Origin of the sequence: Glycomyces paridis (genome assembly GCF_004912155.1) — a bacterium.
GTDB classification, from domain to species: Bacteria; Actinomycetota; Actinomycetes; order Mycobacteriales; family Micromonosporaceae; genus Glycomyces; species Glycomyces paridis.
Genome location: NZ_STGX01000027.1, coordinates 1 through 41,570 on the forward strand (window position 1 = coordinate 1; position 41,570 = coordinate 41,570).

At 70.7% G+C, this 41,570-nt stretch carries 40 protein-coding genes; 21 read left to right on the forward strand and 19 right to left on the reverse strand.

What is annotated here, in order from left to right:
* From E9998_RS24565 to E9998_RS24585, 5 genes are all read left to right on the forward strand, one after another.
* Positions 1–1,519, forward strand: a 1,519-nt coding sequence (locus E9998_RS24565) for an ABC transporter ATP-binding protein (RefSeq protein WP_136532390.1), incomplete at its 5' end; no start/stop codon positions are given.
* A complete protein-coding gene (locus tag E9998_RS24570; protein ID WP_136532391.1) occupies positions 1,516–2,799 on the forward strand; it encodes an ABC transporter permease in 1,284 nt (427 codons plus the stop codon). The genes E9998_RS24565 and E9998_RS24570, both read left to right, overlap by 4 nt.
* A gap of 5 nt (positions 2,800–2,804) precedes the next feature.
* Positions 2,805–4,073, forward strand: coding sequence for an ABC transporter permease (locus E9998_RS24575; RefSeq protein ID WP_136532392.1), 1,269 nt, complete (start codon positions 2,805–2,807; stop codon positions 4,071–4,073).
* A 3-nt stretch (positions 4,074–4,076) separates the two neighbouring features.
* Positions 4,077–4,469, forward strand: coding sequence for a cytidine deaminase (locus E9998_RS24580; RefSeq protein WP_136532393.1), 393 nt, complete (start codon positions 4,077–4,079; stop codon positions 4,467–4,469).
* 65 nt (positions 4,470–4,534) lie between these two features.
* The gene (locus tag E9998_RS24585) at positions 4,535–5,812 is read left to right on the forward strand and encodes a thymidine phosphorylase (protein WP_192907146.1); all 1,278 of its coding nucleotides are present in this window, start codon (positions 4,535–4,537) and stop codon (positions 5,810–5,812) included.
* Positions 5,813–5,831: 19 nt separating this feature from the next.
* Here the strand turns inward: E9998_RS24585 and E9998_RS24590 are convergent, their stop codons facing one another.
* On the reverse strand, positions 5,832–6,758 hold the full coding sequence (locus E9998_RS24590) for a DUF6891 domain-containing protein (RefSeq protein ID WP_136532394.1): 927 nt from the start codon (positions 6,756–6,758) through the stop codon (positions 5,832–5,834).
* A 126-nt stretch (positions 6,759–6,884) separates the two neighbouring features.
* Between E9998_RS24590 and E9998_RS24595 the strand changes: the two genes are divergently transcribed.
* From E9998_RS24595 to E9998_RS24605, 3 genes are all read left to right on the forward strand, one after another.
* Positions 6,885–7,469 (forward strand): TIGR03086 family metal-binding protein, encoded by a 585-nt coding sequence (locus E9998_RS24595; protein WP_136532395.1) that lies wholly within the window; start codon positions 6,885–6,887, stop codon positions 7,467–7,469.
* Between the two features lie 139 nt (positions 7,470–7,608).
* Complete coding sequence (locus E9998_RS24600; protein ID WP_136532396.1) at positions 7,609–9,258, forward strand: AAA family ATPase; 1,650 nt, start codon at positions 7,609–7,611, stop codon at positions 9,256–9,258.
* A 72-nt stretch (positions 9,259–9,330) separates the two neighbouring features.
* Positions 9,331–10,026 carry an NADPH-dependent F420 reductase gene (locus E9998_RS24605; protein ID WP_136532397.1) on the forward strand — a complete coding sequence of 232 codons (696 nt, stop codon included), beginning with the start codon at positions 9,331–9,333 and terminating at the stop codon, positions 10,024–10,026.
* 46 nt (positions 10,027–10,072) lie between these two features.
* On the opposite strand, the gene E9998_RS24610 is transcribed toward E9998_RS24605, so the two are convergent.
* Complete coding sequence (locus E9998_RS24610) at positions 10,073–11,083, reverse strand: hypothetical protein (protein ID WP_136532398.1); 1,011 nt, start codon at positions 11,081–11,083, stop codon at positions 10,073–10,075.
* Positions 11,084–11,291: 208 nt separating this feature from the next.
* Between E9998_RS24610 and E9998_RS24615 the strand changes: the two genes are divergently transcribed.
* The 4 genes from E9998_RS24615 to E9998_RS24630 are packed head-to-tail and all read left to right on the forward strand — an operon-like array spanning position 11,292 to position 15,569.
* A complete protein-coding gene (locus E9998_RS24615) occupies positions 11,292–11,876 on the forward strand; it encodes a TIR domain-containing protein (RefSeq protein WP_158299979.1) in 585 nt (194 codons plus the stop codon).
* On the forward strand, positions 11,869–14,046 hold the full coding sequence (locus E9998_RS24620) for a hypothetical protein (protein ID WP_136532400.1): 2,178 nt from the start codon (positions 11,869–11,871) through the stop codon (positions 14,044–14,046). Before E9998_RS24615 ends, E9998_RS24620 begins: the two co-directional genes overlap by 8 nt.
* Before the next feature lie 30 nt (positions 14,047–14,076).
* Positions 14,077–14,967: a hypothetical protein gene (locus E9998_RS24625; RefSeq protein WP_136532401.1), complete on the forward strand. Its 891-nt coding sequence runs from the start codon at positions 14,077–14,079 to the stop codon at positions 14,965–14,967.
* A gap of 2 nt (positions 14,968–14,969) precedes the next feature.
* A complete protein-coding gene (locus E9998_RS24630) occupies positions 14,970–15,569 on the forward strand; it encodes a hypothetical protein (protein WP_136532402.1) in 600 nt (199 codons plus the stop codon).
* A gap of 315 nt (positions 15,570–15,884) precedes the next feature.
* Here E9998_RS24630 and E9998_RS24635 read toward each other — a convergent pair whose 3' ends face one another.
* From E9998_RS24635 to E9998_RS24685, 11 genes are all read right to left on the reverse strand, one after another.
* Positions 15,885–16,712 carry an ATP-binding protein gene (locus E9998_RS24635; RefSeq protein ID WP_136532403.1) on the reverse strand — a complete coding sequence of 276 codons (828 nt, stop codon included), beginning with the start codon at positions 16,710–16,712 and terminating at the stop codon, positions 15,885–15,887.
* A gap of 148 nt (positions 16,713–16,860) precedes the next feature.
* Positions 16,861–17,226 carry a hypothetical protein gene (locus E9998_RS24640; RefSeq protein WP_136532404.1) on the reverse strand — a complete coding sequence of 122 codons (366 nt, stop codon included), beginning with the start codon at positions 17,224–17,226 and terminating at the stop codon, positions 16,861–16,863.
* A 59-nt stretch (positions 17,227–17,285) separates the two neighbouring features.
* Positions 17,286–17,948, reverse strand: a complete 663-nt coding sequence (locus tag E9998_RS24645) for a hypothetical protein (protein ID WP_136532405.1) — start codon at positions 17,946–17,948, stop codon at positions 17,286–17,288.
* Positions 17,949–18,104: 156 nt separating this feature from the next.
* Positions 18,105–18,470 carry a hypothetical protein gene (locus tag E9998_RS24650; protein ID WP_136532406.1) on the reverse strand — a complete coding sequence of 122 codons (366 nt, stop codon included), beginning with the start codon at positions 18,468–18,470 and terminating at the stop codon, positions 18,105–18,107.
* Between the two features lie 21 nt (positions 18,471–18,491).
* Positions 18,492–19,067 carry a DUF998 domain-containing protein gene (locus E9998_RS24655; protein WP_136532407.1) on the reverse strand — a complete coding sequence of 192 codons (576 nt, stop codon included), beginning with the start codon at positions 19,065–19,067 and terminating at the stop codon, positions 18,492–18,494.
* Positions 19,068–19,168: 101 nt separating this feature from the next.
* Positions 19,169–20,407 (reverse strand): RNA polymerase sigma factor, encoded by a 1,239-nt coding sequence (locus E9998_RS24660; RefSeq protein ID WP_136532408.1) that lies wholly within the window; start codon positions 20,405–20,407, stop codon positions 19,169–19,171.
* The gene (locus tag E9998_RS24665) at positions 20,398–20,712 is read right to left on the reverse strand and encodes a YciI family protein (RefSeq protein WP_240037746.1); all 315 of its coding nucleotides are present in this window, start codon (positions 20,710–20,712) and stop codon (positions 20,398–20,400) included. The genes E9998_RS24660 and E9998_RS24665 overlap by 10 nt, the downstream gene beginning before the upstream one ends.
* A 2-nt stretch (positions 20,713–20,714) precedes the next feature.
* Positions 20,715–21,050 carry a YciI family protein gene (locus tag E9998_RS24670; RefSeq protein ID WP_136532409.1) on the reverse strand — a complete coding sequence of 112 codons (336 nt, stop codon included), beginning with the start codon at positions 21,048–21,050 and terminating at the stop codon, positions 20,715–20,717.
* A gap of 136 nt (positions 21,051–21,186) precedes the next feature.
* Positions 21,187–22,401 carry a S8 family peptidase gene (locus E9998_RS24675; RefSeq protein ID WP_240037747.1) on the reverse strand — a complete coding sequence of 405 codons (1,215 nt, stop codon included), beginning with the start codon at positions 22,399–22,401 and terminating at the stop codon, positions 21,187–21,189.
* A gap of 691 nt (positions 22,402–23,092) precedes the next feature.
* On the reverse strand, positions 23,093–24,685 hold the full coding sequence (locus E9998_RS24680; RefSeq protein ID WP_136532410.1) for a S8 family serine peptidase: 1,593 nt from the start codon (positions 24,683–24,685) through the stop codon (positions 23,093–23,095).
* 302 nt (positions 24,686–24,987) lie between these two features.
* A complete protein-coding gene (locus E9998_RS24685; RefSeq protein WP_204745644.1) occupies positions 24,988–26,823 on the reverse strand; it encodes an ABC-F family ATP-binding cassette domain-containing protein in 1,836 nt (611 codons plus the stop codon).
* 347 nt (positions 26,824–27,170) lie between these two features.
* Between E9998_RS24685 and E9998_RS24690 the strand changes: the two genes are divergently transcribed.
* From E9998_RS24690 to E9998_RS24720, 7 genes are all read left to right on the forward strand, one after another.
* Positions 27,171–28,991: an ABC transporter ATP-binding protein gene (locus E9998_RS24690; RefSeq protein WP_136532412.1), complete on the forward strand. Its 1,821-nt coding sequence runs from the start codon at positions 27,171–27,173 to the stop codon at positions 28,989–28,991.
* A 21-nt stretch (positions 28,992–29,012) separates the two neighbouring features.
* Positions 29,013–30,806 carry an ABC transporter ATP-binding protein gene (locus E9998_RS24695; RefSeq protein ID WP_136532413.1) on the forward strand — a complete coding sequence of 598 codons (1,794 nt, stop codon included), beginning with the start codon at positions 29,013–29,015 and terminating at the stop codon, positions 30,804–30,806.
* 302 nt (positions 30,807–31,108) lie between these two features.
* The gene (locus tag E9998_RS24700) at positions 31,109–31,756 is read left to right on the forward strand and encodes a hypothetical protein (protein ID WP_136532414.1); all 648 of its coding nucleotides are present in this window, start codon (positions 31,109–31,111) and stop codon (positions 31,754–31,756) included.
* Positions 31,749–32,318 (forward strand): hypothetical protein, encoded by a 570-nt coding sequence (locus E9998_RS24705; protein ID WP_136532415.1) that lies wholly within the window; start codon positions 31,749–31,751, stop codon positions 32,316–32,318. The genes E9998_RS24700 and E9998_RS24705 overlap by 8 nt, the downstream gene beginning before the upstream one ends.
* Positions 32,319–32,414: 96 nt before the next feature.
* Positions 32,415–33,038: a hypothetical protein gene (locus E9998_RS24710; protein WP_136532416.1), complete on the forward strand. Its 624-nt coding sequence runs from the start codon at positions 32,415–32,417 to the stop codon at positions 33,036–33,038.
* 15 nt (positions 33,039–33,053) lie between these two features.
* Positions 33,054–34,142, forward strand: coding sequence for a hypothetical protein (locus E9998_RS24715; RefSeq protein ID WP_136532417.1), 1,089 nt, complete (start codon positions 33,054–33,056; stop codon positions 34,140–34,142).
* A gap of 25 nt (positions 34,143–34,167) precedes the next feature.
* A complete protein-coding gene (locus tag E9998_RS24720; RefSeq protein WP_136532418.1) occupies positions 34,168–35,280 on the forward strand; it encodes a hypothetical protein in 1,113 nt (370 codons plus the stop codon).
* Between the two features lie 4 nt (positions 35,281–35,284).
* Here the strand turns inward: E9998_RS24720 and E9998_RS24725 are convergent, their stop codons facing one another.
* The 3 genes from E9998_RS24725 to E9998_RS24735 all read right to left on the reverse strand — a co-directional run bounded on the left by E9998_RS24725 (position 35,285) and on the right by E9998_RS24735 (position 37,629).
* Complete coding sequence (locus tag E9998_RS24725) at positions 35,285–35,839, reverse strand: TetR/AcrR family transcriptional regulator (protein ID WP_136532419.1); 555 nt, start codon at positions 35,837–35,839, stop codon at positions 35,285–35,287.
* On the reverse strand, positions 35,832–36,686 hold the full coding sequence (locus E9998_RS24730; protein ID WP_136532420.1) for an alpha/beta fold hydrolase: 855 nt from the start codon (positions 36,684–36,686) through the stop codon (positions 35,832–35,834). The genes E9998_RS24725 and E9998_RS24730 overlap by 8 nt, the downstream gene beginning before the upstream one ends.
* A gap of 61 nt (positions 36,687–36,747) precedes the next feature.
* A complete protein-coding gene (locus tag E9998_RS24735) occupies positions 36,748–37,629 on the reverse strand; it encodes a phosphotransferase (protein WP_476729803.1) in 882 nt (293 codons plus the stop codon).
* 91 nt (positions 37,630–37,720) lie between these two features.
* Here E9998_RS24735 and E9998_RS24740 point away from each other — a divergent pair, with 91 nt between their 5' ends.
* The gene (locus E9998_RS24740; protein ID WP_158299980.1) at positions 37,721–38,374 is read left to right on the forward strand and encodes an HAD family hydrolase; all 654 of its coding nucleotides are present in this window, start codon (positions 37,721–37,723) and stop codon (positions 38,372–38,374) included.
* A 106-nt stretch (positions 38,375–38,480) separates the two neighbouring features.
* On the opposite strand, the gene E9998_RS24745 is transcribed toward E9998_RS24740, so the two are convergent.
* From E9998_RS24745 to E9998_RS24755, 3 genes are read right to left on the reverse strand one after another with little or no spacing between them, the layout of a single operon-like run.
* Complete coding sequence (locus E9998_RS24745; protein ID WP_136532423.1) at positions 38,481–39,002, reverse strand: VOC family protein; 522 nt, start codon at positions 39,000–39,002, stop codon at positions 38,481–38,483.
* Between the two features lie 52 nt (positions 39,003–39,054).
* The gene (locus E9998_RS24750; RefSeq protein ID WP_136532424.1) at positions 39,055–39,720 is read right to left on the reverse strand and encodes a 2,3-bisphosphoglycerate-dependent phosphoglycerate mutase; all 666 of its coding nucleotides are present in this window, start codon (positions 39,718–39,720) and stop codon (positions 39,055–39,057) included.
* A gap of 4 nt (positions 39,721–39,724) precedes the next feature.
* Positions 39,725–40,855 (reverse strand): pentapeptide repeat-containing protein, encoded by a 1,131-nt coding sequence (locus E9998_RS24755; RefSeq protein ID WP_136532425.1) that lies wholly within the window; start codon positions 40,853–40,855, stop codon positions 39,725–39,727.
* A gap of 83 nt (positions 40,856–40,938) precedes the next feature.
* On the opposite strand from E9998_RS24755, the gene E9998_RS24760 reads away from it, so the two are divergent.
* Entirely contained in the window at positions 40,939–41,232 is a 294-nt protein-coding gene (locus E9998_RS24760) for a DUF1905 domain-containing protein (RefSeq protein ID WP_136532426.1), read from the forward strand.
* Positions 41,233–41,570 lie beyond the last annotated feature (338 nt).

The window sequence follows — 41,570 nt, forward strand, 5'->3', positions numbered from 1 at the left end:
CGAACCCGGCCAGATCCACGCCGTGCTCGGCGAGAACGGCGCGGGCAAGTCGACGCTCATGAACATGCTCTACGGGATCCTGCGGCCGACCAGCGGCGAGATCCTCATCGACGGGGAGCCGGTCTCCTTCACCGGTCCGGGCGACGCGATCGCCGCCGGGATCGGCATGGTGCACCAGCACTTCAAACTCGTCGGGCCCTTCAGCGTCGCAGACAACGTGCAGCTGGGCCGCGAGCACACCCGCGCCTTGGGGGTGCTCTCGGCCCAGGCCGCGCGCTCGGCCGTCAGCAGGGTCTCCGAGGAGTACGGGCTCCGGCTCGACCCCGACGCGATCTGCGAGGACCTGCCCGTGGGCGTCCAGCAGCGCGTCGAGATCGTCAAGGCCCTCTCGGGCCCCAAGACCGAACTGCTCATCCTCGACGAGCCCACGGCGGTGCTCACGCCCGCCGAGATCACCGAGCTGCTCCAGATCATGCGCAACCTCGCCGCATCGGGCACCTCGATCCTCTTCATCTCCCACAAGCTCAAAGAGGTCCAGGCCGTCGCCGACACCGTCACGGTGATCCGCCGCGGCAAGGTCGTCGCCGAGCTCGAACCCACCGCCTCGGAGTCCGAGATGGCCTCGGCCATGGTCGGCCGCGAGGTCTCGCTCCAGGTCGACAAGGCCCCGGCCCAGGCCGGGGAGCCGCGACTCGAACTCGAAGGCCTCACCGTCGTCTCCGACGCGGGCGTCAAGGTCCTCGACGGACTCGACCTCACCGTCCACTCCGGGGAGATCGTCGGCCTCGCGGGCGTCGAAGGCAACGGCCAGACCGAACTCGCCCGCGTCGTCCTCGGCCTCATCAGCCCCGAAGCGGGCCGCGTCGCCATCGACGGCGAGGACGTCCAGGGCCGCAGCCCGGCCCGGCGCATCGCCGACGGCCTCGGCTACATTCCCGAGGACCGCGGCCGCGACGGCCTCATCGCCGAATTCTCCGTGGCCGAGAACATCGTCCTCAACCAGTACAGGGACCGCCCCTACGGCAGCGGCGGCGTCGTCAACGCCGGCGCGGTCCGCCGCCGCGCCGTCGACTCCATCGCCGAGTTCGACATCCGCACCCAGTCGCCCGAGGAGTCCGCCTCCTCCCTGTCCGGCGGCAACCAGCAGAAGGTCATCATCGCCCGCGAGCTCTCCCGGCCCCGCCGGTTCCTCGTCGCGGCGCAGCCGACCCGCGGCGTCGACGTCGGCGCCACCCAGTTCATCCACTCCCGCCTCGTCGCCGAGCGCGACACCGGGACCGGCGTCCTCCTCATCTCCTCCGAACTCGACGAGATCTACGCGCTCGCCGACCGCATCGCCGTGATCTACAACGGCCGCATCGTCGGCGAGGTCGACCCCGGCACGCCCCGCGAGGTCATCGGCCGCCTCATGGTCGGCGCCGACCTCGACGCCGCCCCCCAAGACAGCCCCGAGCCCGCCGCCGATGACGTTGACGGCGCGGACGGCGCCGACGAGCCCGCCAATGGAGGTGACCGTTGAGCACGGAGACCCAGGCCCCTGCCCCCGAGCAGCCCGAACCGGCCGAGACCGCCGAGGCGAAGCCCGGCTTCGTCACGACCTTCGGCCGCTACCTGACCGAGGCGAACTCGGTCATGGTCACCATCTACTCCCTGGTGCTGGCCTTCCTCATCGGAGCGATCCTCCTCATCGTCTCCGACGAGCACGTGCGCTCGACGTACACGTACTTCTTCGCCCGGCCCCAGGACGCCCTCACGGCCTCCTGGACCCTCGTGCGCGACTCCTACCTGGCGCTCTTCGAAGGCGCCATCCTCAACTTCAACACCCTCGCGGCCTTCCAGGCCGGGGACGCCGAGTTCGGCAACGTCCTGCGGCCGCTCTCGGAGACCCTCACCTACGCGACGCCGCTCATCTTCACCGGCCTCGCCGTCGGCCTGGCGTTCCGCGCGGGCCTGTTCAACATCGGCGCCCAGGGCCAGCTCATCTTCGGCATGATGGGCGCGCTCATCATCGGCTTCAGCCTCGACCTGCCGATCTGGCTGCACCTGCCGCTGGCGATCATCGCCGGCGCGGCGGCGGGCGGCCTGCTCGGCGCCGTCCCCGGCGTCCTCAAGGCCACGACGGGCGCGCACGAGGTCATCTCCTCGATCATGCTCAACAACATCGCCGCGCTGTTCCTGGTGTGGGCGCTGGGCACGACGTTCCTCCACTCCGAGACGAAGACCGACCTCGTCTCCAAGCCCGTGGACGACTCGGCGATCCTGCCGACGCTCCTGTCCTCGCTCAACCCGTCGCTGCGCGTCAACCTCGCGCTCCTGATCGGGTTCGCCGTCGCCGTCCTGGTGTGGTGGCTGCTGTCGAAGTCCACCTTCGGGTTCCGCATCCGCGCGGTCGGCTTCAACGAGCACGCGGCCTCCACCGCGGGCATGCGCATCGGCTCGACCTACACGACGACGATGGCAGCCGCGGGCGCCCTCGCCGGACTCGGCGGCGCGGCCCTCGCGCTCGGCGTCTCCTCCGGCGGCATCAACGACGGCACCGCCGCCGACTACGGCTTCTCCGGCATCACCGTGGCCCTCCTGGGCCGCGCCAACCCCGGCGGCATCGTCGCCGCGGCGCTCCTGTTCGGCGCCTTGAAGGCCGGTTCGCTCTCGGCCCAGCCGGACGTCCCGGTCGACATCTCGACACTGCTCCAGGCGACGATCGTGCTCTTCATCGCCGCGCCCGCCCTGGTCAAGGCGATCCTCCACCTGCGCACTCCGCGCGGCGGCCTGGTCGCCCTCGAAGCGAAAGGCTGGTGAGCCCCATGGCAGTGGACACCGTCGCCGCCCCGGCGCTCGTCGACGACCGGGCCCTCTCCCGCCACCCCAAGGCCGGGATCGTCTACATCGTCCTCGGCGGCCTGCTGGTCCTGCTCGCGCTCACCAAGCTCGGCGGCCTGACGACCACCGTCGAGATCGACAAGACGCTCTCCGACGCGAGCTGGGCCGCACCCACCTCCACAGTGGTCCTCATCCTCGGCCTCGCCGCCGCCGCGCTCGGCGCCTGGATGATCGTCGGCCTGCCGCAGCGCCGGTACAAGATCGCCGGTGCGGCCGCTGTCGCCGCCACCGTCCTCGCGCTGCTGTTCTGGGCCTACTCCGAGGAGGGCACGGTCTTCCGGGCCGAGTCGATCCTCGCCGGGGCCCTGTTCCTGTCGATGCCGTACATCTTCGGCGCGCTCTCGGGCGTCGTCTGCGAGCGCTCCGGCGTCATCAACATCGGCATCGAGGGCCAGTTCCTCATGGGCGCCTTCACCGGCGTCCTCGTCGCCAACATCACCGGCAGCGTCTACGCCGGGATGCTCGGCGCCATGATCGCCGGCTCGCTCTCCACGATGCTGCTCGCGCTCCTGGCGACCAAGTACCAGGTCAACCAGGTCGTCGTCGGCGTCATCCTCAACCTGCTCGCCCTGGGCTTCACCAGCTTCATGTACGACCAGCTGAAGAAGGCCGACGGCTTCAACACCGCCTTCTCCGTCCCGACCATCACATGGGGCCCCCTCGCGGACATCCCGGTGCTCGGGCCGGTCCTGTTCCAGCAGAAGATCTTCGTGTACGTCGGCCTCGTCATGGTCGCCGTCGTCTGGTTCCTGCTCTACCGCACCCGCTGGGGCCTGCGCACCCGCGCGGTCGGCGAGCACCCGGCCGCCGCGGACTCGATGGGCGTCAACGTCAACCGCCTCCGCTACTGGAACGTGGTGGCCGCGGGCCTCCTCGCCGGTTTCGGCGGCGCCTGGTTCACCCTCGGGAACTCCCTGGCGTTCAACAAGAACATGACCGCCGGGCTCGGCTTCGTGGCGCTCGCCGTCATGATCGTGGGCCGCTGGAACCCGCTCGGCGTCCTCGCCGGGGCCCTCATCTTCGGCTTCACGACGCAGATCGCCCGCGACCTCTCCGCCGCAGGGTCCTCCGTGCCCGGCGAGTTCCTCCAGATGCTCCCGTACGCGGTCACGCTCGTGGTCGTGGCGGGCCTCATCGGCAAGGCCAAGGCGCCGGCCGCGGACGGCGTGCCGTACAACCCGGGGGACAAGTAGCGCATGGACATCGACTGGGAGCGGCTGCGTGCCGTCGCGCGCGAGGCGATGCGGCACGCGTACGTGCCGTACTCGAAGTACCCCGTGGGCGTGGCCGGGCTGGTCGAGGACGGGCGGACCGTCTCGGGCTGCAATGTCGAGAACGCCTCCTACGGGCTCACGCTGTGCGCCGAGTGCGGCATGGTCTCCCAGCTCGCCGCCACCGGCGGCGGACGCCTCGTCGCCATCGCCTGCGTCGACGGCGCGGGCGAACCCCTCACCCCCTGCGGCCGCTGCCGCCAGCTCCTGTTCGAGCACGGCGGCCCCGACTGCCTCGTGGACGACCGGCCCGAACCGACCACCGTGGGCGCCCTGCTCCCCGGCGCGTTCGGGCCGTCGCACCTGGCCCAGGACTGAACCGCTCCGACTCGGCGCGATCCGCCGGGCCGGGGCGCCGCACACCGTCTAGTGAGGGAACACCAATGATCACCGCTGTCGACGTCATCCGCACCAAAAGGGACGGCGGCGAGCTCTCGACCGCCCAGATCGACTGGGTCATCGACGCCTACACCAACGGCGCCGTCGCCGACGAGCAGATGTCCGCCCTGGCGATGGCGATCTTCCTCAACGGCGCGCTGCCGCGCGAGATCGCCGACTGGACGGCCGCGATGATCCGCTCGGGCATCACGCTCGACCTCGCCGCGGTCGGCAAGCCCTGCGTGGACAAGCACTCCACCGGCGGCGTGGGGGACAAGATCACGCTGCCGCTGGCGCCGCTCGTGGCGGTCTTCGACGTCGCGGTCCCGCAGCTGTCGGGCCGCGGGCTCGGGCACACCGGCGGCACGCTCGACAAGCTGGAGGCGATCCCGGGCTTCCAGGTCGACATGACCGAGGGCGCGGTCATCGAGCAGCTCAAGGAGATCGGCGCGGTCATCTGCGCGGCCACCGGGGACCTCGCGCCCGCCGACAAGAAGCTGTACGCGCTGCGCGACATCACCTCCACAGTGGAGTCGATTCCGCTCATCGCCTCCTCGATCATGTGCAAGAAGATCGCCGAGGGCGCCGACGCGATCGTGCTCGACGTCAAGGTCGGCTCGGGCGCGTTCATGAAGGAGTTCGCCCAGGCGCGCGAGCTCGCCGAGACGATGGTCCGCCTCGGCGCCGACCACGGCGTGGACACCCGGGCGCTCCTCACCGACATGTCGATCCCCTTGGGCCGCACCGCCGGGAACGCCCTCGAAGTGCGCGAGTCCGTCGAGGTCCTCGCGGGCGGCGGCCCTTCGGACGTGGTCGAGCTGACCGTGGCCCTCGCCAAGGAGATGCTCGCTGCGGCGGGCCTGCCCGAGGCCGACCCGGCCGCGGCCCTCAAGGACGGCCGCGCGATGGACGCCTGGCGCCGGATGATCGCCGCCCAGGGCGGCCAGGTCGACGCGCCGCTGCCGATCGCGCGCGAGTTCGACGAGATCGCCGCCGAGACCGACGGCTTCGTCTCCGAAATGGACGCCTACGCGGGGGGCGTGGCCGCCTGGCGCCTCGGCGCCGGCCGCGAGCGCCAGGGCCAGCCGGTCCAGGCGGGCGCGGGCGTCGAGATCCTCAAGACCGTGGGCGAACCGGTCCGCGCGGGCGAACCCGTCTTCCGCCTCCACACCGACACGCCCGAGCGCTTCGCCGCCGCCAAGGAGAGCCTCGCCGGAAGCTGGAAGATCGGCGCCGAGTCCGCGGCGAGGGGCCCGATCATCCTCGACCGCGTGACGGCGTAGGTCGCCTCGATCCTCCCGGCTATTGGAGGCGCCTGCGCCAGTCCAGGTCGGTGACGACGATGCGGGACTTGTTGCTGCCGTCCCACTCGGTGCGCAGCCCGTGCTCCCCGAGGGTCTTCACGACTTCGGCGCCGATCGCGGCGACGGACTCGTCCGTGTTCGACCGCGAGCCGTACGAGAGGTAGAGGCTCCCGTCGGGGGCGCGCTCGGTGTCCTGCATGTGGAAGAACACGTACCCGCGGTGGCGCTCCTCGGCGTGGCCCCAGATCTCCGAGGTGCCGCAGTTCTGGCAGCACGCGAAGTTCTCGCGGGCGATGACGCCGTCGTCGTCGAGCCGGGCGAACGCGTCGGTCAGCAGGTCGCAGTCCGTCTCGCCCCAGCCGGCCTGCTCGGCGACCCGCTCGCGCCACAGCGGCGAGAGGATCGCGCGAGCCTGCACCGTGGACAGCTGCGGGTCGTGCTCGGACATCTCGTGCATGTTCTCGACCATGGCGTCGAAGTCGAGGTAGCCCTCGGCGATGTATCGCGCGGCCCTGTCCGCAGCCCACGCGGCCGTCTCCGGCTCGGTCTCGGGCGGGTCGGTCTGCTCCCACCATTCCGCCGCCTCCCAGGGCAGGTCGCCCTGCCAGCCGGGCTCGTTCCGCGCCCAGGCGAGGAACAGCGCGGGGGCGCGGTCGGCGGGGACCTCGGCCTCCATCCAGGTCTCGTCGCCGATGCGGTAGGAGACGGTCAGCGGCTCGACGTCGTCGGAGCGCGCGGCCTGGATCGTGTCGTGCGGCATGTAGGGGATGCGCTCGACGACGATGAACTCGGCATCGTCGTAGCCGAGCGCCTCGACGCGCTCGGTGAGCCCGGCCGCGGTGAGGTGCGCGAAGCGGCGGTTCCGGTTGTCGTAGCCGCGGATCGGCAGCGGCCGCTGCGCGTCGTTCGTGAGGGTGTGCTCCATCCCCGAACCCTACGACAGCGGGTCCAATCGAACCCCGAGTCTAATGGAATGGAACGTTCCCTTCTGTTATACTGGAGTCATCAGGCCACCGGGACTCCGGCGGCCGGCGAACCCGAAGGGGACGACATGACCACCGAATGGCAGCTCCTGAACGAAGCCCACGACGCGCTGCGCAAGGCCGTCGCGGGCGTCGGCGCCGACCAGTGGGGCCTCGCCACCCCCTGCGAGCACTGGACCGTCACCCAGGTCCTCCAGCACGCCGCCGGCGACCAGCTCGGCTTCGCCGCCGCCATCACCGGCGGCGACGGCCCCGACGAGAACCCCTTCGCCCCCTCCGGGAACCTCACCGCCGACCCGTCCGAGCACGCCGAGGCCGCGATCCGGGCCGCCGCCGAAGCCTGGGGCACCGTCGCCCCGGACGCCGCCGAGGTTGCCGTCCCGGTGCCCCCGAACCTCCTCGACGCCGCCACCGGCGTCGGCGCCTGCGCCCTCGACGCGGCCGTCCACGCCTGGGACATCGCCCGCGCCACCGGCCAGGACCAGCCCCTCACCGCCTGGGCCGCAGGCGAGCTGCTCCCCGTCGCCGAGCGGATCGTGGAGCCGCTGCGCGCCTACGGCGCCTACGCTCCGGCCCTCGAACCGCGCCCTGTCGACGACGAGGTCGCCGCCCTCCTGCGCTACCTCGGCCGCGACCCCGAATGGGCCGCTTGACGACTCGGCCGCGAGTTTCCATTCACGACGTTCGGGCGCGGCGGGAGCCTCCCTCCCGCCGCCCGACTCGCCACGGTTGCATACCCTGGAGCGCGCCGAGCGACGGCCTCGGCTTGCACCCCTTGGACCCGGAGCGGACATGCCCTTCTCAACTGCGGCGGAATCGGCGTACGACACCTTCTCCCGCGGCGTCGACCTCCTCGGGCGGGGCGACCTCGTCCGCGCCTCGGACTGCTTCGAGCACGTCACCGAGTACGACCCCGCCGCGGCGGACGCCTGGCTCGGCATCCACGCCTGCGGCAACGAGCGCGACCTCGCGGTCCGCAAGATGCTCGAACACCGCGACGCCGTCGGCCGGCACCGCAACTACACCGGCCTGAAGCTCGAATCCTCTTACGCCATCGGCAAGTTCGTCGAACTCAAACTCAGCGACGCCTTCGACGCCTGGCTCGCCTACATCGCGGGCCTTCTCGACGCCGAGGAGTTCGACCGCGCCGCCGACGCCCTCGACGCGGCCAAGGGCGAGGACGACAGGATCGACTTCCTGCGCGCCCGTTGGGCATTCGACCGCGGCGACTGGCAGGGCGTGCTCAACACCGCCCCCGGCGTCGACCTCGCGGTGCTCCGCGACGAGGCCCAGTTCTACCTCGCCGCGTCCCTGGTCGAACTCGGGACGTTCTACGAGGCGCTCGACGTGACCGAGTTCCTGCCGTCCGCGATCCGCGAACCCGACTACGAGGCCCACGTGGCGTTCGTCCAGGGCGCCGCGCTCGCCGGGATCGGCAGGAAGGAGGAGGCCGCGCGGTCCTTCCAGCGCGCCTACCGCCTCGCCCCCGGCAACGAGCGGTTCGCCGAGAAGGCCAGGTCCGAGGACGCGCCCTCGGAGCGCAAGCCGCTCTTCGGCGGCGACGAGCCGAAGGACACGGACCGCTCGGCGATGCTCGACGACGCCGCCCGGCAGCTCGACGCCATGATCGGGCTCGGGCCGGTCAAGGAGCAGGTCAACACCCTCAAGGCCCAGTACCGGATGGCGGCGCTCAAGGAGGCGCGCGGCCTGCCGTCCGAGACCCGCCCGCACCACTTCGTGTTCACCGGGCCGCCCGGCACCGGCAAGACCACGGTGGCGCGCATCATGGGCGGGATGCTCGCGGGCCTGGGCCTGCTGGAGCACGGGCGGGTCGTGGAGGCCCAGCGCGGCGATCTCGTGGGCGGCTACCTGGGGCACACCGCGATCAAGACCCGCAAGAAGATCGACGAGGCGACCGGCGGCGTCCTGTTCATCGACGAGGCGTACTCCCTCGCGAACCAGGGCTACACCGGCGGCGGCGACGCGTTCGGCGACGAGGCGTTGCAGGAGATCCTCACGGCCGCAGAGAACCGCCGCGACGAACTCGTCATCGTCCTCGCCGGCTACACCGACGAGATCCGCGAACTCCTCGCCACCAACCCCGGCCTGCGCTCGCGTTTCTCCACTGTGGTCGACTTTCCGTCCTATTCGGACGACGAGCTGGCCGCGATCGCCACCGCGATCCTCACCGCCGCGGGCGAGCGCCTCTCCGGCGAGGCCGAGCGCTCCCTCCGCTTCAGTTTCGGCATGGCGGTCCGGTCGGGTGACATCGACGCCCTCGGCAACGGCCGCTTCGCCCGCGACCTCTGCGCGAAGGCCACCGCCCAGCGCGACCTGCGCCTGCTCAGCGAGTACGGCGACACCGGGACGCCCACGGTCGCCGAGATGACCACCGTCGAGGCGGCGGACGTCGCGAGCGCCTACGGCAAGCTCACCGCCTGACCGCGAACTCCCACCGCATGGCCCTGATCACCACCGGGAATTTCCCCTCAAACCGGGCAGTTGTTAACTGTCATGAGCACAATCGGATTGATCGGAAGCGGCAACATCGGCGGCGCCATCGCGCGCCTGGCAGTGGCCGCGGGATATGACGTGGTCCTCAGCAACCGCCGCGGGCCCGACTCGCTCGCCGAGCTGGTCGCGGACCTGGGCCCGAAGGCCCGCGCGGCGACGCCCGCCGAGGCCGCCGCCGCGGGCGACCTCGTGGTCGTGACCGTGCCGCTGCACGCCTACCGGACCGTCCCGGTCGAGGAGCTGCGCGGCAAGGTCGTCATCGACACCGACAACTACTACCCGCAGCGCGACGAGCAGATCCCCGAACTCGACTCCGAGGCCACCACCGTCAGCGAACTGCTCCAGGCGCACCTGCCGGAGTCCCACGTCGTCAAGGCCTTCAACAACATCTACTCCGAGCACATCCCCGCCCTCGCGCGCCCCACCGGCGACCCCGAGCGCTCGGCTCTCGCGATCACCGGCGACGACGACACCGCCAAGAAGACCGTCACCGCCTTCCTCGACGCCATCGGCTACGACGCCCACGACGCCGGCCCCCTCGCCGAGGGCTGGCGCTTCCAACGCGACACCCCCGCCTACTCCGTCTACTTCGCCAAGAAGCCCACCGGCTTCACCGACCGCGGCGCGGGCCGCCAGGTCACCGCGTCCCTCCTCAAGGAGCACCTGGACGCCGCGAAGCGCTACCGCGACATGTAGCCGAATCGAACCCGACGGGGGCCGGCGCTGCGCGCCGGCCCCTTCGTCATGTCGCTTCGAATCGCCACTCGAAACCGACGACGGCGCGTTCTGCGGCGTCCAGTCGGTGGTAGGCCGCGTTGTCGTCGTCGAGCGTCACCGGGCGGCGGTACAGCGCCTGGTCGTGCGGTGGCTCATAGTCTCGCCACTCGGTCCAGAAGACCTCGGCGGGGATCCGTTCGGGATGGAACTCGACTCTGATCGAGAGGTTCTCGACCCGATCGAGGACGACCCGTCGAAAGCACGGGTCGACGTCGCCGCCGTACTTGAACCTCGTGACGAACTCGACTGAATGCACCTGTCCCGCATCGAGTGTGCGGGGCAGTTCGACGTCCACCGCCCATATGGTGCCGCTCTGGTGGTAGGTCGGTCCCGGCCGTCCGCCGTGGATCCGCTCGACTTCGAGTTCGTTCGTATCGAAGCTGTACCTGATGGACGCGAGTCCGTCCTTCAGCGACATGACCTCCTTGTACGTCCGGTGATGCTCGGGCAGCCCGTCGGCGCCGAGGTGGTGGAGCTCATGGAGTACCACCGTCGAGTAGTCGCGGCGAGCGGCGGTCAGGGGCAGTCGGCCGAGCACCACGTTCGGCAGGTCCCTCCCGGTGAACAGCCGCCGTAGCTTGTCGGCGTGGGGCGGGCTCATCCCGAACGCCGCTATGAAGAGCTCCAGGGTCTTGGCGGTGAACATGGGACGGTTCGCGTTGAGGACCCGGGAGACGCGCTGCGTGAGTCCAAAGGTGACCTCGGGCCCCTCGGTCGCCTCGATGTGGGCGGCGATCACCCGGGCCACGGCTCCCTGATGGACTTCGCGTTGGCGTTGCTGCTCGAACTGCCGCCATCGTTCGCAGTAGGGCTCGGAACGCAGCAGCTCGCGCAGGTACTGACTTGTCTGCCGGCAGTAAAGCTCTTGAGAGAGGTCGGGCACGCAACATCTCCAGGGGTTGAGAATTAAGTGAGAGACACCCTCGATACGGTCCGACCGAGCCTCACACCGAGGCGCTGAGGAGGTCAAGCCCATGCGCCGCAAACGTCTAGGCGGGGTTTGTCGGGCGCTTTTCAGCGGCGACTCCCGGACCACCCGTCACTCCCGTGACCGAGCGCATGGAAGCATCGCGCGGCAGGTGATCCACGAGGTTCGACGGCCCACGGAGGCCGTTCGAACCTGAAGGATTCCTTCTCATTGATTCGACTCCAGTCGCAGGTTGGGAACCGTGTCTGAAATCTTCTTGAGTTACAGGACCGACGACTCCTACCATTCCGCGCCCTTGATCTGGGAGCGGATGTCCACGCATTTCGGGGAGCGCAAGATCTTTCTCGACACCGCCTCGACCCGCGCCGGGGACGACTTCGAGAAGAAGGTGTGGCCCGCCCTTCTCGGCGCGAAGGTCATGCTCGTCGTCATCGGGCCCGATTGGCTCTCCGGCGGCGCCGACCTCCCCCGCAGGCGCATCGACGACCCCGAAGACTACGTGCGCCGAGAGGTTCGCACCGCGCTCCAGACCGCCGGACTCAACATCGTGCCGATCATGATCAAGAACGCCAAGCTCAAGAAACTCGATCTGCCCGAAGACATCCGAGCGCTCCGCGACAAGATGGACCTTCCCTTTCACCACCGGTACTTCAAGACCGATCTCGCCGCGATCGTCTCCCGCGTCGAGGAATGGGTTGAGCCCTTGCATCGACGGGTCGGACCGGCGCCGGCGGCGCGATCGCAGATCGTCATCGGCCGGGACTTCGAGAGGACGATCATCGCGAACGGGCCCGTCGGCACCGATGTGAACCGCGGCGAGAGGGACGGCGACGATGACTGACCGCACCGACGACGACCCGATCGAGCAAGGCGACGTGCCCGAACCCGGCGGGAAGCGACCGGGGAACCACGCCGAGAACGAGAGTGAACCCGAAGGGACGCAGGCTGATCCGACCGAGGACGAGCGCGACCTGGAACCGCTCAAGGAATTCATCCTCGAAGAGGTCGGCCGGCGACTCTCCGCGAGCGCGGGAGGCTCGCTCCAGGTCATCCTCGGACGGGACTTCCTCAACAGCACCATCGGGAACGGCGCGGTCACCTCGGGCGCGGGTGCGCAGAGCATCGCCTTGGGCTTCGAGATCCCCGGCGCCCGAATCGAGGCGGTCAAGCACACCTACCTGCCGCCGGTCTGCTACTTCGACCTCCAATCGCGACTCGACGAACACCGACTGCTGATCCTGCGCGCGCGCCGAGGATGGGGCGGCACCGTCACCGCCGTACGCCTCCTCTGCGACGACCACGAGCGGATCCAGCAGATCAGCGAGGTCGACGGACGGCTGTCGGCACTGCGTCTGGACGAACTCGAACGCGGCAGCGGTCTGATCGTCGAGAACCTAGGCCCCGAACAGCTCCGTGAACTCGCATCGGGCCAGGCCGAGCGGCTGTCCGCCAAGCTCAAGCAGCTCGAAGCGCGGGCCGTGGTCGTCGTCGACGAGTCGAGCCTGAGGCCCGACCACCGGATGGAGCGCTTCGTCGCCGACCTCGCCGCGCACCCGGACCCGCGCCGACTCGTCGAGAGCCACCTCGCCGAACGCCTCGGCTCTGAGGAATCGGCGCGGGAGCTCCTCTCCGCCGACACCCTGGCCGCCTGGTTCGCGGCCGCCCCGGTCGGCGACGGCTTCGACGCGCACCTCCTGGTGGGCCTCGCCCACGACCTGGCGGAAGGGGTCCAGGCCGGCGGAGGCGTCGAGGAGGCACTGGAGCGCTTCGCGGAACGCTCGGAAAGCGACACCGACAACTGGTTCGACGGGATCGCCAACCACGGGACACCGTCCGTGACCGCACTCGCCCTCACCGTCGCCGTGCTCGAAGGGCTCCCGTACGGCACCGTCAGCCGGGTCGCGGGCGCTCTGGAGCGGATCCTCGCCGGCGACCTCCCCGCGGAGGGCCGCGAACGGAACGAGCCCAGGCGGGTTCGCCGCACCCAGGTGCTGAAGACCGTTCGGGCGAAGCTCACGACCGAGCGCAGGAACGGCCGCCTCCAGAACGAGGACGAGGTCATATCGTTCCAGGACGACCGCTACCGACGGCACGTCCTCGACCTCGTCTACGAGTACGGGTTCGAGAACGAGATCCTCCCGTGGCTGCGCGAACTCACCGTGGACCGCGAAGTCGCCGTCGCGGTGTGCGCCGCCGAAGTCGTCGGCCACCTCGGGAAGTTTGACTTCCGCAGGATCCAGACCGAGTTCATCGGGCCCTGGGCCCGCAGCCCTCGCCCGTACGACCGCGAACTGGCGGTGATCGCGCTGGCGGTGCTCGCCAGAGAGGCCAGAACCCTCCACGCCGTGACGCGGCTCGTCGGGGACTGGTCGCGCAAGAAGCTCGGTCCGCTGCGCAGGACCGCCGCGCGCGCACTGGGCGCCGGCATCGGACCGCTCATGCCCGCGGGCCCCGACGACCTGCTCGACAGGCTCGCCGAAGGCGCCGATCGTCCTCTCGCCAAGGCGATCGGCTCCAGCATCGCCGAACTGTTCGCGCTGGCCGACACGCGGCGCCGCATCGTCCTGCTCGACATGCTGTGCGAGTGGTCCGAGGAGTCGACGGCCTGGAACGGGTTCGCCGGGATCGCGGGGTTCGTCGAGTGCGGCCGGATCCGTCTGACCCTCTCGTTCAACGGCGAGCGGGTCAGATGGCCGCTGCTGCTGGTGCTCTCGAGCTTCGACGGCACCTTCGACAGGGAGCAGGCGGGCGGATGGGACCAGGAGGCCACCGGCCGCATCAGGGACCTGACCGCCGCGCTCATCGCGAGCGCGGCCGCGGACTCGGCGCTGCTGCCGGAGTTCGAGCGGATGCTCAAGGGCTGGGCGTCCGACGCGGAGCAGCACCCCATGCTCGCGCGCGAGATCGACGAGCTGCTCGCCGAAGCCGCCGAGTCCCCGGGCGGGGGCAGGAACGTCGAGTACTACCGGCGGAACCTTCTGGACGGGCTGCAGATCGACGCCGAGTCCTGACCGATGTCACCGATGCGAAAGCAGGTAACGATGTCCAATCCGATTCAGCGGGGCGAGGACCTCCCCCGGCGGCTGTTCCAGCGGAGCCCGCAGCCCAAGGACAACACCCGGATCGTCTACCAGGTCCGCGGCGGGAGCCTCACGTCGCCCGACCACGCCCTGTCGACCGGGCAGTGGTGGAGGAACCGCCCGGAGGCGTACTGGTACGTGCACCTCGGCGGCAATCGCGAATCGTTCTCGTGCGGGCTTCGGTCCGAGGAGCCGTCGCTGCGGTTTCGGGCGACCGTCCGCTACTCCTGGGCCGTGACGGATCCGGTGGCGGCGGTCGGCGAGAACATGAACGACATCGCCGCCGAATGCCGTGACTTCCTGACCGAGCTCATGGAGTCCGCCACCGAGCTCCACTCGCCGGAGGCGCCGGACAGGGCCGAGCGTGATCTGCGTTGGAAGGTGCAGGACGGCCTGCGGATGGTGCGGAGGTGCGTCGAGATCTCCGGAGTGTCGGTCAGCCTCGACCACCCTGCCGAGATCGACGCTGAGATGAAGCGGATGGCCACGGGATCGGTCCGCATCAGGGCTGCGAACGTGGAACTGGAGTATTGGGAGGAGGTGCTCAAGTCCAAGGACAGGGCACGCATCCTCGCGGCTCTCGCCACGGCGGAGCCCCAGGTCGCCCAGGTGCTCGAGCGGGCCTGGGCGAAGGACGACGAGAAGGCCCAGCGGGAACTCGACAACCTCCTCCAGATGATGCGCGAAGGGCTCGGGGGCCGCGGCGACCAGCAGGCGGTGTTCGACCTGTACCTGGAGCACCAGCGGACCATGTTGGGCCCCGCGGTCGAGAAGCCTGAGCCCGGCGAGCGGCGCAGGATCACCCGGGGCAGGACGCTTCGTGAACTGCCGCAGGGCGACGGAGAGGGGTGAACATGTCGTTCCTGAACCCGCTGAACTGGGTCCGGACGGTCGTCGAGTGGATCCGCTTGGACGCGTTCATCGGATGGGTCCACGAGACCGCAGTCTCCAGCACGTGGCTGCCGGCGGCGGCCCTGCTGTGGCTGCCGATCGCCTGGCTTCTCGTCTTCGCGACGGCCCGATTCCTCGTCCGCCGCGTCGTTCCGAAGTCGGGGCCGGTCGTGTACGGCGTCGGGATGGGGGTGGTCGGCCTGATAGGGATGGCCGCCCTGGCCCTCGACGCCCTCCTCGCGACCTGCCTGGTCAAGCTCGGGCGGCGGCCCTGGTACGGGCTGGGCGACCGGGCCGCCGACGCCGGCGTCGGCTGCGACGCCGGGCTCAGGAGGTTCACCGCCGAGAAGCTCCCGGCGGCCAAGGGCGCGAAGTGGCGGGCCCCGGCGGTGGTGACGCTCCTGCTCCTCATCGGATGGTGGGGCGGCGACGGTTGCGGCTCCGGTGCCGGCACCGCATGCGCAGGCAGCGGGCAGGTCTGGTGGAACGACACCTCCACGCTGGTCGCCGACGACTGGGTGCCCGCGGTCACGGAGTTCTTCGCCGAGGCGGGGAGCGCGTGAGCCGGGACCGCCCGGCTCCTCGGCGCGATCCGGTGCGAGCGATGCCGCGCCGGTGGCGAACCACGGACCGCTATATGGATGCATGTCGAACAATGGGTCTCCTTTAGGGGGAGGGACCCGCTCGGCAAACGGGCAACAAAGCGTTGTGGTTTCGTTACGTTGCAAGGTCATGTGGCGTGATGGGCGCCACATGCGTGCCAAATTCGGACCCGTCCCTTGTGTGGATCAGAAGACGGCTCCACCACCGGCACCGCCACCGAATTCGCCGAAACCTCCAACTGCTGACCGCGGCCCGCCTCCGTCCTGGACGCGGCCTCACCTCCACACGGCGCTGATCGGCGCCGCGGTGATCCGGTCCTCCAACCGGGTCGCCAGGGGCCCGGTGTGCAGGAGCAGCCCGTGCGCGAACTGGTCGCCGAGGGCGTCGCGCATCCACAACAGATGCTTGGCGGCCTTGCGAGGCGGAGCGGCGTCCGCCTTGATCTCCACTGCGATCACTCGTTGATCCGCGAGTTCGATGACGAGGTCGACGTCCCGGGTGCCGTCCTCCTGGCGCAGATGGAAGAAGCTCGGCCGGGTTCGGCAAGCTGCCGCCTCGCCGCGCAACTGCGCCGCGACGAACGTGTCGATCATGCGCCCGAGGAGGTCGGGGTCACGCATGATCCCAACCCGGTCGAGGCCCGCGGCAGAAGCCAGCAAGGCCGGATCGGTGAGATACCGCTTTGGCGCCTTGGCGAGCCGCTTGAGCCGGTTCGTACTCCAGGCCGGAACCCGATAGAGGATGAACAGCGCCTCCAGGAGCTGTTGGTAGGCGGCAGCGGTCCCTCGGTTGACATCGGCCTTCTCGAACAGGGTTTTGTCTGCGACGATTCCCGCACTGGTGAGTGCGAGGACGGTGAAGAGCCGGCGCAGCTTCACCGGATCGCGGTGCCCGTCGAGCCCTTGCGCGTCACGGGTCACGAGTTGATTGATGTATCCGGCGAACCAATCGTCTCGAGCGAGTCCCGGTGGATACGACAGCGGCTCCGGGAACCCGCCGCCGAGCGCCAGATCGAGATACTCGGCGAGTCCGAGATCAGAGGGTTCCGCGCTGGCGGCCGCATGCCCCTCTGCCGAGAACCTCGGGGACGAGCTGCCATTCATCGATGAGGATCGCCTCGGGGAAACTCGCCAACGCGGGATCGAGGTCCGCTTACCCGACTCACCAGCGTATTCGCGCTTTTCCGGATGATCCAGTAGGAGTTTTCCGGGGTCTTCAGTAGCGCTTTTCCGGGGTTTTGTGGGTGGCTGGTCAGTGGAGGACTATGTCCGGGTCGGTGTTGGTGCCCATGACGAAGCCGTCCTGGCGGTCGTAGATGTGCATGCGAGGTCTGTCAGCGGCGGCGGTGATCTGGGGGTAGACGCGCTTGAGGTGCTCGTCGGCGAAGGTGATGAGGAGGCCGTGGCGGGAGTAGCGGGGTTCGCTGTCGTGATGGTCGACGGGTTCGATGCGGACCGGGATCGGGCGGGTGCGGATCGCGGTGATGAAGTCCTGGAAGCGCTGATCGAGTTCGCGCAACGGCAAGGGCGCCTTGTCGGTGCGGATGCGTTGATAGCGGGCTTCGGCTTCGGCGGGTGGAGGGACCATCGGCTCGTGCCAGAGGACGAGTTCGAACATGGGACCTCCAAGGGTTCTCCGCAATCTGCCACACGTCGGTTCGGTAGAAGGCGGCGGCGTCAAGCCTCGTCCCGGTTCCGGCGCCACGGCAGGGAGAGTTGGAGGGCGCGGCCGGGGAGGGTCGCGAGCCAGGCCTTGACCTCCGAGGCGGAGAGGAGCCGCTTGAGCTTGAGGGCTTTGAGGGCGGCGGCGGGGTCCTGGCGGTTGATCGTGTAGTCGTCGACGAAGACGGTGTGGCCCTTGCGGTACGAGGCCTGCCAGAACCGGGGGTTGAAGAACGCGCGGAGGTCGCCGAAGCCCGTGTCGACCGCGCCGCGGAAGCGGGCTTCGAGCTTGGTCTCGAAGTCCCAGGTCTCCTGGATGTACTTGCGCGCGATGCCCTTGTCGCCGATGGCGACATGGCACATGGCGAGCAGGTAGGTGGCGGCCCAGTAGCGCTCCATCGGGTCGAGGAAGTCGTGCGGGTTCCAGCACATCTGGCCGTCGGTGAGTTTGAGCTGGCGGCGGAGCGCTGCGCGCGTGACTTGGAGGTGGCCGATCGCGAAGCCGATGTGCGTCGATGTGTGGCCCGTGGAGTCGCGGGCGTTCTCGAGCGCTTCGCGGGCGGCGTCGACGCTGATGTCCGTGAGCACGTCGAGGAAGTCCTCGCTGACGAGCACCTTGTAGATGCGCACGCCGCCCATGACGAGCGACCAGACCTGAGTGAGGGGTTCGACGTTCATGCAGGCGGCCTTCCCTGTTCGGCTCCGATAGGAGGCGACCGGGAAGGCGCGCCTGCGTCCGAGCGCGTTCGACCAGATCCCCTGCGATCAGGCTAGGAACGGCTCGTGCACAGCGCTATCCGTTGCGCGCGAGGGCAGTCCGGATAGCGCAGCGGTTCAGCGGACGGTCAGGTCGGGGTCGGTGCCGACGCCTCGGAGCGATCCTCGGCGGCGGTCGTAGAGGTGCATGCGGAGGCGGATCGCGGCGGAGCCGACCTCGGGGTGGACGCGTTTGACGTTCTCGTCGGCGAAGGTGACGAGGAGGCCGTGGCGGGAGTAGCGGGGTTCGCCGTCGAAGTGGTCGACCGGTTCGAAGCGGACCGGGATCGGGTGTTCGCGGATGGCGGTGATGAAGTCCTGGAAGCGCTGGTCGAGTTCGCGCAATGGCAAGGGCGCCTTGTCGGCTCGGATGCGCTGATAACGCTGCTCGGCTTCGGCGGGCGGAGGGACCACCGGCTCGTGCCAGAGGACGAGTTCGATCATGCGGGGCACTCTGCCACACCCTCAAGCGGCGGGCGCGGTCTTGGCGAGGGTGCGGGCGGCGAGGCAGAGCCAGAGGAGGTCGGCGGCGATGGCGAGGCGTTCGGTGAGCCCGATGAGGTTCGGGAGCTCGCGGAAGAGCATCGCGTCGAAGGTGCAGACCATGAAGAGGCCCATGCAGACCGCCGCGATGATCGCGACGGCGCGGAGCGTGGGCGAGCGGCGGCTCAGGCGCACGGCGGCGATGTTGAAGCAGATGAGGCCGATCCAGGCGGCGAGGCCGTGGATCTGCTCGGAGGTCGAGGGGTTCGCCCAGTGGCCGGGCGGGTCGGCGGGGAGGACCGCGGCGAGGAGGATGCCGATGGCGAAGGCGCCCATGAGGATACGCGCGGCGCGGTCGCGGACGGCGAGGAACGTCGCGGCTGCGGCGGCCGCGAACGCCCACAGGCCGAGGGTGACCAGCCAGCCGTGGCCGGTGTTGACGAAGCGACTGACGGTCTCGGCGACCGGGTCCATCTCGCGGTTGACGAGGTCGGAGAGGGTGAAGGCGGCCGCCGTGAGCGCCGCGCCGCCGATGACGACCGAAGGGATCATTCTCATGCCGTTGAAACTATTGCGGCGCAAGTGGTCTTGTCGTGCCCCTGGGGTAGTCGGGTCCGCGGCTCCGGGTACCTCCTGCGGTGGACTCCGGTCCCGCCGCGCTACATCGAGCGGTTGGTTCGGCGCCGTTCGAGGTGGCGGCGTTCCTGGTCGTTGGCGACCAGTGCGAGGGCCTGCGCGAAGGCCGCGTCGGCCTCGGCCTCGCGGCCGAGGCTGCGGAGGAATTCCGCCCTGGTGGCGTGCAGGAGGTGCGAGTCCTTCAGCGCGCCTTCGGTTTCGGCGAGGCGGGCGAGACCGGCCGCCGGGCCTTCCGCCATGCCGATCGCGACGGCCCGGTTGAGTTCGACCACCGGTGAGGGCGCGACGCGGGCGAGTTCGCCGTAGAGGGCGGCGATCTGAGGCCAGTCGGTGTCGTCCCAGGTCGACGCGGTCGCGTGGCAGGCCGCTATGGCGGCCTGGATCTGGTACGGCCCGGGCCTGCCCCTGCGGAGCGCCCGTTCGACAAGTGCTTCGGCCTCCTCGATCTGCGCTGCGTCCCAACGGGTCCGGTCCTGGTGCTCCATCGTGACCAGCTCGCCGTCCTCCGTGCGCCCGGCGCTGCGGGCGTCGTGCAGCAGCATCAGGGCGAGCAGGCCGAGCGCCTCGGGCTCGTCGGGCATGAGGTCGGCGAGGGACCTGCCGAGGCGGATCGCCTCGGCGCACAGGCCGGTCCGCACGAGGTCGGCGCCCTCGGTCGCGCTGTAGCCCTCGTTGAACAGCAGGTACACGACCGCGAGGACGCCCGTGACGCGTTCGGGCAGCAGGTGCGCGGGCGGGATGCGGAACGGGATGCCCGCGTTGCGGATCTTGCGTTTGGCGCGGACGATGCGCTGGGCCATCGTCGCCTCCGGGACGAGGAACGCGCGCGCGATCTCCCCTGTGGTCAGTCCCGCGAGCGTGCGGAGCGTCAGCGCCACGCGCGCTTCCAAGGCGAGCGCGGGGTGGCAGCAGGTGAAGACGAGCCGGAGCCTGTCGTCTTCGATCCCGCTGTCGTCGGCGAAGTCGGGTTCGGGCGCTCCTTCGCTGCGGCGCATGACGATCACCTCCTGGAGTTTGGCGGCCCCGACCGCCTCGCGGCGGAGGCGGTCGAGGGCCCTGTTGCGGGCGACCATGGTGAGCCAGGCGCCGGGGCGGCGCGGGACGCCGTCGCGGCGCCAGGTCTCCAGCGCTGCGGCGAAGGCGTCCTGCGCGCACTCCTCGGCGAGGTCCCAGTCCCCGGTGAGCCGGATGAGGGTCGCCACGACCTGGGCGCGCTCGTCGCGGAACGCGGCGGCCACGGCCGCCTCGACGTCTACTTCCACACCGGCCTGATCTCGATCGCGCCGCCGCCGAGTACGGCGGGGTGGAGCGAGGCGAGCGCTATGGCCGCGTCGAGGTCGGGCGCTTCGACGAGGTCGACCCCGGCGATCACCTCCCGCGTCTCGGCGTACGGCCCGTCGCTGAGCAGCACCTCGCCGCCTTCGGCGCGGACCGTGGTCGCCTCCGAGGCGGGCCGGAGCCTGGTGGTGCCGGTGACGTGCCCCCGGGCTGCGGCGAGGTAAGGGCCGAAGTCGGCGTCGTCGCCGGTTTCCTCGACCGGGACGCAGACGAGCATCGCGTACTTCACGGCTACGCGCTGAACTCGTGGTCGGCGAAGCGGCGCAGTTCGACCGCGCCCTTCTTGGCGATCGGGTGCTTCGCGGCGATGGCCACGGCCTCGTCGGCGCTCTCGCATTCGAGGATGTCGAAACCCGCGATGATCTCCTTGGTCTCGGCGAAAGGGCCGTCGGAGACGAGCAGTTCGCCGCCGCGAACGCGGACGGTGACGGCCTCGGCGATCGGGCGGAGCTCGTGGCCCGTCACGCGGGTGCCGCGCCCGTCGTTCTCCTCGACCCACGGCTCGACGGACTCGACGTCGGTGAAGTCGGCGTTCGGGTCCACGCAGACCAGCATCATGTACTTCATGGTTCCTCCTCGTTGTCGATCTTTCACCCCACCGACGAACGGGACCGCCCGGATCGACACCCTCGTGAGCACTTTTTTCGGGGACGCGGACGGGGCCGGCGCCCTCGCGCCGGCCCCGCTCCTCATCCCAGGTGGTCTACAGGCCGAGGAATCCGGTGTTGAGCAGCAGGTTCGGGCTGCCGTTGGTGCCGGAGACCGCGTCGGCCACGGCCCCCTCGGTCAGGGCCGCGGCGACCTCTTCAGGGGTCGCCTCGGGGTTCGATTCGAGGTAGAGCGCCGCGACGCCGGCGACGTGCGGGGTCGCCATCGAGGTGCCGGAGATGGTGTTCTCGGCGTCGACCGCGTCGATCCACGCCGAGGTGATGGCCGCGCCGGGCGCGAGGATGTCGACGCATTCGCCGTAGTTCGACCAGGACGTCTGGGTGTCGGTCTGGTCGGTGGCGCCCACGGTGATCGCGCTCGGCTCGGAGCCGGGGGAGACGTTGCACGCGTCCTGGCCCTCGTTGCCCGCGGCGATCGCGAAGGTCACGCCGGACTCGACGGCGGCGGCGATCGCGTCGTTGAGGGCCTGGCTGAAGGTCCCGCCGAGGCTCATGTTGGCGACCGCGGGGCCGTCGGCGTTCGCCGCGACCCAGTCGATGCCGCCGATGATGGCCGAGTACGACCCCGAACCGCCGCAGTCGAGGACGCGGACGGCGCGGATGGTGACGTCCTTGGCGAGGCCGTACGTGGTGCCGCCGACGGTCCCGGCGACGTGGGTGCCGTGGCCGTGGCAGTCGGCGGGGTCGGCGTCGTCGTCGATGAAGTCGTAGCCCTCGCCGATTCGGCCGGTGAACTCCTGGTGCTCGGTGTTCAGGCCGGTGTCGAGGATGAACGCGTCGACGCCGGCGCCGGTCCACTCGTACTCGTACGAGGCGTCGAGCGGGAGCGCGTCCTGGTCGACGCGGTCGAGACCCCATGAGGGCGGGTCGGTCTGGACCTGGTTGACGTGCGCGGTCCGGTCCTGCTCCACATAGGCCACCGAGTCGTCGGCGGCGAGTTCGAGCGCCTCGGCCTCGGTCATCTCGGCGACGTAGCCGTCGAGGAGGTCGAGGGTGTCCTCGATGTCGACGTCCACGCCGAGGTCCTCGGCGAGCGCGGAGAGCCCTGGGGCCCGGTCTTCGAGGACGACGATGTAGGAGCCGTCGATGGCGTTCGGGGAGTCCGCGCCGAGGATCTCGGCCTGGGCGCCGGTGGTCTCGTCCGCCGAGGCGAACGCGGTGGCCGCGATGAGCGAGCCTCCGGCCGCCGCGACGGCGATGCCCGCCGCTGCGGCGGCGCGCAGCCGCCGTTTCGTTCCTGCCGTTGACAAGATGGCACTCCTTCTGTTGTGCCCCAGGGGGAGTGCGGTGCTTGGGCCGCCCGCCGACCCGGGGAGGGTGGTGGTTTCGGACCCGGTGGCGCCGCGTGCGGCGGCCTGGGGGGCGGGCCCGGGTCCGCTGCCGAGGGGGTTCGGCGGCGGACCTTCCCAGGCCGCTCGGTTCGAGATCGAGCGGCACGGGTCGGGTCCGGCGGGGGCGGGCTGGGGCGCCCGGCCCGGTGCGGCCCGGCCTCCAGACCGGGACGCGCCGCCCGCCCGGGCGGGGCCCGGCCGGGCCGACGGGCCCTGCGTAGGAGCCTAAGCCTTAGAACAAATCGTGTAAAGGCCTTGTATCGTCCGAAGATATCAGTGAATGAGCAAATCATGCTAAAGGTCCAAAACAGACGAAGGGGCCGAGGCGTCGCGCGGTGCGCGGGCCTCGGCCCGTCGGGTCGGCCTTCCGGGGCCTTCCCCGTCGCGCTGAGCGTCATGGGTCTCGTTGCACGACAAGGTATTTCACTTCAACGTCCGCCGCCGGCCCCTGGCGGGACCGGCGGCGTTCTCCTCGGGGCGCGGGGACCGGGACGGGCCCTGGCCGGAGCACGGCCGGCTCGGCGCGACGGCTCCAGGTCGCGACCACCGTTGCTGCGGTCGACGGGAGGCCCGCCCGCAGTCACCCGCTATTCAGTTGTGCGGAGGGCCGTCAGAGCGACAGCGACCAGCTGTTGAGCGTCCCGGTGTCGCCGGCGTAGGCGTCGGACACGCGGAGCGTCCAAGTGCCCGTTGCGCTCTCGCTCGACAGGTTCACCGTGTAGGTGGCGATGACGTTGTCGGCCGAGTCGCTGGCGGAGGAGGCCTTGAGCTGGTAGCTGGAGCCGTCCGGTGCGATCAGGTAGATGGCGAGGTCGCCGCGGTAGGTGTGGGTGATGTTGACGGACACGGTGCTCGCCGAGCGCGCCGCGCCGTCGCAGGAGACGGCCAGGGTCGAGTTGACGGTGGCGCGGTCGGCGATGGCGGCGGCCGTCGACTTGGTGGCGGTGCAGTCGCTCGGCTCGCCGGGCCCGCCGTCGCCCTCTCCGGTGTACAGCAGCAGGTTCGGGCTGCCCTGGACGTCAGAGATGCGGCCTTCGGAGGCGTTGCCGGTGATCCACGCGGCGACCTCGTCGGTGCTCGCGCCCGGGTTGAGCCCGAGGTAGACCGCCGCGGCGCCCGCGACGTGCGGGGAGGCCATCGAGGTGCCGGAGATGGTGTTGGTCGCCGAGTTCGAGCTGTACCAGGCCGAGGTGATGCCCACGCCGGGCGCGAACACGTCCACACAGGACCCGAAGTTGGAGAAGTAAGCCCGGGTGTCGGTGTTGTCGCTGGCGGCCACGGTGATCGCGGACGGCGCCGAGGCGGGGGAGACGTTGCAGGCGTTCTGGTCCTCGTTCCCGGCGGCGACGGCGAAGGTGACGCCGGCGTCCACCGCGGCCTCGACCGCGTTGTTGAGCGAGGCCGAGTAGCCGCCGCCGAGGCTCATGTTCGCCACGGCGGGGGCGACCGCGTTGGCGGCGACCCAGTTGATCCCGTTGATGACGCCGGCGGTGGTGCCCGACCCGGCGTTGTCGAGGACGCGGACGCCGTGCAGCGTCACCTCCTTGGCGACGCCGTAGGTGGTGCCGCCGACGGTGCCGGCGACGTGGGTGCCGTGGCCGTTGCCGTCCTGCGGGGTCGAGTCGTTCTGGATGAAGTCGTAGCCGTTGCCGACCCGGCCGGTGAACTCGTTGTGCGAGGCGTTGATGCCGGTGTCCACGATGTACGCGTGAACGCCCGAGCCGTCGCCGAGGTACTCGTAGTCCCCGTCGAGCGGCAGGTCGGTCTGGTCGATGCGGTCGAGGCCCCAGGTGGCGTTCGGCTGGACGTCGGCGATCTGCACGACCGCGTTCGGCTCGACGAACGCGACGCCCTCGGCCGCGGACAGTTCGAGCGCCTCGGACTCGGTGGCCTGCACGAGGACCGCTTCGACCTCGTCGAAGTCGTCCAGGACGGCGGCGCCCGCGTCGCCGGCGATCGCGTCGGCCTCGCGGTAGGCGGCGGCGTCGTCCATGACGACGATGTACTCGCCGTCGATGACGTCGGCCGAGGCCGCGCCGAGGATCTCGGCCTGGCCCCAGGGGCCGTTGTCGGTCGGCGCCAGGCCCCACGGCCCGGGATCGGCCTGCGCGGCGACGCCGCCCAGGGTGAGCGAGCCGAGGGTCGCGACGCCTGCCAGCGTGGCGGCCGCGACCCGGCGAGCGGTCGGATGCGAGACGGTCATAGGGGGGTACTCCCTCTCGGTTCAGTCGCCTGGTGCGCAATGCGATGAATGGGGCGCACCGGAGCGCAGGGCACGGTTCGGTGGAACCGGGCCCTTTCGGGCTTTCAAACCGAGGTTAGGGAAATCACAATGAATTGTGAAGACCCTGGAAGATGCCCATAAATCACTGAATTAAGTCTTAGTTACCAACCGGTATGGGAGCGTGCGGAAGCGGTATGATATTCGGCCGGTCATCCGACCTCCGAGTACGCGAACGACGCCACGAGGCTCCGAGAACCACAGCGGCGCAAGCGAAGCCGGACCTAGTCGGCCAGCTCCATCCAGCGCTCCTCGATCTCGTCGCGCTCCGACTCCAAAGCGGACAGACGGTCCTGGAGTTCGGCCAGCTTCGCCGGATCGGTCGCGAACTCGGCCATGTCGGCGTGCACCCCCGCGATCCGCTCCTCCACCTTCTCCAGGCGCCGCTCCAGCTTCGACAGCTCCTTCTGCGTCGCCCGGTCCACCGCCGCGGCCTTCGGCGCGGGACCGGAGGCCCCGCCCGCGTCCGGCTTCGCCTGCGGCGCCGACGGCTTCCCCGTGCCCGCCCCGGCGCGGCGCTCCAGGTACTCCTCCACGCCCCGCGGCAGCATCCGCAGCTTCCGGTCGCCCAGCAGCGCCCACGTCTCGTCGGCCACCCGCTCGGTGAAGTACCGGTCGTGGCTGACCACGACCATCGTCCCCGCCCAGTCGTCGAGGAGATCCTCCAGCTGCGTCAGCGTCTCGATGTCGAGATCGTTCGTCGGCTCGTCCAGGAACAGCACGTTCGGCTCCGCCATCAGCAAGCGCGCCAACTGAAGCCGCCGACGCTGACCGCCCGAGAGGTCCCGCACGAACGTGCGCTGTCGCCCGCCCACGAACCCCAGGCGCTCCGCCAGCTGCCCCGCCGACATCTCCTTCTTGCCGAACTGGACCCGCTTCGCCACCATCTCGACCGCCTCCAGCACGCGCCAGGACCCGTCCAGGTCCTCCATGTGCTGCGTCAGCCACGCCAGCTTGACCGTGCGGCCGACCTTCACGCGGCCCGCCGCCGGCTGCTCGTCCTCGATGGCCTCCGCGAGCGTGCGCAGCAGCGAGGTCTTCCCCGCGCCGTTGACGCCCAGCAGACCGACCCGCTTGCCCGGACCCAGAATCCAGTCCAGGTGCTCCAGCAGCGTCTGGTCCCCGGCCCGCACCGTCACGTCGCGCGCCTCGAACACCGTCTTGCCCAGACGGCCGGTCGCGAAGCTCACCAGCTCCGCGGTGTCGCGCGGCGGCGGCTCGTTCGCGATGAGCTCGTTCGCCGCGTCGATGCGGAACTTCGACTTCGACGTGCGCGCCTTCGGACCCCGGCGCAGCCACGCCAGCTCCTTGCGCATGAGGTTCTGGCGCTTCTCCTCGGCCACGTTCGCCTGGCGCTCGCGCTCGGCCCGCGACAGCACGTACGCCGAATAGCCGCCCTCGTACTCGAAGACGCTGCCGCGCTGCACGTCCCACACCCGCGTGCACAGCTCGTCGAGGAACCAGCGGTCGTGCGTCACGACCACCATCGCCGAACGCGTGCCGCTCAGATGCGAAGCGAGCCAGGCGATCCCCTCGATGTCGAGGTGGTTCGTCGGCTCGTCCAGCAGCAGCAGGTCCGCAGGCTCTGCGCCGGCCGGCAGGCGCCCGTCCACCGAACCGGTGAGGACGCGGGCCAGGTCGACCCGGCGGCGCTCGCCGCCCGACAGCACCCCGATGCGCGAATCGAGGCCCTCCGGCAGGACCGGCGCGTCGAGGCCGCCGAACAGGCCCGTCAGGATCTCGCGGACCCGCGGCGAGGACGCCCACTCGTGGGCGTCGGCGTCGCCGAACAGCGCCTCGTGGACCGAGAGCGCGTCGTCGAGCGAGTCGGTCTGGCCGAGCACCGCGATCCGCGTGCCGCCCGTGTGCACGACGCGGCCCGAATCGGGCTCGTCGGCGCGGCTGATGAGGCGCAGCAGCGTCGACTTCCCGTCGCCGTTGCGCCCGACGACGCCGACGCGCTGGCCGGCGGCGATGCCGAGGGAGACCGCGTCGAGGATGACCTGATCGGGGTAGGCCTTCGAGACGGTTTCGAGGTTGACGAGATTGGGCGCTGACACGAGGCACAACACTACCCGCGGAGCCGAGCCGCGCTTCGAGACGTAGGCGCCGAGGTGGCGGCGGCGATTGTCGTACCCCCGCGTCACCCTTGTGCCGGGGGCCCGCGGAGCGGTTCCCGGGCGCGTCGCCCCTGCCCGGAAAACGGCGGCCGGGCGGGTCGCGCATCGCTCTCGGCGGTCTTGTCGTACCCCCGCGTCACCCTCGTATCGGGGGTTTTCGGTTCGGCTCACCGCGGCTTCGCCCCTGCCCTCGTTTCGGGTTCGGCGGTCGCAAGTGGGTTGCGAGCGCTTCCACGAATTGTTATGGTGTCATCGAACTGTCATCATGACGTCATGAATGGATCTCAATGGCACCCCCCAGATTCGAGACCGGCCGCGCCGTGCTCGCGGTCGTGCGGCTGCTGCCGCGCATCAGTCGCCCCCGCACCGCCCTCCTCGTCACGACCGTGGTCCTCACCGCCGCGCTGCCGCTGGTGACCACCGTCAGCACCGGCCTGCTCATCGGCACCGTGCCCGAAGCCGCCGCGGACGGGTCCGGCTCGGCCGCGGCCGACCGCGCCTACCTCCTGCTCGCGGTCGGCGCGGCGGCGCTCCTGGCCGCCCGCCTGGTCTTCAACGTCCACCGCGCGAACGCCCACATCCTCGGCCGTGAACTCGAACTGTTCCTCCAGAACCGGCTCGTCGGCGCCGTCGCCCGCCCGATCGGCACCGCCCACCTCGAAGACGACGACGTGCTCGCCCTCCTGCGCGTCGCCCGCCAGCTCGGCGCCGACTTCATCCGCCCCGAGCGGGCCGTCCAAGGACTCTCGGCGATCGCCCCGCAGTTCCTCGAAGCCGCGGGCGCCGCGATCGTCCTCTCCTTCTTCAACATCTGGATCGGCCTCGCCTGGCTCGTCGCCTGGCCCGCGGTCTTCCTGCTCATGCAGGCCGAGTACAACCGCGTCGGCAAGACGGCCTACCTGCGCTCCACCGAGATGCGCGAGACCGAGTACCTGCGCGACCTCGCCATCACCGCCGAGCCCGCGAAGGAGCTGCGCGTCTGGGGCCTCATGGACTGGATCCTGGGCCGCTACGACCGCCAGTGGGCCGAGCGCATGGACTACTCCGACCGCCACCAGCGCATCCGCGTCCGCGCCGCCGTCATCGTCATCGGCACCCTGCTGGCGCTCACCACCGCGACCACGCTCACCCTCGTGAACGCCGGCCTCGCGGGCCTGGTCGGCTTCGGCGCACTCGGGGTCTACATGGTGGCGCTCACCGGCATGTTCAACTTCTCGGCGTTCGACGACGTGGCCGCGTTCGTCGCCTTCGGCTCCCTGCCCGTCCCCGCGATCCTCGCGCTCGACGCCGAGCTGACGCCCGCCGCGCGGCCCGCCACCGCCGCGCTCCCGGCCGGCGCGCCCACCGAGGCGATCCGCTTCGAAGGCGTCGGCTTCGCCTACCCCGGCGCCGAGCGGTCGGTCTTCGAAGGCCTGGACCTGACGGTCGAGGCGGGCACCTCCCTCGCCGTCGTCGGCCACAACGGCGCGGGCAAGACCAGCCTCGTGAAGCTCCTCTCGGGCCTGTACGAGCCGACCTCCGGACGCATCACAGTGGACGGCGTCGACCTCGCCGAGGCCGATCCGGCGGTCTGGCGCACCAGCCTCTCGGCGCTCTTCCAGGACTTCACCCGCTACCAGCTCTCGGTGCGCGACAACATCACCCTCGGCGCCCCGCACCTCGCCGACGACACCGACCGCATCTGGAAGGCCTGCGAGCCCATGGGCATCCGCGAGCTCATCGAATCGCTCCCCGACGGACTCGACACGGTCCTCTCCAGCGAGTACGACGGCGGCACCGACCTCTCCGGCGGCCAGTGGCAGCGCATCGCGCTCGCCCGCGCGCTCTTCGCCGTCCAGGGCGGCGCGAAGGTCCTCATCCTCGACGAGCCCGCCGCGGCCCTCGATGTCCGCGCCGAGGCCGAGCTGTACGAGCAGTTCCTCGACATCACCGCGGGCCTGACCACGATCGTCATCTCGCACCGCTTCTCCACGGTGCGCCGGGCCGACCGCATCGTCGTGCTCGACGGCGGGCTCGTCGTCGAAGACGGCGCCCACGACGACCTCATGGCGCTCGGCGGCCGCTACGCCGAGGCGTTCACCCTCCAGGCCTCCCGCCTCGCCCGCTGACCACCCCCTTAGGAGCACTCCATGTCGGACCGAATCGCCTCATGGTGGCGCGGGCTGCGCAGCGGCCTCGCCATCGGCTTCAAAGCCCACCCCAAGGCCACGATCACGCAGCTGTGCCTCGGCGCCCTCGAAGGCGTCATGGTCCCGTTCGCGGTGTACCTCACCAAGGTCATGATCGACGCCGTCCAGGCCGGCGACGACCGCGCCGCCTACCTCGCCGCGGCCGGGCTCGGCCTCGGCATCGCCGTCATCTGGGCCAGCGTGTTCGTCTACATCAGAATGGTCTTCCTGGTCCTCGACCACACCAACCGCGCCGCCGATCGAGAGATCATGGTGCTCATGGGCACCCCGCCCGGACTCGACCACCACGAGCGGGCCGCGCAACTCGACGAGGTGCAGCGCATCCGCGAAGACCGGTGGCTCCTGTCCGGCGGCGTCAACTGGCTCATCCAGTGGTTCCGCGCGCTCGTGACCATCGCGGTCGGCGGCGCCCTCCTCGCCCAGATCCACCCGCTGCTCCTGCTCTTCCCCGCCTCGGCCCTCGTCGCGATGGTCATCTCCAAGCGCTCCACCGACATCGAAGTCAAGGTCATGGAGGAGACCAGCGCGCCCGAGCGCCGCCGCCGCCACCTCTTCGAGGTCGCGACGCTCGCCGAGTCCGGCAAGGAACTGCGGATCTTCGGCTCCGCCGCCGAGATCGCCCGCCGCCACGCCGAGGCCGGGCGCGCCGTCGCCGACGAGCGCAACCGCGGCCAGTGGCGCTCCGCGCGCGTCGCCACCTTCGACGCCGTGCTCACCGCCGCCGGGATGGCGGTGGGCATCGGCGCGGTCCTGTACCTGGCGATCCGCGGCCAGGCGACCGCCGGCGACGTCGTGCTCCTCGTCGGCCTCGTCGGCATGATCGGCGGCAACGCAGGGGCGGTCGCCGTGCACTCGATGTTCCTGCTGCGCTTGGGAACCCTCGGAAGGCGCATCGCGAGACTGCGCTCCTACGCCGACGAGTCCGGCGGCCCCGCCGAGCCCGCGGACGTGCCCGAGCGCCTCGCCGACGGCATCGCCCTCGACGGGGTTTCCTTCGCCTACCCCGAGTCCGACCGACCCTCGCTCGACGACGTGACCCTGACGCTCCCGGCCGGGAAGGTCGTGGCGCTCGTCGGCGAGAACGGCGCCGGGAAGACCACGCTCGTCAAGCTCCTCTCGCGCTTCTATAAGCCGACCGCCGGTGAGATCACTGTGGACGGCCAGGGCCTCGACGCGTTCGCCGTCGACGCCTGGCGCGAGCGCATCGGCGCGACCTTCCAGGACTTCGCGCGCTTCGAGTTCACCGCGCGCGAGACCGTCGGCATCGGCGACCTCAAGGGCGGCTACGACGACGTGTCGGTGCGGGCCGCGATGACCCGCGCCGGGGCCGAGGACGTCATCGAGGACCTGCCCGCCGGGCTCGACACGCGCCTGGGCGCCCGCTGGGACGACGGCACCGACCTCTCCGGCGGCCAGTGGCAGAAGCTCGCGATCGGGCGCGGCCGGATGCGCGGCGAACCGCTCCTGGTGGTCTTCGACGAGCCCACGGCCGCACTCGACCCGCAGACCGAGCACGCCCTGTTCGAGCGTTTCGCCGAAGAGGTCCACGCCGGGCGCGCCCGCGGCACCGTGACCGTCCTCGTCTCCCACCGCTTCTCGACCGTCTCGATGGCCGACCTCATCGTGGTCCTCGAAGAGGGCCGGGTCGCCGAGTCGGGCACCCACGAGGAGCTCATGGCCCGCGGCGGCGCCTATGCGGAGCTGTACACGCTCCAGTCCTCCGCCTACCGCTGAACCCGGGAGGCACACTGGACCCGCGAGGGCCGCTGTGGCGCTTAGAATCCGCATGGTCCCGGCCACAGGGCCGGGACCTAGGCCCTTCGTGTGAATCAGACCGGTCGCTATCCGGCCCGTTCGCCCGCTCGCTGCGTTGTCGGCGAATCGGATACAACACCGGTATCCGATCCGCCTTCCGCAGCCTCGGCGACGCTTGCGAGCCGTAACTGTGCACAGCGAGCGAACGAACGGACTCGGATACCGCCTCGCCCCGACTCACACGACGGGCCCCAGCCCCGCAGCGACACCGAAGGCCCACAATGCATATCGAACCGCTCGAACCGGCGCGAACCGAGCCGCGCATCACCGTCGAGGCCGCGCCCGCGGAGGCCGACGGAGGCGTCGGCGCCCGAAGCGCCCGCGAAGGCCGCCCCACGAGGTCCCTGTGCCCGCACCGCATCCGCCTGCGGGACTTGCGGGCCGGACCGGTGGCCGTGTTCGCGGTGGCCGCGCCGCTCGTCTTCGCGGCGATGGCCGTCGCGGCCGCCACCCTCCTCATCGCCGCGGTCCTGGGCGCGCTCGGCGTCGACCGGTCGGAGCCCGCCATGCTCGTCGCCGCCGTGTTCCTCGCCGCGCTGGCGGCGCAGTTCGCGCTCGGGGCCGCCGCGTGCGTGCGCGCCTGGCGGCGGCTGCACCGGCCCGGCGTCCTCGGCTGCGTCCTCACCACGGTCGCCGCCGGCGTGTTCCCGCTCATCGTCGGAGTGGTCGCCGCCGGGAACGGCTGGGCCTGGCTGACGCTCGTCGTCGTGCCGCCGCTGGCGACGATGACCGTGCTCTGGTACCTCAGGTCGGCGACGCTCGACCGCGCCACCTGCGTCCAGTACCCCTGGCCGCCGCCGCGACTCCAGTCGCTCCTGAAGCCCCGTCCGCCTGCGGCGCAGGAAGAACGGAGCCCGTACTTTGCATGACCGACTGCCGCCCGACCTGCACATCACCGTCGAGGCCGACCACGGGCACCACGGCGGGCCGCCGCCTGTGGCCGCCCGCCTGCGCGGGTGCCGCCACCGCGTCCGCACCCGCGACCTCACCCGACGCGGCCAGTGGCTCTTCATCGCCGCCGTGGCGCTGCTCGAACTCAGCCTCCTCGCGCACTTCGCCATCGCCGTGATCGCCGGAACCGTCCTGTCCGCCAACGGGTTCGGCTTCGTCGCCCTGATCATGGCGCTGCCCGCGGCCGGATCGCTCCTCGTCGTGGTCGGCGAAGTCGGCCTGGTCCGCACCTGGCTCGCGCCGCACCGCACCGAACCGGTCGTCCTGGCCCTCCAGTGGACCGGCGCCGGCCTGCTGCTCCTGTCCTCCGGGCTCCTCGCCATCGCCACCGGCACCCTCGCGACCGCGCTCCTATCGGTCCCGGCGCTCCTCGTGTCGGGCCTCCTCACCTACCTCTCGGCGATGCTGCACCACCGCGACACCTGCGAGACCGACCCGGCGCACCCGCCGCGAATGCGCGCCCTCCTGCGCCGCGCGTGAAGCGACCCGCCCGTTGACGAAACGGCGCCGCCGAATCTAGACTCGCACTGTTCCGCACCCCTGGACCTCGCCCAACGCCTCGTCGAAAGCCCCTCAATGGAATATGAATCGCCGGAACCGGCGCGAATCGCCCCGCGGATCACCGCCGTCGCCGAAGACCCGGCGCCGGCCGACCGCCCGGCGGCGCCCGCGTCCGCGCCCCGCCCCTGCGCGCACCGGGTCCGCGCGGCCGACCTGCGCACCCCGTGGCGCCTGGCGCATGCGGGCGCGGTCCTCGCCCTCGTCCTCAGCGGCATCGTGCGGGTCGCCCTGGCCTTCACCGCCGGAGCCCTGCTCGCCGTCAGCCCCCAGGGCTTCGAGACCTCGGCCCACGGCGCCGGCGCGGCCCTCCTCGCCGGCGCCGCCCTCACCTGCGTCGGCGACCTCGCCCTCACCCGCACCTGGCGCCGCCTCCACCGCCCGCACCCGGTCGCCCCGGCGCTGACCCTGGCCGGCCTCCTCCTCGTCGTCCTCGTGCCCGTCCTCGCCCTCGACCTGCTCGACGCCCCGATCCACCTGTACGCCCTCACCGCCCTCGCCCTCCCCTCAGCCGCCGTCCTCGCCGCACTCCACCTCTTCGGCGCGGCCGTCCCGCTCGCGACCGAATGCGAAGCGCAGCAAGGCCCCCCGCCGGGCCTGGGACGAGTGCTCAAGCCCTCCGCAGCCCTCCCCACCCCCTGAAAGCCGAACGCCCGCATGGAAGAACCCTCCCGCCCGAATCCCGACATCACCGTCGAAGCGGCACCCGCCGACCCCGACGCCGCGACCCGCAGCGCCCGCAGACCGGCCTGCCCCCACCGCGTCCCCTGGCGCGACATGAACCCGATCGCGAAGTACTTCACCCTCGAACAGGCGATCCCCACCTACGCCGCCCTCGCCGTCGCGGTGCTCTGGTTCTTCAAGGGCCCCGCCATCCTGGCCGAAGCCATGGCCGACTTCGCACTGCCCGGCCTCATGACCAGCGCCGTCGCCGTCGCGATCGCGGTCGCCCTCGCCGCCGGAGCCGCCGAGTCGCTCCGGACCGCCCGCAGCCTGCACCACCCCGACAAGACCGTGTACGGCCTCCACCAGATCGCCCTCATCGCCTTCGGAGTCGTCCTCATCGGCGCGGCCGAAGGCCGGGAGTGGATCCTCCTGGCGGCCGTCCCCGCCTTCTGCGTCTACACCGACCACCGCCAGAGCCGGGCGATCCTGCGCCCCCGCTCCACGTGCGCGGCCGAGCCGGACCTCCCCGAAGGCGTCGCCGCCGGCATGTACACCTGGACCTACGACGACCCCCCGAAGCCCCCTGCCGACTCCGACGAGTGGGAGTGCCCGCACGAACTGGAATGGAAGCACCTGCGGCCCTGGGCCATCGCCGCGTTCTTCGTGCACCGTTGGACGAGACTCGGCTACTTCTTCGGCGCCGCAGCCGTAGTCTTCGCGATCCAGGTCAACGCGGCCGAATTCGCTTTCGGCCCGATCGGCGAAGGCGGCGTGTACGGCGTCTTCATCTTCGTCCCGATCGTCCTCAACTCCATCGCGCTCCACGAATGGCAGACCCCCGGCGCGCACCGCGGGCCGCTCGCGATCTACGTGTGGGCCATCGGCGCCTACCTTCTCACCGGCGCGCTCGCCGGCTGGGTCGCACTGGTCCTCGACCGGCCCTACCTGTGGGCGCTCGCGCCGCTGGCGCTGGCCGCCGCCTACCGGGTGGTGTGGAAGTACGCGGTCGCCACCGACCGCGCCGAATGCCGGACCAAGCCCGAACTGCACCCGCGCCTTCAAGCGCGACTCAAGTCCTGATCCCGAACCCCAGAAGAGCCCGCCCGTGAACGACCCGCAGCCCCGCCCGGACCTCCACATCACCGTCGAAGGCGTTCAGCCCGAATCGACCGCGCCCCACCCGACGCCCCGCGGCGCTCCCGCGTGCCCGCATCGAATCCTCTGGCGCGACAAGAATCCGGTCGCGAAATGCCTCGCCGCAGAGGAGACGGTCATTGCCGTCGCCGCCATCGCCATGGCGGTCCTCTGCTTCGTAGGCGGCCCCGCCTTCGTGCTCGAAGACCGCGCGGTCTCCGAGCCGGCACTGGTCCTGATCTACGCCGCGGCCTTCATACCGGCCTGGATGCTCGGGCTCGGAGCGGTCGAGATCCTTCGAGGCCAACGCCGCATGCACAGCACCGACTCGGGCGTCTACGGCCTCCACCTCGCGGCCTTCCTCCTGCTGCTGCTCGTCCTCATCGTCACGGCCCACGGCAGGGAGTGGGCCCTGCTGACGGCCCTTCCGGCCTTTCGCGTGGTCATGGAGCATCGATGGTCCCGCAAGGTATTCCGCCACCGGTCGACCTGCGCTGCTGAGCCCGGTCTCCCGCACGGCCTCGCGGAGAGCACATCAAAGTGGACCGACGACGGCCCCGCGGAGGCGCCGCGGCCGCCCGCGGACGACGGCGAGGACTGGCGATGCCCGCACTTCACCGACTGGAAGGAACTGCGGCCTTGGGCGATAGCCGAGTTCTTCGTCCACCGGTGGATCGCGCTCGGGTACTTCGGCGGCGTCGGCATACTGCTGGCGACAGTGGTGGTCGACCGGTCCGCCTACCTCATCGACCCCATCGACGAGCTGATCGGGGTGTTCGGGGTGTTCGTGCTCATCCCGTTGGTCTTCAACCTCGTAGCGAACATCGAATGGCGGCTTCGCGAAGGCGCGCACCGCGAGTCCTTGGGGACCTACCTGTGGTCCGTCAGCGCCTACGCAATCACCGGCACCCTGGCGGGCTGGTCGGCGCAGCTGCTCGACCGCCCCTACCTGTGGGCGGTCGCCGCGCTGGCGGCGGTGGCGCTGTATTTGACCCTCTGTAGGTACCGCCTGTACACCGATCTGTCAGAGTGCCGGAGCCGCCCCGAGCTGCACCCGCGACTCCAGGCGCGGCTCAAAGTCTGAGCGTTCAGGTTCGGGCGCGCAGGCCCGCGATGACCATCGCGATCATGAGATCGAAGCTGTCGTCGAGGTTCTCGGGCAGGCCGAAGCCGCCCTCGGCCTCCAGGACGGTGAAGCCGTGGACGGCCGCGCGGACGCAGCGGGTCGCGTGGACGGTGTCGGCGGCGTCGAGACCGTACGCGCGCAGCGCCCCGAACACGATGTCCAGCAGGCGTTCTCCGGCCGAGTTGGTGTGCGGCTCCGGGTGCTGGATCATCGCGGCGTACCGGTGCGGGCGCTCCTTGACGTAGTCGCGCCAGGCGTGCATGCACGCGCGGATCGCGTCGTCCGCGGCGCGGCCGATGGCGGCGGCGCCGACCCGGTCGGCGATCTCGGCGACGACCCGCGCGGAGACGAGGGCCCGCAGTTCGGCGAGGTTGCTGACGTGCTTGTAGAGCGAGGGCGTGGCGACGCCCGCCTCCGCGGCCACCGCCGAGAGCGTCAGCCCGGCCGGGCCGCGCTCGTCGACGAGCCGGACCGCGATGTCAACGGCCCCTTCGGTGGACAGCGTCCGCTTAGCCATCGGCGAGCCCGGTCGCGAAGGCGGCCACGGCGTCGGCGACGCGCTCGGGGAACTGCACGTGCGGGTAGTGCCCGGCGCCCTCGACCGTCTCCAGGCGCCCGAGCCCTTCGGGGAGTTCGGCGACGATGCCCGCGGCCTCGGCGGCCGGGTCGGCCCAGTCGGGGTCGAGGTCGCCCATGAGGACCAGCACGGGGACGCGGACCTCGGCGAGCTTCGCTCCCGCGTCGGTCGGCGCGGACTGGCCCATCTTGGTCACGACCGCCATCCGGCCGGGGCGGCGCAGGTCGGCCTCGGTCTGCGCCAGGTATTCGTCGAAACCGGCGGGCTTGACGCCGGGGAAGGCGTGGTCCAGGTACCGCTTCCAGAGGCCGACGCTGCGCAGGAGGGCCGCGCCCAGCAGCAGCGACAGGCCCTTGCGGTAGCGCGGGTTCGAGCCGAGCCCCTTGAAGTCGAGCCGCTGCGCGCGAGTGAACGGGCCGAGTTCCACTGCGCCGGTGACGAGTTCGGGTTCGAGCGCGGCCGCGATGGTCGCGGCGCCGCCGCTGAAGGAGTGGCCGACGATGACGGCCGGGCCGCCGAGTTCGCGGATGAGTGCGATCAGGTCGTGCGCGACGTCGGTGCGGGAGTAGGTGTCCCATCCGGCGCTCGACTCGCCGTGCCCGCGAATGTCCATGCGCGCCACCCGGAAGCCCGCGTCAGTGAGGAGGGAGGCGACCTCGCCGAAGGTGGTCCGGTTCTGGCCCATGCCGGGGGCGAGCACGATCAGCGGACCGTCGCCGGTCACGTCGTAGGCGAGGGTGCCGCCCTGGACTTCGAGGAGGCTCGTGGAAGCGAAGTTAACGTTCATAGCTAATAAGCTAACACCATTAGCTAATGATTGCAAGCCCGGGGTCGGAATCCTTCACCGCTCACCCGAGCCGGGACTCCGCCAGTTCCAGTTGCCACTCGACCGCCTCGGGCGAAGCGCCGCGGATCGCGCGGTCCAGCTGGTGCAGCATCCACTGCGCCCAGTACCGCCGCAGGACGCCCGCGGGCACCCGCTCGGCGAGGATCTCGTCCAGCCGGTGCGCCGCCGCGGTCTCCACCGGATCGGCCTCGGGCGACCGGACGAACCACTCCCGGTCGAACCGGGTCTGCACCAGCGCGAACAGCCGGTCGCCGCGGAAGGCCCCCAGGTTCCAGTCGACCACGCCGGTCGCGGCGTCCCGCTCATCGAACAGGACGTTCGCGCCCGACAGGTCGATGTGCACCAGATCGGTTCCGGCGGTAGAGGTTCCCTCGGTCGCGCGGACGATCAGTTCGAGCACCCGACGAGCGCGTGGTCCGTGCCCGGCGAGTGTCCCGTGCCGCGGGTCGGGTCCGCGGCGCGTCCGCGCCATCGGCGGCGCTGGGACCTCGGGCCGGTCCGCGAGCGCCCCCGCGAACCGGTCGTTGACCGCCACGATCGCCTCCATGCGCGCCGGGGTCAACGGCCGCGCCGGCGTGCTCGGCAGCCGCTCCTGCACGAAGAACACGCCCTCATCGAGCGGCACCACCAGCTCGTGCCGCGGCACCGGAAGCCCTCGGGATCGCAGGCCGTTGAGGAGGCTGGCCGTCCGCTTCGCCTCGGCGAAGGCGCCCATGAACCTAGTGACCACGGCCGATCTGCCGTCCGGCCACTCGGCGTAGATCGCGCCCCCGAGCCTCCCGAACAACGACCGCCCGCTCATCGCCAACCCCGCTCCCGTTCGCCGGTTGATCCCGGTGACGATCCACCCGTCCCGATCCGATGCCCGCTCCACCCCGCCCACCCTATGCGCCCGAACCGATCCGGTGCCGTCTGTCTGCCTCCGCCTGTCGCACGAGCCGGTTCTCGCGCCCGAGACGTCTAAGATTCCCCATGTGACACAGCGGCTCGCGCTCTTCGACCTCGACAACACGCTGGTCGACCGGGAGGACGCCCACCGGCGGTGGTCCGAAGGGCTGATCGCTCGGCACGGGCTCGGGCCCGAGGCGATCGAGTGGCTGGTCGCCGAGGACGGCGACGGGCTGACCCCCAAGGACCGCTACTTCGCCGCGGCGAAGGCGCGATTCGGCCTCCGCGAGAGCGTCGAAGCACTGTGGGCTCGGTACCGCACCGAGAAGCCGTCGCTGATCAAGCCCGATCCCGCGATCCAAATCGGACTCACGCGCCTCAGGGACGCCGGGTGGAAGATCGGCATCGTGACGAACGGCCGTGAGGACACGCAGAACGCCACCATCATGCACGCGCAGCTGAGCGGCCTGGTCGACGGCTGGGCGATCTCAGGCGCCGAAGGGGTGAAGAAGCCCGCGACCGAACTGTTCACCATTGCCGCACTCCGCTGCGGCGCCGACGTCTCGCTCGGCGGCTGGATGATCGGCGACAGCGCCAAAGCCGATGTCGGCGGCGGTCGATCAGCAGGGCTGCGCACCATCTGGATCGACCGCGGACGGGCGTGGCCTGGCGGACCCCTACCGACGCACACCATGCCGAACGCCGCCGCGGCCATCGACTCGCTCCTGGCCGAGGTCTGATCGAAGAACCCTATCGGCGCGGGCTCGGTACAGGGGAAGTGCCGATCGATCGCGCCGGGTACACGAGGAGACTGCCGTTGTCCGCCGGCGCCGGGCGCTCGTCGGCTCAGGCCGGGCCGACCGGCCGGCTCGACCGCCCCGCTCGGCCGGTGAGTTCGGCGTCGAGGGTCTTCTGGGCGTCCTCCATCTGCTCCGCGTATCCGGGGGCGCTCATGCGGGTCCAGACCTCGTCTTCGGGCACGTCTTCGACATGCGACATGATCCACCAGATGTTGCCGAACGGGTCCCGAACCCGGGCGCCCCGGTCGCCCCAGGCGGCATCGGACGGCTCGGTCACCACGCGCGCTCCGGCCTTGACCGCCCTCTCGACCGCCGCGTCGACATCGGCGACCCAGATCCGAAGCAGCGAAGGCAGCTCGGGCCAGTCCGGGCGCCGGTCGAAGGCCAAGAGCATGGTGTCCCCGACCTTGATCTCCGCGTGGCCGATACCGCCGTCCTCCGTTGCGACGCGGCCGGTCTCGACGCCGTCGAACACTTCGGTGACGAAGTCCAGCAGTCGCCCCGTGTCCTCGGTGACGACCCAGGCCGTAACGGTCGTGTAGCCCTCGGGCTGGAAGTTCGCGTTCATGTCGGTCTCCTCGATCGTTGCCGTCGTTGAGCTCCATCATATCAGAACGGAATTATCCGTTCCGTATTGGGTGGGGGTGCTGAGGGTACACGAGGAGACTGCCGTTGGCCGGGCGCATCTGATGCACCTCTTCCGGCGCGAGCCCTTCGACCAGAGCGCGAATGGCTCGGAAGGTCGTACCGTGGGTGAAGGCGACGACGTTGACTGAAGCCGCAGCGGCTCCCCGCACTTCGTCGAGCCACGGCCGCACCCGTTCCATGACGTCGGAGAGCGCCTCGCCGCGGGGCAGCGCCATGCCGAGCTCCGGGTGGCGTGACCGATGCGCGGCCTGGCGGGGGTCGTCGCTGCCGATGAGCGGAGGGCGCTCATCGCCCCAACGCCACCGGTCCACCCTGTCCGCGCCGAAGGCCGCGGCCAGATCCGCGCGCCGTGCGCCCTCCAGATCGCCGACATGGCGTTCGTTGATACGCCAGTCGACCAGGTGCGTCGCGGGGCGTTGGTCCAATTCGGCCAATGCCACGGCCGCCGTCTCCGCCGAGCGGCGCAGCGTGGACACGTAGACCGTGTCCCACTGCACGCCCGTATCCGCCAGAGCCGCCCCGGCCGCCTTGGCGTCGAGGCGCCCTTGCTCGGTGAGCGCCTCATCGGCCCAACCGGTGAACACGCCGACGCGATTCCACTCGGTCTGACCGTGCCGCACGATCGCCAGGTAGGTCATTTCCTCAGCCCTTCGGATCGATGCTCGGCAAGAGCAGGTTCGGCGGCGTGCCTTCGGGGAAGGCGTCGAAGATCGGTGGGCGCGTCCATGCGGCGGGCCGCTCGAAGGTCAGGCTCGCGCCCGCGAACTCGATGCCTGTGAACGACACTTCGGCTCCCGAGAAGCTCGCTCCGACGAAGCGCAGCTCCGTGCCTGCCGTGAACCGGCACCTCGCGAACGGCACGGCACCGCCGGCGAACACCGCGTTCTCGAAGTGGGCCCGGCTGCGGTGAAAACTCGCGTAGGCGAAGGAGACACGGCCGCCGGTGACGCTGATGTCGGTGAAGTCCGCGTCGCTGTGGAACTGGCTCATCTCGAATGACACCGTGGCCCCGGAGAAGTGTGCTTCGCTGAAGCTCACGGGCCCGTTGAACCGCGTCCCGTTGAGGTTGAACCTTGAGATCGGGAAGCGCGCGTATGCGAACACGGCCCGGCCGTTGAAGACCGCGCCGCGGAGGTTGCCCTCGTCGAACGTCGCCCCCGTGAAGTCGAAGTCGCACCAGTGCCAGGTACGGCCCTCGACGGGCAGCGCCCGCAGGCGGCCACCTATCACCGCGAGCACCGTTTTGCGCACTAGGCGCTCCTCCAAGACCTCCCGGAACGGCTCCAGGCCTACCGCTTCGCGCTCGACACGGCGCGGGGGCGGCTCGTACGGCATTCTCATGTAGGCGCACAGGACGTTCACGCAGGTTTGGCGGCCGCTGTCCCATTCGTCGGCGAGCGCGGCCATCGCGTACACGCCCGCGAGCCGGTTCGCGGCGCGTTCAGAGGCCAGCTGTTCCGCCGCTGCGGCGAAGCGCTCGTTGAAGAGTTTGGCGTCCTCGCGGTCGATTTCGGCTTCGCTCATGCGCTGCCTGCGGTAGGCCACGGTCAGCGCGATGACGCCGCCGATCCCTGCGACGGCGTAGAAGGCGAGGCGCACGACTTCCAGGACGGTCTGGTCGGTCGGGGCGTCGCTGAGCGGCGAAGTGGCGTCGCTGGTGAGGAGCCACAGGACGGCGGCGAGCAGGGCGAGCCCGCCGGCGACCATGACGAGGACGTGGGCGGGCAGCGACAGGGCACGGCGGGACCGGTTGGTGCGCAGGGGGTTCACCATTCGGTTGTACCAGAGGCGCGCCGCGTGGGGTGGTCTGAGCGGAACCGGGTCCGGGCGTCGGGGCCGGTTCGTATGCTCGGTGGATGGAGCTGGAGTTCAGCGGGGCGGTCTGGTACTGGCGCGGGCCCGCGCCCTGGTATTTCGTGACGGTGCCCGAGGCGGCCTGCCGCGAGTTGAAGGCGGCGTCCGAAGTGGTCAGTTACGGGTGGGGGATGGTCCCGGTGTCGGCCCGGATCGGGTCGGTGTCGTGGGAGACCTCGCTGTGGCCCAAGGACGGCGCCTACATCGTCCCGCTCAAGGCCGACGTGCGCAGGAGGACGGGTGTCGATGTCGGCGACCTGGTCACTGTTGCGTTGGCCGTGGACCTGGCTACGTGATTCGGCCCTGGGGGCCGGCTGGTTGAAGCGACGACCGTTGTCGGCGGTTGTAGCCGGGGGTTCGTTGCGCGCTCGGGTCAGGGCGAAAGGCGGCGGCGATTAGGGGTTGGCGGGTGGTGGGGGTGAGCTTGTCGGGGAGGGGTCGATGGTGGGTGGCGGTGCGGCGCGTCAGGGTGGGTCGGGCGTCGTGTTCGCTTGGGGGCGTGTGGAAGTGGTGGGAAATGTGAGCGTCTTGTCATCGTGTGGGTGATGACAGTCGGGGTGGCTGGGTGTCATGATTGAGTTACGCACAGGGATAGGGAATCTGGACAGGTGTCGGGTGGGTGTAGCGCAGACTA

Coding starts and splice junctions, on each gene's coding strand:
- E9998_RS24575 (WP_136532392.1), top strand. CDS start 2,805: ATGGCAGTGGACACCGTCGCCGCCCCGGCGCTCGTCGACGACCGGGCC.
- E9998_RS24580 (WP_136532393.1), top strand. CDS start 4,077: ATGGACATCGACTGGGAGCGGCTGCGTGCCGTCGCGCGCGAGGCGATG.
- E9998_RS24585 (WP_192907146.1), top strand. CDS start 4,535: ATGATCACCGCTGTCGACGTCATCCGCACCAAAAGGGACGGCGGCGAG.
- E9998_RS24590 (WP_136532394.1), bottom strand. CDS start 6,758: ATGGAGCACACCCTCACGAACGACGCGCAGCGGCCGCTGCCGATCCGC.
- E9998_RS24595 (WP_136532395.1), top strand. CDS start 6,885: ATGACCACCGAATGGCAGCTCCTGAACGAAGCCCACGACGCGCTGCGC.
- E9998_RS24600 (WP_136532396.1), top strand. CDS start 7,609: ATGCCCTTCTCAACTGCGGCGGAATCGGCGTACGACACCTTCTCCCGC.
- E9998_RS24605 (WP_136532397.1), top strand. CDS start 9,331: ATGAGCACAATCGGATTGATCGGAAGCGGCAACATCGGCGGCGCCATC.
- E9998_RS24610 (WP_136532398.1), bottom strand. CDS start 11,083: ATGGGCTTGACCTCCTCAGCGCCTCGGTGTGAGGCTCGGTCGGACCGT.
- E9998_RS24620 (WP_136532400.1), top strand. CDS start 11,869: ATGACTGACCGCACCGACGACGACCCGATCGAGCAAGGCGACGTGCCC.
- E9998_RS24625 (WP_136532401.1), top strand. CDS start 14,077: ATGTCCAATCCGATTCAGCGGGGCGAGGACCTCCCCCGGCGGCTGTTC.
- E9998_RS24630 (WP_136532402.1), top strand. CDS start 14,970: ATGTCGTTCCTGAACCCGCTGAACTGGGTCCGGACGGTCGTCGAGTGG.
- E9998_RS24635 (WP_136532403.1), bottom strand. CDS start 16,712: ATGAATGGCAGCTCGTCCCCGAGGTTCTCGGCAGAGGGGCATGCGGCC.
- E9998_RS24640 (WP_136532404.1), bottom strand. CDS start 17,226: ATGTTCGAACTCGTCCTCTGGCACGAGCCGATGGTCCCTCCACCCGCC.
- E9998_RS24645 (WP_136532405.1), bottom strand. CDS start 17,948: ATGAACGTCGAACCCCTCACTCAGGTCTGGTCGCTCGTCATGGGCGGC.
- E9998_RS24650 (WP_136532406.1), bottom strand. CDS start 18,470: ATGATCGAACTCGTCCTCTGGCACGAGCCGGTGGTCCCTCCGCCCGCC.
- E9998_RS24655 (WP_136532407.1), bottom strand. CDS start 19,067: ATGAGAATGATCCCTTCGGTCGTCATCGGCGGCGCGGCGCTCACGGCG.
- E9998_RS24670 (WP_136532409.1), bottom strand. CDS start 21,050: ATGAAGTACATGATGCTGGTCTGCGTGGACCCGAACGCCGACTTCACC.
- E9998_RS24680 (WP_136532410.1), bottom strand. CDS start 24,685: ATGACCGTCTCGCATCCGACCGCTCGCCGGGTCGCGGCCGCCACGCTG.
- E9998_RS24690 (WP_136532412.1), top strand. CDS start 27,171: ATGGCACCCCCCAGATTCGAGACCGGCCGCGCCGTGCTCGCGGTCGTG.
- E9998_RS24695 (WP_136532413.1), top strand. CDS start 29,013: ATGTCGGACCGAATCGCCTCATGGTGGCGCGGGCTGCGCAGCGGCCTC.
- E9998_RS24700 (WP_136532414.1), top strand. CDS start 31,109: ATGCATATCGAACCGCTCGAACCGGCGCGAACCGAGCCGCGCATCACC.
- E9998_RS24710 (WP_136532416.1), top strand. CDS start 32,415: ATGGAATATGAATCGCCGGAACCGGCGCGAATCGCCCCGCGGATCACC.
- E9998_RS24715 (WP_136532417.1), top strand. CDS start 33,054: ATGGAAGAACCCTCCCGCCCGAATCCCGACATCACCGTCGAAGCGGCA.
- E9998_RS24725 (WP_136532419.1), bottom strand. CDS start 35,839: ATGGCTAAGCGGACGCTGTCCACCGAAGGGGCCGTTGACATCGCGGTC.
- E9998_RS24730 (WP_136532420.1), bottom strand. CDS start 36,686: ATGAACGTTAACTTCGCTTCCACGAGCCTCCTCGAAGTCCAGGGCGGC.
- E9998_RS24745 (WP_136532423.1), bottom strand. CDS start 39,002: ATGAACGCGAACTTCCAGCCCGAGGGCTACACGACCGTTACGGCCTGG.
- E9998_RS24750 (WP_136532424.1), bottom strand. CDS start 39,720: ATGACCTACCTGGCGATCGTGCGGCACGGTCAGACCGAGTGGAATCGC.
- E9998_RS24755 (WP_136532425.1), bottom strand. CDS start 40,855: ATGGTGAACCCCCTGCGCACCAACCGGTCCCGCCGTGCCCTGTCGCTG.
- E9998_RS24760 (WP_136532426.1), top strand. CDS start 40,939: ATGGAGCTGGAGTTCAGCGGGGCGGTCTGGTACTGGCGCGGGCCCGCG.